Here is a 57,671-nt window from a genome sequence, read left to right as displayed (position 1 = left end):
TCCTTTGATATAGAGGCTGCATCTTTGATGGGAATAAACGTTAACAATACAATATCACTAACTTTTGCTATTGGTTCTGCTCTAGCTGGTATAGCTGGTGTTCTAGTAGCAATATCCTATCCTAGCATAACTCCTTATATGGGTGTTATGCCTGGTCTAAAAGCCTTTGTTGCAGCAGTACTTGGAGGAATAGGAAGTATACCTGGTGCTTTACTAGGAGGATTATCTATTGGCTTATTAGAAACACTTTCAAAGGCATATATATCTACTACTTTTTCAGATGCAATAGTTTTTGGTATTCTAATTGTTATTTTATTAATTAAACCTTCTGGCTTACTTGGTAAGGTAACAAGAGAGAAAGTGTAGGTGATATAAATGAAAAAATTATCAGAAAAAAAATCATTATTAATATTTGGTGTAATACTACTTGTTTACGGTATCCTATTTACCTTATTAAAAACAGGAGTAATAGGTGCTTACTATGAAGGAATTATTCTTTTAACGTTTATAAATATAATTTTAGCTGTATCACTTAATTTAATTGTAGGCTTTACTGGTCAGCTTTGTTTGGGACATGCTGGTTTTATGGCCATAGGTGCTTATATTTCTGCAATTATAAGTACTAAAGCTAACTTACCTTTCTTCTTAGCGATTATAGTTGGTGCAATAGTATCTGCTTTCTTTGCTGCTTTGATTGGTTTTCCAACATTAAGACTTACAGGAGACTATTTTGCAATTACTACTTTAGCTTTCTGTGAAATCATTAGAGTAATAATTATGAATATTGATTATGTAGGTGGTGCTAGAGGATTTACTGGAATCCCTACAAAAACAACTATTTCAATAAGTTTCTGGGTCATGGCACTTACAGTAATAATTATTTATAACATAATCCACTCATCTCAAGGGCGTGCAATGTTAGCTGTACGTGAAAATGAAATTGCAGCTGAATCTATGGGAGTTAATGCCTTCAAGTATAAAATGACTGCTTTCATTATAGGAGCTTTCTTTGCAGGACTTGCTGGTGGATTATACGCTCATTATATGGGGTATCTTCAACCAACTTCCTTTGACTTTGTTAAATCAATTGATTATTTAACATTTGTTGTTTTTGGAGGTATGGGATCTTTATCAGGCTCTATTATTTCTACAGGTATTTTAACATTCTTACCCGAGCTATTAAGAGGACTACAGGATTATAGAATGATTATTTACCCACTAGCCCTTATAATCTTAATGATATTTAGACCTCAAGGGTTACTTGGTGACAAAGAATTATCATTAAAAATATTTAAATTAAAAAATACCAAGGAAATTAAAGATATTGAAGCTAGAAAGGAGGCTTAAAATATGTTAGATGTAAAAGACCTATCTATAGAATTTGGAGGACTTAAAGCTGTTTCAGACTTTAACCTTTCAATCGAAGATAAACAAGTTGTTGGATTAATTGGACCTAATGGTGCAGGTAAAACTACCGTTTTCAATATGTTAACTGGAGTTTATGCTCCTACTAATGGCACTATTATATACCTTGGAGAAAATATTGAAGGTCTTAAGCCATACGATATTACTCAAAAGAAAATTTGTAGAACCTTTCAAAATATAAGACTATTTTCAAGCCTTTCTGTAATAGATAATGTAAAAATCAGCTTTAACTTTAGAATTAAATATAATCTACTTGATTCTATTCTTAGAACTCCTAAATTTAAAAAGGAGGAGGCTGAAATTGAAAAAAAATCGCTAGAATTATTAAAAGCATTTAATCTAGCTGAAAAAAAGGATGAATTTGCAAAAAATCTTTCTTATGGTGAACAAAGAAGGCTTGAAATTGTAAGAGCCCTTGCTGCTAAGCCTTCGCTAATACTTCTTGATGAGCCTGCTGCAGGTATGAATCCTCAAGAAACAGCAGAACTTATGGAATTAATTAATTGGATAAAAAATGAATTCCACATATCAGTTCTATTAATTGAACATGATATGAAGCTAGTAATGGGTATTTGTGACAAAGTTGTAGTTCTTGACTATGGTAAAAAGATAGCTGAAGGAACTCCAAGTGAAATAAAAAATAATCCTAAGGTAATTGAAGCTTATCTTGGAGAGGGGGCTTAAAATGCTTAAAATTGACAATATAAACTTATACTACGGTGGTATTCATGCATTAAAAGATCTTTCTTTAGATGTAAAAAAAGGTGAGATTGTTACTTTAATAGGCGCAAATGGTGCAGGTAAAACTTCTACTTTAAGAGCAATATCAGGACTTGAACCCATTAAAAGTGGAACTATCTCCTACAAAGCTTCCCCTATTAACAAGGTTCCTGCTCATAAAATAGTATCTTTAGGACTATCTCATGTACCAGAAGGAAGAAAGATATTTGCAAATCTTACTGTTCTAGAAAACCTTGAACTTGGTGCTTATTTAAGAAAAGATAAAGAAATTCAAAAAGATATGGAAATGGTATTTTCTAAATTTCCAAGACTTAAGGAAAGAGAAAAGCAACAAGCTGGTACACTTTCAGGTGGAGAACAACAAATGCTTGCTATAGGAAGAGCATTAATGAACAGACCTGAAATGTTAATTCTTGATGAACCTTCTATGGGACTTGCACCTCTTGTTGTTAAAGATATATTTAACACAATAGTTGAAATCAATAAGTCAGGTACTACTATTCTTCTAGTAGAACAAAATGCAAATATGGCTCTTTCCATTGCAGATAGAGCTTATGTACTTGAAACAGGTAAGATTGTCTTAAGTGGAGATGCTAAAGAATTATTAGAAGATGATAGTATAAAGAGTGCATATCTTGGAGAGTAATTTAAAAATGTTGGAATCCAGCAATAGCTGGATTCCTTTCATTTTTTTATATAAACTATTTACTTTTTCCTATATAAGGGATTATATAAACATTAGAAACTCCTCTAGCTTGAATATCTTGTACAACCCTTTTAGCTTCCTCAAAGTCTTCATAGACACCTACACACACTCTCCATCCATAATCTTTGGTTACTTCTTTCTTTATCCCTTTATTCTTTTTCCCTTCTTCTTTAGGTATTTTTCCAACAAGCTGAACACAGGCATTAGCTACTACTCTTCCAAAATACTCTGCATTAAAATTTCTCTCTACCTGCCTATTAGAAATATAATCTCCTAAGCATACAGCTCCTGGTATATTTATGCTATTTAACACACCATAATCTATTTCTGATAGCCCTCTATTTTCACTTTTAAAACCCTTTACCATCTTACCTAGTAAATACTCACCAAACTCTTTTGATTTAGAATTATCTTTTTTAATAAATACCTCTGTACCCTCAATTGAATCTGAATCACTAAAATTCATATGAAAACTAATGTAATAATCTCCTCCCCAACCGTTTGCATAAGTAACTCTTTCTTTTAATTCCATATATATGTCATTTGATCTTATTAAAAATACCTCTTCACCATTTAGCTCTAATACTCTTTTTGCCTCTAATGCAGCATCTAAAGATATATTCTTTTCTCTTCTTCCACCAGGTCCAATAGCTCCATTGTCTTTTCCACCATGCCCAGCATCAATTATCCATCTACCCAAATACCTTCCTCCTAAAAATTGATAATACTTTGTCCTAATACTATTCTATTTAGAAAATAGTTATTTAGTGAATATTAGCAACGCTTATATCTTTTTATTCTCACCAAAAAAGAGAAACCGCTAAGCGATTTCTCTTCTCAAATCATTCATTATATTAGAATACAGGAATTACAGCTCCCTTATACTTTTCTTCTATAAATTTCTTACATTCATCAGAAGTTAAAGCCTCTTTTAATACTTTAGTCTTTTCAGAATCCTTATTAGCTTCCTTAACAACCAAAACATTTCTCTTAGTATTTATATCTTCTCTGTTCTTATCCTCAGTATATAATCCTTCTTTGGTCGCATCTAAATTAGCTTGTAATGCATAGTTACCATTAATAACAGCAGCTGTAACTTCATCTAAAAGTCGTGGTAGTTGTTCTGCAGCCAATTCTTTAAACTTTAAGTTCTTTGGATTTTCAGTTATATCCTTTGGAGTAACTAATTCTCCTGCCTTTACCTTTATTAGCCCCGCATCTTCAAGAACTCTTAATGCTCTTGCTTCGTTAGTTGCATCATTGGGAATAGCTATTGTGTCTCCATCCTTTATTTCATCTAAACTCTTTGCAGTCTTAGAGTATAAAGTCATTGGCTCTATGTGGATTTCTGCAACATTTACTAGATCATATCCCTTTGCTTCGTTTGTTTCATTTAAGAATGCAATATGTTGGAAGTAGTTTGCATCTAATTCTCCTTCATAAACAGCTGTATTTGGTGTATTATAATCATCAAATGGTGTTATTTTTAAAGTATAACCTTTTTCTTCTACTAAAGCTTTAATTGCATTAACTATCTCTTCATGTGGTACAGATGTAACCCCTATTTTTATAACCTTGTCATCTTCCTTCTTTTCTGTGCTGCCCCCGCACCCAACTAAACCTAATGTTAATGCTCCTGCTAATACTAATGATAATAATTTTGTCTTTTTCATATTAAAATCCCCCTTTTATTTATCTTGATAATTTTTTATAAAAATAGTTTCCTAAGCTTTGAAGAGCTTGTACTACTACAATCAACACAATTACTGTAACAATCATTACATCCGTTTGGAATCTTTGGAATCCATATCTTATTCCTAAGTTACCAAGGCCCCCTGCCCCTAGAGCACCTGCCATTGCTGAATATCCTATAAGATTTATAACTGTAAGTGTTATACCTGATAGAATTGATGGTATAGCCTCTTTTAGCATTACCTTGAATATAATTTGAGAATTACTTGAACCAAAGGATTTTGCAGCCTCTATAACTCCTGGATCTACTTCTTTTAAAGCAGATTCAAATATTCTTGCTACAAAAGGTGCTGCTGCAATTGTTAATGGCACTATAGCTGCTTTCTCTCCAAGAGATGTTCCCATTATTGCTCTTGTAAAAGGTATTATAGCAACCATTAATATTACGAATGGAAAACCTCTTAATACATTTACTATTGCATCTATGCATTTATATATTGCTTTGTTAGACCTTAGACCATTGCTATCTGTTACTACAAGTACTATTGCAATTATAAAACCAAATATTACAGAGAATATTGTTGATGGTACAACCATCACTAATGTTTGTCCAAATGCTTCTAATAATAATTCACCCATGCTATATTACCTCCCATTCTATATTTTTGCTCTTTAAATAATTAAATATTGTTTCTTTGTCCTTTTCCTCAATATTTATAACTAAACTTCCAAGTACATTTTCCCTGAACTTTTCAAGTTTTCCCCAAACTATTGAGAAATCTACATTTGCTTCCCTAGCCATTCTTGTTATAAGTGCATTTTCTGAACAATCTGATGGGAAGAAAATTCTTATATTTATTCCTTCATCAGGTAAGGTTGTCTCATCCTCTTCACCAAGGAATTTCTTTAATGATGCTCCTGGCTTTAAGAATAAGTCTTCTGCTCTTCCCTCAGCCTTAACTATTCCACCATCTATCAATGCCACTCTTTCACAAACTTCTTTAACAACTTCCATTTGGTGAGTTACTATAACTATTGTTATTCCTAATTCCTTATTTATTTTAGATAGAAGTGCTAAAATATCTTTAGTTATTTTAGGATCTAAAGCAGATGTAGCTTCGTCACACAAAAGAATCTTTGGCTCTAAAGCTAATGCTCTTGCAATTGCAACCCTTTGTTTTTGCCCACCACTTAATGATGCAGGCTTACTTTTTGCCTTGTCTCCTAATCCCACCAAATCTAATAATTCATTCACTCTCTTATCTATATACTCTTTATCGTAGCCCCAAACTTCAAGAGGAAGAGAAACATTCTTATATACAGTTTTCCTTTTAAGTAAGTTAAAGTTTTGGAATATCATCCCCAAATTTTTTCTAAACTCTCTAAGCTTTTTAGCCCCTAAGCCTGAGACTTCTTCTCCCATGACTTTAATACTTCCTTCATCATAGGACTCTAATCCATTTATACATCTTAAAAGCGTTGATTTACCAGCACCACTATGGCCTATAATTCCGTAAATCTCCCCTTCCTTTATGCTTATTGCTATATCTTTTAATACCTCTGCTTGTCCAAAACTTTTACATACATTTTTAATTTCTATCATAATAATGTCCCCTCCCTCTTTTTTAATATAAAAATAAATGCACTAGAGAATAAATCTCTAGTGCATGAATTCACTAAGCCTAATTTATTCTCTTATCTATCAGCAAAATATAAAAAATTGCTGCAGGAATTAGCACCGTATTCTAAATGGAAAATGAGCCACTTAATCGGTTGCTGGGTTTCACAGGGCCAGTCCCTCCACCACTCTGGATAAGATATTATATTTTATTTTCTAATTATTTACTTCTTGTTTAATAATATATTCCAATCCTTTAATATTGTCAATATATTTTTGAAAGTTATTCCAATATTTTTTCTAAGCAATAAAAACTTCCATCTTTATCTGGCAAAGAAATTTCTCCTACTATGTTAAACCCCTGAGACTTGTACAACTTTTGTCCAAGTATATTTTTAGTATTAGTATCTAATCTTATTGCTTTAATTCCATCTTCTTTAGCATATTCTAAAACCTTCTGTATTAAATATTTGCCATATCCCTTTCCAGAAAAAGCAGGGTTTACTAATACTCTATGTAACACAACATAATCATCATTAAAAGTCCATGGCAAATCATCGTATGCCTTTTCCTCTGTTCTATTGATGACAACTATTCCTAAAATTTCATTTTTATTTTTTTCTAGTACAAATAATTCCCTTTTATCTATATCACTCTTAAATGTATCTCTTGTTGGATAATTTTCATTCCAACTTATTCCAAAATCTTTATAATGTTTTAGTGCTTTACATTTTATGCTATAAATCAAATCTAAATCTTTTAATTCCCCTATTCTTAACCTCATCTTTTACTCCTTACATAAAATATCCTTCTCTATTATAGCAGAGTTAAAATCTATTGCACCCTGTATTTTTTTACTATTCTGATAAAAGGTGTATAAGCACTTTAGCTCATACACCTTTTAACTTAATATTCTATTGTCTCATCAAATATTTCTATTATTTCTCCATCACAGTTTTCTTCTATAAAACTTATAACTTTTTCTTTTGTTGTGTCTACTATAGCATTAGTACTACATACTTTTGATAGAGCAATTCCTATTATTTTATGATTATCTTGATGAAACATCTCTCCTACAGAAATGTTAAATTTATTTTTTAACCTTTGAGTAATACTATTAACTATCATACGCTTTTCCTTTAAGCTCTGAACCCAAGATACTCGTATTTTTATTTCCATAACTAGAATTTTCATGATATACCACATCCAAATTTTTATAATTGAATTAATTTACTTTTTGATTTTTTTAATAAAACTAGAGCAATTAATAATGTTAAAAACTCACTAAAAGCTACAGTAAGCCATATTCCTGAATCACCCATTATAGCAGGTAAAACTATAATCCCTATAAATATTAGTGCTATACCTCTTAAAAAGGAAATTATAGCTGATGTTTTAGCGTCCTCTAAAGCTGTAAAATAGGACGATGCCAAAATATTCAAGCCACTTACTAAAAATGCTAAAGAATAAATTTTACAAGCAAGTGAAGTAGTCTCTAATAATATTTTATCATTACTTACAAAGAAAGATATTAGTGTTTCTCCTCCAAAAAATAAAAATCCTGTACATATTATACCTAGTATTACCATAACCTTTGATGCATATTTTATTAGTTCATTTATTCTTTCTCCTTTTTTTGCTCCATAGTTATAACTTATAATAGGTGTTATACCATTAGCTATTCCTAAATAAACTGCTACTACAAGAGAAGCTATATACTGAATTATTGAGAAAGCAGATACTCCCATTTCTCCAATTTTTCTCATTAATACTATATTAAAAATAAAAGTAGTAAATGCTACTGCCACTTCAGTTAAAGCTTCTGAAGATCCATTATAAAAGAACCTTCCAATCTTTCTTAAATTTATTTTGCATTTTTTTAACTTTAAAATCGAATCCTTAGATTGAATTTTTATAAAAGCTAAAAGGAATGAAATAAAAAATGCTATTCCCGACGCCAAGGCAGCACCTGCAACACCCCAGCCCCAAAGCACTACAAAAACATAGTCTAAAATTATATTTAAAACTGATCCTAAAACAGTACAAAACATGGAAAACGTTGGCATACCCATTGTTCTAATTCCTGCTGCTAAATAACTTCCACCAGTAAAGAATGGTACACATAAACAAAGAATAACTAAATATTCAATTACCCCCTTCATTAATGAAGGTGTTGCACCTAAAGCTGTAGCAACTCTATATCTAAATAAAAATATAATTATTCCTATAACTGAACTTATAACAATAAGAGAAAAAAATCCTAAACTAAAGCTTTCTCTAGCATCTTCTTTCCTACCTTCTCCAAGTTCAATACTTACTACAGTGTTTCCTCCAACTGAAACCATTATACCTAAAGCTAAAGCCATACTAAATATTGGCATTGCTATATTAACCATTGCTAAGCCTTGTGGACCTACTACTCTTCCTACAAAAATACCATCTATAACAATATAAATTGAAAATATAATACTACTTATTACACTTGGTATAGCATACTTATAAAATAACTTTTTTATTTTTTCTGTTCCTAAATTTAATTCATTCATATAAGATATCTCCTTTCTTCATTAAAAAATAATAAACCTTGGAGTTACTCCAAGGTCAAGCTACTGGAATCCAAATTTCATAAAAATCTTTTGGAAATCCATCTTTATTTTCAAATGCTATTGCTCTACAAAGAAGATTATCTTCTACTATTAAACCTTCATTATGAATATAATCTTTTATTTTTACAAGCTCACTATCCCATTGATCACATGTAATTTCTATAACTGTATGTAAACACTTCCTACTTGGAAATACTTTAAAATCACTAACATACTCTTCTTCTACAATACCACTTCCTCCCGAATAAAAGTGCTCATCTTTTATTTCACTACTAAAAAGTACATCTTTATTAATTAACATAGAAAAAACAGTTTCTTTTATATAACTATTACTTCTAAGTTTTTCAATAGCGTCCATTAACTTTGATTCTTTAATTTCCACTTGTTCCATAGTATATAAAAACTTAGGACATTCCCTAATTTCAAACTTATTCAAATAATTTTCTGCTGTTATACACCAATTATTAAAATTTCTTATTTTAGTTTTTATATTCATAAGTTCTTCTATTTTTTTATCTATTACCTTCTCCTGATTTAAAATTCCTAATCTCATATCTTTTAAACTATAGTTATAAATCATTTCTTTTATATCATCTAAGGAAATTCCAACATCTTTTAATATCATTACATAAGATAATGTAATTATGTCATCCATGTTGTAATATCTATATCCATTACCTTCATCTTTTTTAGGAGAAACTATACCTAACTTATCATAATACCTTAATGTATCCCTAGATAATGATAAATACTTAGCTACATCTCCTATTAAATATCTATTATTCATAGTAAACACCTCTATATAATATAAGCAAGACTTAAATAAAGTCTTGCTTATATTATATCTACATTACCAAGCCACCATCAACACCAATTATTGTTCCATTTGTAAAAGTACTTTCATCAGAAGATAAATAAACATATGCTCCTGCTAATTCTTCTGGAGTTCCAACTCTTCCAAGAGGAGTCATTGCTGCTAATGAATCTATAAATTTATCAGGTATAGATGCAACCATGTCTGTTTTAGTTACTCCAGGGGCTACTGCATTAACTCTTATTCCATATTGTCCAAGTTCCTTTGCAAGTGATTTGGTTAACCCATTTACTGCAGCTTTAGAAGCTGCATATGAACATCCACTCCTTTGTCCAAAGGTTGCAACCATAGATGATGTATTTATTATACTGCCTCCATCATTATCCTTCATTATTGGGGCTACAGCCTTACACCATCTAAATATTCCAGTAACATTAATATTCATAACATTTACAAAATCCTCTTCTGTCATATCAAAAAAAGATACATCTGTTGTAATACCTGCATTATTTATAAGTACATCAATCTTTCCAAATGTCTCATGTACCTTTTTAACTGCTTTCTCAATTTCTTTTGATTCATTATTATTTACACCAATTCCAAGTATCATAGCATTAGGATGGCTACCTTTTAATGCTACTACTGCCTTGTCTGCATTCTTTTGATTTGATGCACAAGCTACAAGTTTTGCACCTTCTGATAACAACTTATCAGCCACTGCATACCCAATACCTCGTGATGCTCCTGTAACAATTATGACCTTATCCTTTACTCTCATATATACATCTCCTCCATATAAAAGTATTCTCTATTTAGTAATAAGCATTTTTATAATAATTTATTACTTACTTTATAAATAAAAGTTATTTAATATTGACACTAATTTGTAGTATTTTTATAATATTACTAATTCACAATTAATTTTAAGGAGATTATTCTATGAATGATATTCTAATATCTGTAACTTCAGAGGAATTTCACAAGAATGTAATAATAAAATTCCCAAATATATTAGATGGACTAGATACTTTTCCAAACTTTACTTTAGAACCTAAAAATGTATATTCAGGTGAAGATGAAATGATTGACTATATCCTAAAAATATTTAAATTAAACAATTCTTTTTGTTATATAGATTTTTATCTTGATAAACTATCAGAAGAAGATAAAGAAAACTTAGTTAATCTTGTTCCAGAAGAAGATAGAAAACTGCTTAAAGCTAACTTAACTATTGAAAACTATAGTAATTACTTCAAAGTAGAACACATAAGATTAATCCCTTTTTTAACTAGACTTTCTACTAGAGAAAACTTTTTTATAACATTCTACTTTACTGAAATTCCAATTACTATATGGGGCAACTACGGAATGAAATTTCCTTGCTTTTGCCTAAATCAAAATGATTTAACCTTTTATATAAATAGACTTAAATAAAAGATACATTGGAGTGAAAGTTAAAAAAGAAATCCTAGACAAAATAGGGTTTCTTAATTTCACTAAATACTATCTCTTATATTTTTAAGCTTTACTATGGCTTTAAATAAGTCTCCATCAATCTCAATATTAAATTCTCCATCCTGTAATTCTACCAAGCTTTTAGCAATTGAAAGACCAAGTCCTGATCCCTCTGTAGTCCTTGAAACATCCCCTCGCTTAAATCTTTCCATTAATTCTTCAGCTTCCACATTTAATGGACTTTCTGATATATTTTTAAATATTATTTTAACATAATCTTCATCTTGCTCTACATCTATATATACTCTAGATCCCTTCATAGAATATTTAATAATATTAGAAAGTAAGTTTTGAAATACTCTAAATGTTTTCTTACCATCAGCTAATATTAGTAATTTTTCTTCTGGTATATTCTTAATAACTTGAAGGTTTGAAGACTCAATCTTATCCTCAAGTTCTCCTATAGTTTGCCTTAAAAGAGCTATTGGATCTAATTCTACTATATCTAATTCAATAGCCCCTGAGGCTGCCTTAGAAGCTTCAAATAAATCTTCAATTAATACCTTTAATCTTTGGGATTTCTCTTTAAGCACCCCTATATATTTTTTTCTCTCTTCATCTGAAATATTATCTTTGCTTAATAAGTCAACATAATTAATTATAGAAGTTAAAGGAGTTTTCAAATCATGAGATACATTGGTTATAAGCTCTCCTTTCATTCTTTCACTTTTTACAGCATTATCTATAGCTGATTCTAATCCTTCTTGTATATTAGATAAGTCCTTAGATATTTCCCTTAATATATGGGGTCCACTCACTAATAACTCATTTTTGTAATTTCCTTTTACAATATTACTAGTAGTTTTTTTAAGCTTATTTACTTCCTTTCCTATTACTAATACATAGCCTATTACACCTATTGCCATAAGTATAAATACCACTACTAAGGCACTATAAAAAGGTTCATATATCCAATAGCTTAAAGGAAATGTTATAAAGCATGCAACTCCAACAAACACTACTATTACAAAAATAAATGATATAATTGTAATTGCTGTATATTTATAAACAAAGCTTTCACGTATAAAACCAAAAAGTCTTAATATTGCTTTATATATTTTTAATAAAAAAGATTTATTTTTAAGTTCTTTTGATGCATTATCCTTGTCTATAAATATAAGCTTTAAAATATATGCTAAGTTTAAATATAATAATAATCCACCAATTATGGTTAGTACTATAATCCTTCCCAGGAAATACCACTGGGTTTTCCAACATATATAATACAAAAATACTCCAAGTAAAATCATAAAAATTAGTTTTAACTCTGTAAAAAAACTTCCATATAACTTAATAAATATATTATTAAAAGCTTTATTTTTATTCTTTAATATATTTATAAACAATCCTATTGTTAGTATACAATCTAGAGCTAATCCCACGCCCCATATCACTGCTGTCTTCTTATATTTTTTTATATCCTCCTTGGCGTAATAAAGTACATCCTCTTTTTCTAAATTTTTAGGTACCCTTATGCAAATATCATACTTACTTCTAAACTCATTATATCCAGCTAAAGTTTTCATTGACTTAGACACTTCTGTACCTTGTTGATTACTTGAATTTTTTCCAAATAACACAACATAATCATATCCATTCCTAGAATCTTCTATGAAATCTTTAATATTTGTATAAGTACTTGTAGTAAATGAAGTTCCATCCCCTCTATCTACAAAGAATTCAAAATTGGAATTCTTTATAAACTTGTTAAAAAAGTTATTATACTTGCTATTTATTATATTAATTAGTTCTTCCCTATTTTTACCTTCTGCAGTTGTGTTAGTATTATTTATCTCTAAATATTTCTGTATTCCATCTTCATTTATATTTCTATCAATATCTATATATATATCAGATACCTCTACCAATCCATTATAAAATTCATTATAGTAATTTGATACGTCAAATCTTTCATACATACTTTTAAATTGTAAGCTATTAAAAAGGTATGTATATAGCACTGGTGTTAGCGCAACTAATATTGATAGTAATAGAATCTTAAAGTTTAATTTATCCCCTGTGATCTTTTTCAAATTTATATCCAATTCCCCACACCACCTTTAAATATCTAGGTTCTTTAGGATTAATTTCTATCTTTTCTCTTATTCTTCTAATATGCACTGTTACTGTGTCTACATTAAAGGCTACTTCATTCCATACCCTTTCATAAATTTCTTCAATAGAAAATACTCTTCCTGGGTTATCCATTAACAATGAAAGAATTTTAAATTCTAATGGGGTTAACTTTGCTATCTCTCCATCTCTCAAAACAACCTTACTCCTCTTATTAAGCTCTATAGCACCAATTTTTATAACATCATTGTTTTCCTTTAAAGGTGAAAACCTTGTATATCTTCTTATTTGAGAATTTACCCTTGCAATTAATTCTAAGGGATTAAAAGGCTTTGTTACATAATCATCAGCTCCAATATTAAGTCCTAATATTTTATCAGTATCCTCTGACTTTGCTGAAAGCATGATTATTGGTATCTCTTTTTCTTCTCTTATTTTAAGAGTAGCCCTTGTTCCATCCATCTTTGGCATCATAATATCCATTATGACAAGGTGTATCTCTTCTTCCTTTATTACTTCTAAAGCTTCAGCACCATCATAAGCTTTGAAAATATTATATCCTTCTCCTCTAAGATAGATTTCTATAGCTTCAACTATTGCTTTATCATCATCAACCACTAAAACATTATACCCTTTCATATTTTCCTCCAACTTTAAAACTTACTAACTATTTTATCATATTAGAAATTTTATTAGATATCTTTAATCCTATATTCTTATAATAGGACTTAAAGATTACAAAAGACTATTTATAATTCTTAAGAAATCCGAAAGAAAAAGGAACCTAACATTTTAGATTCCCTTAATTAACTTATGATAATCCACAACTTAACCTTGTAGAAATATCATTATATAAAGCTTCCTTATCTATACTGTTTAAATCTTCTACAACCCTTACAGCACCCACTAATCTTTTATTTAATAATATACCATATTCAATATCCTTTTCTAATTTGGCCGATATCTTATAGTTTCCTTTATCATCCCTAGTAAAACTTATAAAATCTCCTGTTTCAGAATTTATTAATTCTATATTTCCATCATTTCCAATGTCATAAGCTTCATCTATATCAGTAATCTCAATGTTAAAAGGCCTATCACTTACTTCACCAACAGTTATTACTGGACTTAAAGTCATCCCTGTATATAGCATGGAAATATCATTATTATTAATGGTTTTAACACTATAACTTGCTACATCAAGATTATTTTCTTGTTCTAATGATTCACTTTGTTCTACTTCACTTTTATTATTTTCTTCTGTATCTTTACTACATGATATAAATAAAAATAGTGAAAATAATAAACTAAATAAAATAATTAATTTCTTTTTCATTTGTAACCTTCCTTCTCTTTAGTTATTCTTCTGGACTAATAAGGTTTTTAATAGATAAATCTAAACCTTTTTCATCTATAGATACCTTTCTATCTTGGACTATTATCCCATTCTTATCTACAAACATCATTCTTGGTAATGTATTTAAATTATACGCTTTATAAGCACTTAAATCATAATCATAATAAGTATCTAGTGAAATATTATTAAACTTTAAGTATGTATCTGCTGTTTCCTTTGTCTCACGCTCTCCATCAGTGATATTAACAACAATGAATTCTACATCTTCTTTATAATACTTTTCTTTAGCAGCTTCAATTCTTATTAGATTTTCTCTACAATCAATACACCATGATGCCCAAAAAACTATCACCATTGGTTTACTTCCAATATATTTTTCTATATTAATCTTTTCTTTATTTTCTGCATAAACAGTAAAATCTTTTGCTTTTATCTTTATACTTGCAGGAATATAATTATCAGGTTTTCTTTCAGATTCAATTTGTGACAATTTTTCTTCAGTACTTATGCTATTTTTACTACTTAAAACAGTGAAAATAATCATTCCTATTACAAGCACTACAACTATGCCTAATATTTTTCTCTTGTTCATCATATGAATCTCCTCCTGTAGTAATTATAAACTATATTAAATAAAAAATCTCTAGGAATAACCTAGAGACATATTCTTACCTTTTCAATTTTCTTATCAGACACTTCATCTATTTTAAAAACAATATTGTTATACTTTATTTCTTTTTCTTCATCTTCTAAAGGAATTTTTCCAATTAAGTTAATTAAGAATCCATTTAAAGTATCCAACTCATCAGACTTTACATCAATGTTTAAATTTTCATTTAATTCATCTAATTGAGTAGTACCATCTACTAAATAACAATTCTCTCCAACTTTTCTTATTCCAAATTCCTCTTCATCATCCTCATCATTTATATCTCCAACAATTTCTTCAACTAAATCTTCAACAGTTATGATACCTGAGAATCCACCATACTCATCTACAATTATTGCTATATGACGTTTAATGTCCTGTAAGTCTCTAAATAAATGTCTAATTGGCTTACACTCTGGCACAAAATAAGGTTCTTGCAATATATCCTGTATATTTACATTTTCAAAGCCTTTATTTCTAGCTTCTATCATGAAGTCTTTCATATATAATACTCCAATGATATTATCAATTTCATCTTCATAGACAGGTATTCTAGCAAATCTCTTTTGTAAAAGCTCGTCCAAATATTCTTCAAGAGGTTCATTTATATCTATACAATATACCTCTGTTCTTGGTGTCATAACCTTTTCAGCTATTTTGTCATCAAATTCAAACACACTTTCTATCATTTCTTTTTCGCTTTCATTAATTGCACCATGTTCCTCTCCTGTTTCTACAAGAGACTTAATTTCTTCCTTTGTTACTCTTTCCTCTGAGTCATCACTATCCAATCCAAACAGCTTTACCAAAATATTTGTTGATACTGATAGTATCTTAACAAAAGGTGCTACTGCCTTAGAAATAAAAAGAATAGGATTTACAACTACCATAGAAAGCTTGTCTGCTTTTTTTATGGCTAATCTCTTAGGGAAAAGTTCACCAAATACAAGTGTGAAATAAGATAAAATTATTGTTACACCTACAAAAGATATTTGTTCACCATAAGGTATATTCATGTCTGTTAACATCTTACCTACCACTGTTGAAATACCTGTTGCTGCAGATGCACTAGCAAAAAATCCAGATAGTGTTATTGCAACTTGAATTGTAGACAAGAACTTTGTTGGTTCCTCTACTAATTTGCATATTGTGTTAGCCTTTTTATTACCTTCATTAGCTAACATTTTCATTTTTGTTTTATTAATTGATACAATTGCCATCTCTGCTGCTGCAAAGAAAGCATTTACTGCTGTTAATACTGCTAACAATATGAGCTGTCCAGCAATATTAGCAGGGTCGGGATCACTTTCCATATTTCATTTCTCCTTTTTTTAATATAGTGATTAAATCTTATCATGAATCATAAATATTATCAAATATTGTAAATCTTATAAAAAAGATTAAAACTCCTCAAAAATAAAGTTTATATTAAAAAAAAGCTTAATCCCTCGCTATAACAACCTATTTCTATATAAGTCAATTGCTAATGGAGACTTTTCTTTTGCTTTCACTTACAGTATATTATACTAACTTTATCATCTCAATTTTCTTAACTCTTCTACGTATTTATTTATATTAAATAAATACTAACTTTATTTATAATTATTTAAGCTAAATAATATTAAACTCTCATTCTCAATCTTTTTAAGATATATTTTCTTAAAAATAAAAAAGACTATCCTTATAAACTTGGATAATCTTTTATATGTGGCTAGGGTAGTCGGATTCGAACCGACCATACTCAGAGTCAGAATCTGATGCCTTACCACTTGGCTATACCCCATTAACAATATTATTATAGCACATTATTGTATATTTTCTATATTTTTCTTAAAATGTGCTTTTTCACTTTTCTCACATTTTATATGTCAACACATATTATAATATTGAGATTTAATTTTACAAAAGTTTAGAGATTGAGGTGTATTATGAAAAACTATATAAACAATAACTTTATAAAAGAGTTTGAAGAAGAAAAAACTATATATGATAACTATGATATAAATGAATTCTGTGATCCATGTGAACCTTCTAAGCACTGCGAACCATGTGATTCTCCAAAACCTTGTGATATTTACAAACCATGCGAAATTTATGAAACTTATGATACTCCTGTAGATGAATATAATTTGCCTTATAACAACTTTAACATGGATAAATATTTAAAAAAGCAAAATAGTATAAACTCTTACAAGTACAATGATTTTGATAGCTTTAAAAAAGGAACAAATGATTGCTGTAAATGTAAGGAATGTTCTAACAAAAAGTTGAATAGTATTTTAACAGCTATGTCATCAGCTCTTTATAGCATTGGAAATGATACAGACAAGCTTCAATGTCTATATAAGGACCTTGATTGTTTACTTCATGAATGCCATTTAAATAAAGATCAAAAACATGCTATAAAATGCTTACAAGAATCAATAGAAATACTCGTATTTGCTTCTAAAAAAACAGATGCAGCTCTTATTGATGTAAAGAATGCTTTCTGTTAGATAATAATATTTTGTAGAATATTGACGAATACATTCTTATACTGTATACTTCTAAAACGTAGGATACCTTTAAACTAGTCCTGTGAGACTAATAAGGAAGTATTACATTATTTATGTATTTTATACGCCTTAGTATCTTAATTGGTATTAGGGCGTTTTTATATATCTGGTATCCTATATATTCGGAATTATTATGGAGGATACTATGAAAAAACAAAACTCAAACAAACTAGCTATTCAAATGGCAATATCTTTAATTCTAGGTTTAATTGCTGGTACTGGATTTATATTATTAAGAGAGAGCTTATTAAGCAATGGAAATATTGATTTATGGACTACAATAAACAACTTATTATTCCAAGATATATCTGCCGAAGGATCTCAAAATGCTCTAGGATTATTCTATATAGCAGGACAACTATTTGTAAACTCATTACAACTTGTAATTGTCCCAATGGTATTTACTTCAATAGCTTTAGCTATGTGTAAAGTTAGTGACACTAAAAAACTTGGCCGTATATCTTATAAAACAATATTAGGATTCTTAGTTACATCATTATTTGCTCTTATATTAGCTGGAATCTTTGGATTTGCTGCAAATAAGATGGGATTATTTAATGTAAGTATAGATAACTTAACTTCTCAAGCTGGAAGCGCTGGTTCTAACCCGTTATTAGTTATAGTAAAAGCTATACCAAATAACATAGCTGCAACTTTCTCTCAAAATGGTAGCATCTTAGCTGTTGTTTTCTTAGCTGTGGTTACTGGTCTTTGCATAAACCACTTAGGTGATCAAATTCAAGTATTAAAGAAGTTACTAGAAGATGTAAATAATATAATTACTGTATTCTTAAGCTTTATTATAACTAAATTTGGACCTATTGCTATATTCGTACTAATAACTAGAACTTTCGCAATATATGGTGTTGATCACTTGAAACCAGCCTTAGCTTATGTAATAACAACAGTATTAGCCTTATTACTATTCTTAACACTTGGCTATGCTATTTTTGTAGCACTGGCTGCTAAGCTAAATCCAATCACTTTTGTTAAGAAGATATCTAAAGTTGCTTTATTTGGATTTTCTACATCTTCATCAGCTGCAACTTTACCACTTAACACAAAAACAACTGTTGAGGAATTAGGTGTTAGTGATGAAATAGCTTCATTTACATTACCACTAGGAATGACTATAAATATGAACGGAACTGCAATAATGCAAATTATAGCTGCTATATTTATAGCATCAAGTGCTGGATATGAAGTAACTATTGGAAACATAATTGTTATAGGGTTACTTGCTCTTATAGCCTCAATAGGTACACCTGCTGCCCCTGGTGCTGGTGCAATAATACTATTTACTGTATTAACTGGAATGGGATACAATAATGATGCTGCATTGCTTGCATACTCATTAATCTTAGCAATAAATAGACCTGTAGAAATGTTAGTTACATCCTTAAATGTTGTTGGTGATTCAGCTACAGCAGTAGTTGTTGCCAAGTCAGAAGGGATGCTAGACGAAGATAAATATAATGCAATATAATAAAAATTCCTGCTTGTGCAGGAATTTTTATTTTCAGAATCATTTTTAAAACTATTATTCTGTTTATCATTTTTATCTTGCCTCTCTACCATTCCTTATAACTCTTTTCTTCATATTGGAACGAGTCATAAAGTTCTCTAAACTCATTTAAAGCTTTATCATCTATCTTGTAGCAATTCTTATCAATATACAATCTATCACCTACAAAAGAAACATAATTAGTACTACCAATCTCATTTACTTCTATAAAGAATTGCCATCCATTTCTCCCATCATCCTTAACCTCTTCTTTAGGTAAATCATTAAGAAATGTTACTATCTTTTCTATATCTTCTTTCTTATCAATATCTTTAAACTTAGGTGGAGATGGTAACGCTTGTATTCTAATATTTGATATCTTTTCTGAATTCAATTGTGTTTTACTTCCACATAGAAGTATTATAATGATAAAAATAAAAACAATAGCAACTAAAAATATTTTTCTTTTAATTTTCACTGCTCCTCCTCCCTTCATTATTAATATCCATTAACTTAAAAGCCGGTAACAACAAAGTTTCCTTCTCATTAATACCATATTTATATATTTTTTTCTTTATAAACTATTTTTAATATTATAGGCGTTGCTATAGCACAAACCACCACTAAAATAATTATTGGAGCTAAAAATACAGGATTCATAATCCCCATAGATATTCCTTTATTAGCTACAACTAAAGCCACCTCACCTCTAGCTACCATTCCAATACCAACTTGTAATGCTTCTTTATTGTTAAACCTGCATAACTTTGCTCCAAGTCCACATCCTATAATCTTTGTTATTATTCCTATACCAACTATACAAATAGTAAATAGAATTATTCCCGAGGACATTTTACTTAATGACACCTTTAACCCAATGCTTGCAAAGAATATTGGCGAAAGTAACATATAAGATAAAGTCTCAAACCTTGCATTTATATAACTTGTCTCTTTATTATTTGACAAAACAAGTCCAGCTATAAAAGCTCCTGTTATATCTGCGACTCCAAAGAATCTTTCTGCTACAAATGATAACAATAAGCAAAATACAAAGGCTGCTATAACAAATCTTCTCATATCACTATCATATCTATTTACAAATTTATCAAAGCATTTATAAAAAATGTACCCTGATACTCCAGCAACAGCAAAAAATAATATTATCTTTATTAATACTAAAATTACGCTTACACTTGCATCATTAAAACTTGTAACTATAGTTAATGCAATTATGCCTAATATATCATCAATTAAAGCCGCTCCTAATATAGCATTTCCTGTTCTGCTATTAAGCTTGCCAAGCTCCTTTAAAGTTTCTACAGTTATACTTACTGATGTAGCAGTTAATATTATTCCTATAAATATATTCTCTATTAATTCATTTCCAGCAATACTTGCGAATTCCCCCATATTAAAAATATAGGCTACTGCAGTTCCCCCTATAAGAGGTAGAATAACTCCACATAAGGCAATTATAAAAGAAGCTTTTCCAGTACTTTTTAGTTCATTAATATCCGTAGATAATCCAGCTGTAAACATAATTACTATAACTCCAAGTTCTGCTATTTGTTTTATAAAATCAGTTTCTGTAATTACATTAAATACAGCTGGTCCTAATACTAATCCAGCTAATAAAGCCCCTACAACCTGCGGCATTTGGAATTTCTTTGTTACTATTCCTAACACTTTTGTACTTAATAAAATTAGAGCAATATCAAATAAATATCTATATGATAACATGCTTCATCCCCCTTTGTATTTAAATTCACTTATATTCTAATCCTTTTTATGGAATTTAAGAACAAAAAAAGGAGAAATTGCTTATCAATTTCTCCTTTTTCATAATTCATTTACTTTAAAGCCTCTAACACTTCATCAACCATCTTTTGTGTTGATTCAATACCACCACTTATTGTGTACCAAACATCAGCATCTAAATATACTATATTCCCATTCTTATATGCATCAGTTTTCTTTATAATTTCATTATCAAACATTTCCTTCGCTGAAGTATTTCCACCTGTTACAGCTGCTCTATCTATTACAAATAAATAATCTGGATTTTTATCTAAAATGTATTCAAATGAAGCCTTTTGTCCATGTGTTGATGATTCTATAGTCTTATCAACCGCTTCAATTCCAAACTCCTTGTGAATTATTCCAAATCTTGATCCTTCTCCATATACGCTAAATGCATTATCATTAGCTAAAGCTATTAATGCATTTACACCTTCTGCTTTTTCATTAACCTTACCTATAGCTTCTTCAACCTTAGCAACCTGAGTTTTAACTTCTTTTTCTTTATCAAATATTTGTCCTAAAGTTTCCATATTCTTTTTGAAAGAACCTAAATAATCAGTATTATCAACTCCTAAATAAATTGTTGGAGCTATCTTATTTAATTCTTCATAGTATGATTCTAATCTTCCTGACATTATTATTAAATCTGGCTTTAATTCATAAACTTTTTCCATATCAGGTTCTTTTAAACTTCCTACATTTTCGTACTTACCATCTTCATATTTGCTTAAAAGACTTGGTAAATTTGATTTTGGTAAACCTATTATCTCTACATCTAAAGTATTTAAAGCATCTGCTATACCATAGTCAAAAACTATAACTCTTGAAGGATTCTTTGTTACTTCTGTTTCTCCTAATTTATGAGTGATTTTAATCTTCTCTCCATCTGCTGAAACACCATTTCCTGCAAATTTAGTAACACCATAAATACCAAATATAACTGATATAATAACTATCATTGAAATTATTGTCTTTTTACTCATTTTTATCTCTCCTTTTTATTTAAAAATATACACATATTTTTCTGTTATCTATATTTTGAATATCAAATTTTATTTCATAAATACTTTCAAGTTCTTCCTTTTTAATTGTTTCATCTGTAGGACCATCCTTAACTACTTTTCCATCCTTTAAAGCTACAATATAGTCTGAATAGCAGGATGCAAAGTTAATATCGTGTATTACTATAATAACTGTTTTTCCAAGCTCATCAGTTAATCTTCTTAATATCTTCATAATCTCAACTGAATGCTTCATATCTAAATTATTTAATGGCTCATCTAGTAAGATATAATCACTGTTTTGAGCTATTACCATGGCAATATATGCTCTTTGTCTTTGACCACCACTTAGTTCATCTAAGTACTTATCTTCAATATCCTTAAGCTGCATATATTTAATTGCCTTGTCCACAAATTGAATATCTTCATCCTTTAAATTTCCTTGGCAATAAGGAAATCTTCCAAAGCTAACTAATTCTCTAATAGTAAGCTTTATATTTATATTATTAGATTGCTTTAATATAGAAACTTTCTTAGCAAGCTCTTTATTATCCCATTCTAATATTTCTTTACCATCTATTAAAACTTCACCTGCATCCCTTTTGATAAGTCTGCTTATTATTGAAAGCAAGGTACTTTTACCTGCCCCATTAGGACCTATAAATGAAGTTATTTTTCCTTCTTCTATTTTTAAAGAAACATTGTCTACAACATTCTTTTTTCCATATTTCTTTGTAATTCCTTTTACCTCTATCATTTTGCTCTCTCCTTCATTACAAGATAAATGAAATAGATTCCTCCTATAAAGTTGATTATTACTCCTATTGTCATTCCATAGTTTAATATTCTTTCAACTATAAGTTGTCCACCTATTAAAGCTATTACGCTAATAAACCCTGTAGCTATTCCAAGTTCACTATGCTTATATGTCTTAACAAGTTGTCTAGCTATATTTACTACTAGAAGTCCTAAGAATGTTATAGGACCTACTAATGCTGTAGATACTGATGTAAGTATTACTATAACTACAAGCATCTTCTTAGTAATCTTATCATAATCAACTCCCAGGTTTATCGCTTCATCTCTTCCTAAAGACATAACATCTAATTTTTTTAAGAAATCTATACTGAAAACTATACAAAGCGCTATTGCTACAGTTGATAATAGCAATATTTCAGTATTTATATTATTAAAGCTTGCCATCATTTTGTCCTGTACCATTTGAAACTCTAATGGATCAATTAATACTTGCATAAACGTTGTTAAGCTTTCAAATAATGTTCCACATATAACCCCTATTAATAATAGTGAGAATATATTGTTACTATTTTTTCTAAATAAGAATTTATATATTAGTGAAGAGAATATAATCATTACTATTATTGATATAACAAAGTTTGCATTCTTCCCATTTACTACTCCTGAACCTGACCCTAGAATAAATATTAGGGTTGTTTGCAAAAGCACATATAATGAATCTAGTCCCAATATACTAGGAGTTAAAATTCTATTATTAGTAATTGTTTGGAATACTAAAGATGAAAACCCTATTGATATACCAACTAATATCATTGCTATAATTTTAGGTATACGTCTTGATAAAGCATAATCAAAATTATTTGCATTTAATCCTATGAATAAAAAGATTGCTACTAATATTGTTGCTGCTATTCCTAATCCTAAAAGTAATTTCTTATGCTTCATTTCCAGACCTCCTTATTATCATATAAAGGAATATTGCACTTCCGATAACTCCCACTGTTGTTCCTATAGATATTTCAAATGGGAATATTACTATTCTTCCAAATATATCACAAGCTAAAAGGAATATAGGTCCAAGTAATGCTGTATGGTATAAGGAATTTTTCAGGTTATCTCCTAGATAAAGACTAACTATGTTTGGAACTATTAACCCAAGAAAAGGAATATTTCCTACAGTAATAATTGTTACTGCTGAAATTACAGCTACTATAATTAGTCCGATATTAACTACTGAATTGTACTTTAACCCTAAATTAGTTGCAAAATCTTCTCCCATTCCTGCCACAGTAAACTTATTTGCATAAAGGAATGCAATTACAACTACAGGTATACTTAAGTACAATAATTCATAATTCCCTTTCATTATCATAGATAAGTCACCTTCCATCCATGAGGAAAGATTTTGAATCAAATCATACTTATAAGCAAAAAATGTAGTTATAGAATTTACTACTTTCCCTAGCATCATCCCTAACAAAGGTATAAAAATTATATTTTTAAATTTTATTGCCTTTGTCATTTTCATAAATATCATTGTACCTACTAAAGAGAAGGAAAATGATATAATCATCTTTTGCATTGTTGTTGCAGACGAAAATACCAGCATAGATGCTAATATACCAAGCTTTGCAAAGTCTACAGTTGCAGCAGTTGTAGGAGAAACAAATTTGTTTCTGCTTATCTGTTGCATTATAAGACCACTTATACTTAATCCAATACCTGCAACTACTATACTTACTAACCTTGGAACTCTACTTGTTAATAATATTTCTATTTTTGTGCTCTCTAAAGCAAATATATCTGTTAATTTAATATCAGTTACCCCTACGAATATAGATAATACCGATAGTATAATTAATATAAGAACTAAATATTTCTTTTTCATCTGTTCACCTCTAAATGATACTTTGACAAACTCTATGTATATTGATATAATTCAATTGATATTTCTTGATAATGATTCTCATTAATAATATCAAGTTTATCATTCTCTGTCTTATAAAATATTTTGTTTTTTTATAAAATATTTAGGCAAAACTTTTGGAGGAAAATAAATGATAACTTTATTAGATAAAGCAAAAGAGAATATAGATAACTTCCACAATTGTACTCATCTTAATATTGAAGCTTACAATGAAAATGGAAATTTACTATTTTCATTAGGTAATCCTGTTAATGCTGATATTCACAAAATTCTAGAAAGAATTAGAAAGGAAAAAAACATTATAAATGTTAATAGACAACATAATATTTTTATTACAATATGTCCTATAATCCCTAACAACTATTCTTATGGATTTTATGTAATTGGTCCCTATTCTACAGATAAGAATAATAAAGAAAATATCCAATACAAACCCATTCATTGCCTCCCTCATTTAATAGAACTGCTTTATGTAAATATAGAGATAGAGGAAGAAAAACATAATCTTAATGTAACAAAAGCTATTAAATATATTGATTCTCACTATTCTCAGGATATTAATTTAGATGTAATATCTAAAGAATTAACTCTTAATAAAACTTATTTGTGTAATGTATTTAAGAAAACTAAAAATAAAACTGTTATAGGATACTTAAACGAACGAAGAATAGAAAAAGGTAAAGACCTTTTAGTAAGTACAGATATGAATATTGCAGATATTGCATTATCTATTGGTTATTCAAACCAAAATTATTTTAATACAGTTTTTAAGAAAAAAGAAAATATTACCCCTTTAGAATTTAGAAACAAATACAAGAATATCTAAATACTAAAATATAAAAAGGAAATGTAGGTATATTTAATATATCTGACATTTCCTTCTCTTTACTCTATGACTAACTATATATTAGGTTCAAATAAATTAAAATCTTGAAAAGCCCTTCTAATAATATATAGTGCATCTTCTTCACTATATATTATTTGATTATTTCCGCCTGATGATGGCTTTTTTACCATTGTAGTAGATGAACGATTTTTAAATTCTTTTGGTGTAGAATTACAATATCTTTTAAAAGCTTGGTTCATATAACGATAATCTGAAAACCCACAATGATAGCAAATATCTATTAACTTCATATTAGTAGTAAGAATCATGTCTCTTGCATGATTAAATCTTACAAAAGTTAGATAATCCTGAAAATTCTGCTTTAAATGTTCCCTAATAAAATGGGATAAAAAGTATACAGATAATCCTTCTCTATCTGCAATATCCTGTAATGATATTTTTTCATTATAATGTTCTTCTATATACCTTGTAATCCTACTTAAACGTAATTTATTGTGACAAATTGCTCCATTATAATCAGTATTTAATTCATATTTTGAATATTGATTTAATAAATAGAAATACATAATATTAATCATACTTGCACAGTTTATTTGATAATATTGTGGCTTTTCTATATAAACTTCTCCAAGCTTTAAAAAAGTATAAATCAATAAATTATGCTTGATATCATATCTACAATGATCAGTAAAAACCACATGACTAATTTGGGGAAAATATCCTTCAAAATACTTAGGTAATATTTGCAAACATAAAAATATTGATGCTTCCTCCTGTGAAATTATTTCATGCTTATCATTACTATTAAGTAAAATAACATCCCCCGGATGAAATTGAAATTGTTCATCATTAATAATAAAAATAGGGCTACCTTTAAAAACAAATAACATCTCTACTTCAGGGTGAAGATGGGGCTCGCGATAATCAACTTCCACCACAAACAAATTCATATTTTTTATATTTGGGTAATCAATGATTTCTAGTTTCTGATTCATAATATCCCCCCTTTGATAACGTTATTATAAAAAGTTTTATCATATTTGAAAAGTATATTCTTGTTACCACAACAACATTGTCATATAAACTGAACACAATAATGATACAAATGAAATCGTTTGCCTATTATAATAATCACGTACAGTTAAATTATTTATTAACTTAAGATCAAATTTTCATTTATGTGAAGGGAGAAACATATGAAAAAGAAATTTATAGCTAAACGCGGACTAATTTTCTCATTAATTTTCACTCTATTTTGTTTAATTAGTTCTAACTTACTTCTAAGTAACTTTGGAAAAGTAAGAATTGAAACTACAACAATACAAACACGATCTGGTAATAATGTTAGTATTCGTGTTTATAGTCCCAAAAATGCAACATCAGAAAATAAAGCTCCTGCTGTTGTATTTGCTCATGGTTTATCAACAACAAAAGAATGTTATGCTCAATATGCATTAGAATTATCTCGTCGTGGATTCGTTGTTATAACACCTGATATGTTAAACCATGGTGGTTCTGATATAACCTCTTATGAAACATTCTTCACTGATATCAACACAGAAGGATATGGAATCTACTCTGCTGTAAGATATGCAAGCGATTTAGATTATGTTGATTCAAACCAAATAGGTATAGTGGGTCATTCAATGGGTGGGAATGCTACAAATATTAGTGTTACTTTAGATAATATGGGCCCTAATAAATTAATCTCTTCAGTATACCTTATTGCAAGTAACCCTACTTTTAAAGATTTTGAAGGAAACTGGGCAAACGTATATGGAGACCGTAGTGTAGGTCTTTACTATACATTCTACGACCATGTTTATTTCAGTACTCAAGATGATACTGGAAAAATAATATCAGCTCAAGAGTTCTTAGGTTCTAATGAAGCTAAATCCTTCGCTAGTTTTGGACAAGCACCATCTGCATTCCCAGGTGATGAAGTACTTCCTGGACATACATACTCAACTGATATAAATGGTAAACAAGTAATTCGTCGTATTACAAAAGCTAACGAAATTCATCCAAAGCCACAAGGTGGTAGTGGTGCTGTAGCATCAGTAGTGGACTTTTTCCAAGAAACATTAGAAGCTCCACAATATAAACTTGGTAGTATGCAAATTTGGAAATTCTATAGTATCGCATCTATTTTAGGACTTGCTGGTGCCTTAGCTATATGTATATTTACAATTGCAGTATTAACAAAGACAAAATTCTTCTCTAGCTTAAAAGCTGAAGATAATAAACAATTACGTCCTGCCCCAAATAAGAAAGGGAAAATTTGGTTCTGGTCATTAACCATTCTTAACTGTGCATTTGCTTTCATAAGTATATCTTTAATCTTTAATAAAGGATTAGGATACTTTGTAACAAATCAATTGCCACAACAAACAAGTAATATATATGCTTTATGGGCATTGGCTAATGGACTTTTCATGTTATTTACTTCTTTTGGTTCTTACTTCTTATATGGAAGAAAAGAAGGAGATACTTTAAAGCAATGGGGTGTAAGAATTCCATTTATTGATGTTATAAAGTCAATATTATTAGCTATCATAGGAATATTAAGTGTACTAGCTGTTGTGTATATTGCACAATATATATTCCAAATAGATTTACGTTATTATCTATGGGGAATGCGTGAATTACCTTTAGATCACTTATACTTATTCTTTACTTACCTACCATTCTATTTATTGTTTGGTATCGCTGTTAGTATTGCAATAAATTCTGCATACTACTCAAAAATTGGTAAAGAGCCTACATGGTTAAATGATTTATTCTTTGCATTTATGAATATGATCCCTGCACTTGTAATCACATTTGTTGGATACTATTTATTTGCTAAGACAGGGGTACAGCAAAATATATTTGGATCAACATTTACATTCACATATATGATTAATGCAATACCTGTATTCCCAATAGCTATACTTGTATTACGTCGTATATTTAAATATTGTAATAATCCTTATATTCCTGGAATTATAGTAGGAAGCTTACTATGCTTCATGCAAGTTGCTTCAGTATTTACTTGTCATACATTCATGTTCATGGGATAAGATAATAAAATATTTTAAAAAGGATGTATCAAAATAAATTTTGATACATCCTCTTTTATTATTTAGCTACTTTCTTTTTGTTTTTAATAATAGTAATAGCTCCTAATGAAGTAAACATTAAGGCTACTAGGAATATAACTCCTTCCATCTTTAAAGAATCACCAGTCTTAACAGTATCCCCACTTTCATCTTTGTTAACTCCATTATTTACATTTCCATTATCTGAATCACTAGATGTCTTTTTAGTTGTTAATATAACTGTTCCCCCCTCACTCATAGCCGGTATCGCCACATTTACTACTCCATTTTCATTAACCTTATATTCCTTATTGTTATAACGATCAACAAGTACAGTTCCTGCCTCATATGGAACATCTATAGAGCGTTCCTGTTCCACCTCATCAATATTTAGAACTGTAACTACAGATTCACCGTTATAAGCTCTACTAAATGCACTAAACTTATCTTCATCGCCGCCGGCAATAGTTACTCTATCACCTTTAGAAAATACTAGAGAGTTATCCTTTCTTATATTTAATAATTTCTTATAATGATTATAAACTTTTGCATATTCAGGATCTTCTAATCTAGAAAAATCCATATCATATCTGTTAGCATCACCTAATTCCATTCCGTTCTTACCAGTCATGCCTAACTCTTCACCATAATAAATTACTGGAATACCTTTATCAGTTATCTGAATAGCTGCACCTATCATTTGCTTTCCTAAATTATAGTCTACAGTTGTAAGGAATCCATCCTCATCATGGCTACTTAAAAATTGCCCTAAAAGATAAGTATTACTAATCTTATCTGCTCTAGAATTTAAGTAGTCAGTTGTTTCTGTTATCTTTCCATTCACAAAATCCCTAGCTTTATTCTTATATTGGAAGTCTAATAATGCATCCATTTCACCATTTTCTAACTTGTTAAATGTTGAATCTACATCAGCTCCATAATATTCACCTATCATCTTAAAGTTAGGATCTATCTCTGTTACGCTGTTTTTCAATGATTTCCAAGTAGCTCCCTCTACATGTTTAACTGTATCAATTCTAAAGTAATCAATAGTATTACCTTTATTAGTCTTTGATTTTTCAATCCAAGATTTTTGCCAGTTTACAAGAGTTTCTCTTACTTCTGAATCTTCAGTTCTAAAATCAGGTAAACCTGATACTTCTTGAGTTTCGAAGTCATTTCCTGCAACATCCCTAAACATGTTTTCAAATAATCTTCTATCCTCATTAGTAGGATAATTATTAGCACCACTATTTCCTTCTTCTTTATTCATTCCGTAACCTGCATGGTTTAAAACTACATCAACCATAAGCTTTATATCACTATCATGAGCTGTATCTATTAATGTTTTTAAATCATCCATTGTGCCTAAATGTGGATCTAAGTTTTCAAAATTCTTCGCCCAGTATCCATGGTAAGAATATTGATTTCCATCTGAAGAAAATTGTTGATTAAAATCTGTATTTTCTACAATTGGAGTAATCCAAATAGTATTTATACCTAAATCCTTTAAGTATGGAATCTTTTCAGTTAATCCCTTTAAGTCCCCCCCATGGTAAGTAAATGGATTGCTCTTATCATAGTTGTTTCCATTTGGATCATCATTACTTTCATCACCATTGAAGAATCTATCTGTTACAGTAAAATAAATTCTTGCTTCATCAAATCCAAAATCTTCATCGCCTATAGCTGTTTTTGATTTTACAGTTAGGGTTGTTTCAATTTCGTGTTCTTGTCCATTCTTATCAACTACTACTATTGTTATACTTTTATCACCTGATGTTACAACATCTTTTACCCCGATAGTTTGGCTAATAACATTATTATTTAATAAAGCTAAATCCATAGGAACTTTATTAGATCCACCAACTTCTGATAAATCCATATAAATTTCTTTTATATTATCTTTGCTTACATCTTCATCTAAAGTAACCTTAACTACTGTGTTTTGATCATAATCAACTTCTTTAGGTGATACTTCAGCTACTCCGTTAATATAATATAACTTTAAGTCTACAACACCTGATTTAGCCTCTTCTCCATCTACTATAAAGGTATATTCATATCTTCCTTCTTGAATATTGTTAAGCCTATACTCAAAGTATTGGTTGGTAGAATCATAAGGCATATCATATAAGTTAGAGTTACCATTTTCATCTTCAACTTTTACCTTAACACTTTCAATTTGATCCTGTGCATTATTAAAATATAAATTCCTATCCCTATATCTAAATAATATAGACTTATCATTTATATTAACTTCTGCATTCTCAATTGATGGTACTTGGAAATAATCTTTTTCTCCACTTGCTACTGTTACCTTTGTAATATTAGATTTAGGATCTAAAGTTATATTTCTATCACTTCCAAATGGATCCTTTTCTACCCACTCCCCTTTTCTAATAATAAAACTTATTGTAGATGCGCCCTCTGGAACTAAGAATCTTGCTGTAGCAGTATCTCCATCAAAAGAAGAGAAGTTCTTTTGCATTCCATCAAAGCCTGCCGACCACATCCATATATTCCAATCTTCAAAATCTTTATCTGGTTTTACATACTTAAACTCTACATACTTATTTTCTACTTTACTTTCTTCCCCAACATAAATTGCAGAGTTACCATCAGATATTACTTGGTTACCTGAATCTAAGAAAGCATCTGACCAATCATTGCCACTATGAGGTTTAAATTTATATACATATTTACCTTCTGGAACTTCTAATGTTGTTGAGAAAATACCATTCTCTCCTTTTGTCATTTTGACTTCTTTACTTACATTCCAGTCTACTTGTGGGAATGAACCTATTAAATATAATTCGTCTCCATCATACTTAGTATTTATCGTTATTTTATATTTTCCATCTGTGCCTTGTTCTATTGTATATGTTGGTACTGTTACTACTGAGTTACCATTTGAAGTGTTCTCATTTGAAGGATCAGTGAACCAGTTATTATTTTCATCAAAGAACTTGTATTCATATACTTGTCCAGGTTCTAATGCTAAAGTAGTATAAAAACTTCCATCCTTACTCTTTTGCATTGTGATTGCATTAGAAGCCCAATTTGTCATGCTTCCTGCAAGCTTTACTTGTTCACTATCATGATTTACTCTAAAGGTTACTGTACCATCCCCATTTATTACAGGACTTTGTAGGCTCCCTTTTATTTCTACTACAGAGTTTCCCTCTGCAGTTTCATTAGGGTTGTTAGGATCCTTAAACCAAGTATCTCCTGTAACATACTTATATTGATGAATACCAACACCAAGCTCTAATGTTACTTCAAAAACTCCATCTGTTCCTTTAGTCATTGGTCTAGCAGTAGGATTCCAACCATTCATAGTTCCAGCTATATAAAGCTCTTCAGAATCATACTTAACCCTAAAAGTTACTGTATTATCGTCATTTTTTGTAACACCTAAAGCTTTAATAACTAAAATAGAGTTTCCATCTGGTGAATATTCTTGGGTGAAAGACCCCTCCCAATTGTTACTATTAGGCTTATATTTGTATTGATATCTTCCTGGTGCTAAAGGTACTTCTGTAGTATATCTAAATACACCATCATCGCCCTTAGTCATGGATTCTTGTCCTGATTCCCAACTAGTCATATCCCCTGCTAAATAAAGGGTATCCCCTTCATACTTAACACTAAAAGTTACGGTACCATCTTCGTTAACTCTTGGAGATAGTATTTCAACTCTCATTTGTGTTTCCTGTTTAGTCTCTTGTGCATTTATTGACACCTCAGGAATAGATACTAAACTAAGGCAAAATACTATGGCTAATACCGCTGCTATCTTACCTCTTAGTCTTTTGAAATTATTGACAACCATATTCTCCCTCCTTTTTTAATTTTTGTATATGTTTTCATTAATATATTACTACAATTTTGCCCATTTTTACCTTATTCTAAAAATGAGAATTTTACATATATTTCCTAAACCTAAGGATAACTTTTCATTCTATTTTTGAACATAAAAAAATAGTTCATCTAAAAGATCAACTCAAAAAATAAAGAAGCCCATTATGAATAACACTCATAATAGACTTCCTTTCCTTTAATTATTTTATAAGCCTAATTCTTCTCCATTAGAAGATATAACCTTCTTATACCACTCAAACGAATCCTTTTTATATCTTTTCATTGTTCCATTACCTTCATTATCAAGGTCTACATAAATGAAACCATAACGCTTTTTCATTTCTCCAGTAGAAGCACTAATTAAATCAATACATCCCCAAGGAGTATATGCAATTAAATCAACCCCATCTTCTAAGGCACCTTCCATTGCTTTAATATGTTCTCTTAGGTATTCAATACGATATTGATCATGTACTTTTTTATCTTCTGTTAGTTCATCTATAGCTCCTAGCCCATTTTCAACAACCATAACTGGAATTTCATAACGATTATAGATTTCATTTAAATAATAACGTAAACCTATAGGATCCATTCCCCATCCCCATTCAGAATATTGGATATATGGATTTTTTGAACCAAGACTAAAATTACCTAATCCATCCTTAGCCACATTTTTATCGGCTGAAGTACAAGTTGTTGAGTAATAAGAGAAGCTAAAGAAGTCAACTTTTCCTTCTTTTAAATCTTTAATATCCTCTTCTGTATATTCTAGATTAACATTATCTTCTTTCCATAATCTCTTTGCAAATACAGGATATTCTCCACGTACCATAACGTCTCCACAGTAATAAAAACTATCCTGCATCTTCTTTTGATTTTTTAATACATCTTCTGGAGCACATGTTAATGGATACGAACATGCTCCAGCTATCATACATCCTACTTTGTATTCTGGATCAATAGAATGTGCACGTTGTACAGCTCTTGCACTTGCAACAAACTGATTATGTAACGCTTGATAATTATTCGCTATATCCTCCTTTGACATGTTAGGAATAAAATCTTTGAACATTAGAAGGCTATTTATTTCATTAAATGTTAGCCAATATTTAACTAATCCTTTATATTCATTAAATAATACTTCAGTATATCTATCAAATAGTGAAATAAGTTTACGATTTTTCCATCCATCTAATTCTTCTTCTAAATAAAGTGGTGTATCATAATGAGAAATTGTAACTAAAGGTTCAATATTATATTTTTTAAGTTCTTCAAATACATCACGATAAAAATCAAGACCTTTTTTATTTGGCTCTTCTTCTATTCCATTTGGAAATATTCTTGACCATGAAATAGACATACGAAACATTTTAAATCCCATTTCTGCAAATAGAGCAATATCTTCTTTATAATGATGATAGAAATCAATTGCATTATGGTTAGGATAATAATACCCATCTAAAATTACACCCTTTGCATCTTTTGGATATGGTGTAAATTGAGGTGCTAGTCCTGTTTCACCACTTGGTAAACGATAAGTTACACCACGTGGCGTAGTAGCTGTTCCAGCAGTTGTAACATCTGTTTTTGCTAGTCCTCTTCCATCTACATTATAGGCACCTTCACATTGATTGGCAGCAGTAGCACCACCCCAATAAAAATCTTTTGGAAAACTCATGTTATATCCCTCCTAATGTACAACTGTAAGAAGCTCATCTCCAGCCTCTACACTATTCTTAGTTGTTTCTATAATATCTAAATAATTGTCAGTATTAGTAATGATAATAGGTGTTTCTACACTATACCCTTCCTTTTTAAGCTGTTCCATATCAAAAGTTACTAATAAATCTCCCTTTTTAACTACGTCACCTTGCTCTATAAAGCTATTGAAATACTTTCCTTCTAATTGAACAGTATTATATCCAATGTGAATAAGCACTTCACAGCCATCTTCTGATACAATTCCAATAGCATGTTTTGTAGGGAATAATGTACGAACTGTTCCATCAAAAGGTGCAACTATTTTCCCTTCAGTAGGATTAATTAAAATACCTTTTCCTAATACTTCACATGCAAACGCCTCATCAGCAGATTCCTTTAATGGTGATATAGAACCTTTAGCTGGGGCAAAAACAACTTCTTGTGTTGATCTTTGAACTTTATTATCTGATTTTTCTTCAATTTTATCATCTTTAAACATTAAATAAGCTAATACAAAAGAAATAATAAACGGAACTGCTACAGCTATGATAAGTGGTAATATTTGTGGTCCTTTAGGATTTAATAGCCCTAATAACCCTATAACTCCCATACCTGTATATGTATACATCATAATATTAGTAAGGTAAACTACAATAGCAGAAGTAGCTGCACCAATACAAGAAATAACAAACATCTTAATACGTGGTAATGTTACTCCATAAATAGCTGGTTCAGTAACACCAAATATTCCTGAAATAAATGCTGGAAGAGCAATTGATTTTAACTTCTTATCTTTAGTTCTTATATAAATCGCTAAAACGACACCAATTTGAGCAAAACATGAGAAGAATGTATACGCCATTAATTGACTAGGTATACCTTGCATTAAATCCATAAATGGGAACATGAATAATACTCCATGAACACCAAATAATACGAACACTTGATAGAATCCAGCTAAAAGAGTCCCTGCAACTATTGGGCTAACTTTAAGTAATGAGTTAATTCCAGTATTAATTCCTACACCAATTAAATTTGCAATAGGTCCAATTAAAACGAATCCTATAGGAACAACAATTACTAATACAAGTACTGGTACAATAAAATTACGAACAAGTTCTGGCACATATTTTTTGAAAAATCTTTCTAAAGGTGCCGCTGCAGCAATCATAAATACAACTGGTAAAAATGTTCCAGTGTAAGTAGCATTAAATACATGTCCAAATAAATTAATATCTACACCATTAATTGCTGGATAACACATAATAGCACCAATAAGGAAACCTAAGTAAGGATCCATTTTTAATTTCTTAGCCACATTGTAACCAAGCATTAATGGTAAGAAGAAGAATATCGCATCTCCAATTGCCATCAATAAAAGGTAAACCCCATCTTCAGGTGTAACAACTCCTAAAAAAGTTAATAAAGTTGTTAGTCCCTTAACAATACCACTAGCACAAATCATGTTTAAGCAAGGTCCCATTCCACCCATAACTACACTTAAAACACGATTAAACAAGCTTGCTTTTTTTTCTTCAACCTCTGTTCCTTCTTTTCCACCATAAGCTTGCATTCCAATCTTTTCACAAACTTCAGCATATACATGAGGTACATGTTCACCAATAACCACCATATATTGTCCCATGGCTTTCATAACAGTAATTACGCCATCCATGTTCTTCAAAACATCATCATTTGCAATACTTTCATCTTTTAGATTAAAACGTAAGCGTGTAATACAATGCTTTAAGTCTATAATATTTTCTTTTCCACCGACATTTTTAATAATATCCTCTGCTAATTTTGAGTATTTTCCCATTTTTTTCTTTGCCTCCATTTTTTCTTAACATTCAAAAACTGAAGGTTTAGCCAACTTAATGTTACCATCCAAACAAAAAATAAGTTTTAACATAATAATACAGCCATTAATCACATCCATTTCTACTAGTATATTGATATTTAAATACCTATAAAGGCATATTAACTTAATTAAAGTTTAGTTTTATAAATGACACGTTCAATATGAATTGTAAGATACAATTGCTCTTCAGGAGATAGCTCATAATTATACTTACTTTTTATATAATCATTAATTTTTCCTACACACTTATATGAAGTATGATATTTTATTTTAACAACATCTAATAATCCATCATTACTTTCGTCATCAATTGTTTTTCCTAAAATTAGTCTTTGAGCAAAAAACTTAAGATGTGTAATAAAACGATAATAATAAACTGAATTAGTATCAAATTCAACTCTAAAATAATATTTAACAATGTTAGATATCTCTTGCATAATACGAGTTATATCAATAATTTGCTCCATATTGCTTTCATCCATTTCTGCATTCACAATATGCAAAGCAATAAACCCAGCCTCATCATCAGGTAATCTTACCTTAAATAACTCTTCAATCATATCTAGTGCATTCATACCAATTTCAAACTCATCTTCATAAAAACGTTTGATATCCCAAATCATAGCGCTCTTCATACTAATTCCTTCTAAATAACGAGAAATAGCAGTATATATATGATCACTTAACGATATTATTAAGCTATCATTCAATCTTTTTCCTAACTTTGTTTCTGCTAAATGTATTATTTCGTCTGCAAGTTTAACATGGTCTAGGGGTATATTTAATAATAACTGCTTAAACTTTTCATTCATTCCTTGATCTTTCAAAACGAAAACTTTATTAACTTCCTTACTATCAACTTCATCACCAATTTTCTTTTTAAAAGCAATACCCTTTCCACAAACAACGCACTCTTTTTCATCTTTATCAAGAGTGATTATAACATTATTATTAAGTATTCTATGTATTATCATATTACTATCCTCCAAAACAAAAAAACCCATCTATAAGCAAAATGAGTATAGTATCCCCACACTGCTTATAAATAGGTCTAGCTTGCATTAAAACAATTACCATCCTAATTTCTATTCTTATTGATTTTATAATATCACAACAATTTAACCTTTGCAATCCTTTTCTTAAAAATAAAAAGGCCTAGATTACTCTAAGCCCTCAATATCAATCATTATATTTTGCCTTCGTAAACTTAACAACCAACCTCAGCAGTAGCTTCGTTCCAATCATAGTTCACTACATTCCTATTCTTGGTAAGCCCCTGCAAAAGTAATATCCTTAAAACTTGTTAAGTCAGCTAAAGCTTTCTTACAAGTTTTATTATTACTTCACCATGTGGGGTGTTAGGGAACATATCCTTAACTCTAGTCTTTATAACCTCATATCCAGCATCAATTAGTACCTTTAAATCAGTAACTAATGTCTTAGGATTACAAGATACATATATTATTTCCTTAGCATTAAACTTAATAACATATTCTAATGCCTTTGGATGAACCCCGCTTCTTGGTGGATCCAATATAATTATATCTGGTTTATCCTTAACATTTTTAATTGTTACAGCAACGTCACCAGCAATAAACTCACAATTATCTAATCCATTAAGTTTAGCATTTTCCTTGGCAGCTTCAACAGCCTCTTCTATAAGTTCAATTCCAACTACCTTTTTAGCATTTGGTGCAACTATTTGACCTATAGTCCCAGTTCCACAGTAAAGGTCGAAAACAACTTTATTATCAGCATCTCCCATATATTCTCTAACAATACTATAAAGACTTTCTGCACCCTTAGTATTAGTTTGGAAGAATGAGAATGGTGATATATTAAACTTTAGCCCTAATAATTCTTCTTGAATATGATCTATACCATAAAGAACATTTACCTTTTCAGGCACAACTGCATCTGAGAAGGAGTTGTTTTCTGTATGGATAATAGAAACTAATTTTCCTTCATACTTAGCATTCTTTAGTATTTCTACATACTCATCTAAATTAAAATCTATTTGAGTTGTAGTTACTAGGTTAACCATAAGCTCCCCTGTATTCTTAGCTTTTCTTATAACTAAATGTCTTAAATATCCCTCTCTCTTCATTACTCTATAGTAAGGTAAATCTTGCTTTCTAAAGTAATTAACTGTAAGGTTTATTATAGTTCTAAAATCTTCATCAACTATTTTACATTCATGAACATTTATAATTCCAAATGATTTATTCTTTATATGCATTCCAAGAGTCAGTTCTCCACCCTTTTCCATATCTCCAAAAGTGAATTCCATCTTATTTCTATATTCCCACTGATCCTTACTTCCAGTAACCCCTTCATAATTTCCTGTAGGAACATCTGCATTTATAAATAATTCTTTTACCTCATCACTTAATAACCTTAATTGTTTATCATAAGATAAGTTTTGTGATGAGCACCCTCCACAAATACCAAAGTGAGGACATTTAGGCTCTATTTCATATTCAGCTCTTTCAACAACTTCTAAAGCTTTTACTTCTGCATAATCAGCTTTTTTCTTCTTTACTCTTCCCTTAACCACTTGACCTGGGAATGTATTCTTAACATAAATCTTTCTATCTCCCTCAGTTCCAATACCTATAGAAGGAAATTCTGTCTTATCTATTTTTACTAGTATTTCGCTGCCTTTTCTCATGTTCAACTCCTATTGTTCGTTTTCTTCTCCAACTTCCTCTGTAGCATCATCAGAAACAACTTCTTCTATAGTATCAGCTACAATATCATCATTTTTTACTTCTTCATTATGATTATCTAACTTAAGTATTCTCTTTCCTATAGTTGTACCATACTTTCCACCTTCTAATAAAGGGAAATATAAGGCATTAATTACAAACATGTTAATTATTAAGAAAATCTCTGTTGTCACCATTGTGAACCCAAATATTCTTAAAACACCTTCCACTACTAATAATCCTAAGGCTGACACACCAAAGATTATCATTTCATCTAAAACTCCTGCAAAAATCTTCTTTAACAAAACTTTTCCTCCTCAAATTCATTAATTAGTAGTAGTTGCTGCATCTATATTTTCCTCTGAACCTTCTTTTACAAATTGCAGTTCCTTAGTTTCTAAAGTATATACTAAGTATTCTTTATTTATAGTATATTCTTCATATAAACCATTTATAGTGTTTTGATAAACCCCTTCACCACTATCACTCTTTAATATCTTTATAATTTCTTCATTAATTTTAGAATAATCTCTATCTTTTTCTCCAGTCATAAACTCAGCATAAGATGCTAAAGATGTATCTCCAAAATCAAATTTATTTTCACCACTTAAAGCACCTTCTCCATCAAAATTTAAAGATAACTTAAGTGTTATTTGACCTGATGATAAATCATCCCCAAATAGCTTTCTTCCAAAATATAAGCTTTCAAGACGATTTTTCTCTGGCTTTTCATTATCAAGATATAAGTACTTCTTACTTACAGTTCTACCCTTTTCTTGCTTTACGCTTTCTTCACCTTTTTCATTAAAAGTTAAGCCGTACATTTTACACTTATCCCTTACTTCACCAAAAAGCTTATCAAACTTCTCATCAAAAATTTTTAATGTTATATCCTTAGACCATTCTCCATCCAAATTTGAATATTTCTCATCATTTTCAATAGCAAATGTTTTTGTATTGTCTTCTTTACTCTCCCTATTACTACACCCTACTAATGATACTGTCATCATAGTCCCTAAAATAAGAGCTATTATTTTTTTAGACATTATTTCTCCTCCTATGAACCCCTATATATAAACATTTTTTGATCTCTTAATACGGATTAATTATATCATTAAAACGCCTATTTTAAAACAAATATCATACTTTTATACTATCTTTTAATTTCTCAAAAGATGCTTCTCCTATGCCTTTTATGTTTTTTATTTCCTCAATAGATTTAAATTTTCCATTTTCCTCTCTATATTTTATAATTTCTACTGCTTTTGCAGGTCCAATCCCTGGTAAAGAATCTAATTCAGTTTCATTAGCTGTATTAATATTTACTTTTCCGCTACTGCTTGAAGCAGAACTTACAAAAGACTCACTTTCATCTTGTCCCTTTATAGGGATTATAACCTCTTGATTATCTGACAACTTTTCTGCTCTATTTATTTTAATCAAGTCAGCCTCACTTGTAGTACCTCCAGCAATCTTAATTGCATCTTCTACTATACTCCCCTCATCTAATCTATAAATATTAGGCCTTTTAACACCTCCCTTTACATCTACTACTATTTGCTTATTTTTCAGTTCAATAGCCTCCCCTTCATCCTCTTCAACAAACATACTTTCAGTCTCATTCTTCTTCAACTGATCTTTGCCAGATTTAACATATGTAAATAAAGCATAGAAACTTACCATAACAACGATAGTTATAATCCCCACAGCTGTATACTTTTTCTTCATAAAACACCTCATGCCTTTAATATTCTCTTATGATTATTAACAAAAACTCTATATTTAACCTAATATATTCTACTTTTATTAATTTTGTAGAATTAATTTAAAAATTTTGTTAGAATATATTATATTATTGTTTTTTGAGAGGTACTAAATGAATAATTTATTTACATATATAAAAAGATCTTTATCAATGTTAATGATAATTCTTATATTCAGTTTATTATTTTTACCATGTAACATCGTTTACGCTGAAAGTAGCCCATATTTAACTAGTGAAGGTGTAACTTTGCTAGATGCTGATACAGGACAAATACTATTTTCTAAAAATGGTGATAAAAAATACTATCCTGCATCGACAACAAAAATAATAACTGCAACAATTATACTAAATGAATATGACAATTTAGACACAGTTGTAACTGTTGGAAAAAATCCTCCCTTTGCTGATGGAAGTTCCATAGGTTTAAGAGAAGGTGAGAAAATTACTCTTGAACATTTATTATTAGGACTTTTACTTGAATCTGGTAATGACTGTGCAGAAGCATTAGCTGAGTTTGATGCTGGTTCTAAAGAAGCTTTTGCTAAAAAAATGAATGATTTTGCAAAAGCCATTGGAGCTAATAATAGTCACTTCACAAATCCTAGTGGTTTACCAGATGAAAATCATTATACAACACCTAATGACTTGGCCCTTTTTATGAGGGAGGCAATTAAAAATCCTAAGTTTATTGAGATGACTAGAACAGTAATGCTTCAACTACCACCTAGTAACTTAGATGGCTATGAAAGATGGTTAAATAATCATAATTCTATATTATTAAAAAATTCAAAGTATTTTTATGAATATTCACTATCTGCAAAAAGAGGATATACATCTGATGCAAGATTTACAAATATTATTGCTTCTGAAAAAGATGGACATAGATTAATAGCTTCATTCTTAAAGGGTGAAAGTATAGAAAAAGTTTATTCAGATGCAAAAACAATATTTAATTATGGATATAATAACTTCACTAAAAATGAAGTTTATAAAAAGGGAGAAGTTATTACTGAAGTTGCCTTAGATAACAATTCTTCTATTCCCGTTTTAGCTAATGAAGATGTTTATTATACAACTAAAAACGGTACAAGTGATAAGCTTAATTCTTCTCTCGAATATACACTTCCTAACAAGTTGACTAAAATGAGCTTGAAAAAGGGAGGAGTTATTACTACTGCAAAAGTCAATATTGATGGTAAGACATTTAAAACTATAGATTTAATTAGTGGAATAGATAGAGATTACACTAACAAATTAGCTTTAATAGATTTTTTAAATGAAAATAAAGTATTGTTAATAACTTTAGGAACAGCCTTGATAATTCTTATTATATTATTAATATCAGTACATAGAAGAAGAACTAAAAAGAAAAAATTTATGAATAAATGGGAAAAAATTATAAATAGAAAAAAGTGAGAAGGTAATTTACCTTCCCACTTTTTTTAATAAGCTTTCCATATCATCTGGTAATTTTGCTCTTAAAGATAATGTTTCTTTAGTCTTTGGAGACTTAAAATCTAATCCATAAGCGTGAAGAGCTTGCCTTGGTATTAGCTCCTCATCTCCTTCAAACCCGTAAAGGGTGTCTCCATATATAGGATGCCCTAAATGTTTCATATGAACCCTTATTTGATGAGTTCTACCTGTTTCAAGTAAACATTCTACTAAGTCAGCATCTTTAAAGCTTTCAATCACCTTATAGTGAGTTATACTTCTTTGCCCTCTTTCATCAACTATTCTCATGGTTCCAAACTCTTCACCATCAGGTCTATATATAGGTGCATCTATAGTTCCTTCTTTTTCTTTAAGATTTCCGTGAACTATTGCAAGATATCTCTTTTCTAAATTATTTTCTTCCATTTCTTTAGATAAAGCCATATGAGCAAATTGATTCTTAGCAATTATTATTAATCCTGATGTATTCATATCAAGTCTACTAACTAATCTTACAATACAGTTTTGATTAGTTTCTTTAAAATAAAATAATACACCATTGGCTAAGGTACCACTTTGATAAGTTTTTGTAGGATGAACTACCATATATGGCTTTTTATTAATAACTAGAATATCCTCATCCTCATATACTATATCTAAGTCCATTTTTTCCGGAGTTATATTTTGACTTTCATCACTTTGGAGATTTATTTGAACTAAATCTCCAGTGTGAACAATATATCTCATTCTTACTTCTTTTTTATTAACTAATATTCTTTTCTCTATAGCAGATCTTCTTATTAATCTACTAGACAACCCCAAATCTTCCTTTAGAAACTCTCTAATAGTAGCCCCTTCATATTCTTTTGAAACCTTTTTTTCTAAAGTACTCATTCTACTCTCCTAGTTTTTTATAGTCCTCTCCAAGTATGATAACAGCATCATATTGTTCGTATTTTATATCTTCCAATTTCTTATCAGACTTAGTTATTGTAGGCAAATCCTTATTAAGAGCTTTTTTAAGTTCTTCATTATCAGTATTTATTATACTTTTAGTTGTAGGATTTCCATTTCCAACATCAACTACAGTCCATCCAGTTAACTCTAGCTTTGATTTTACTTCACCAGCTAAGCCATTAATCTTTGTACCATTTAATATAAGTACTCCTAACTTAGTTTTATCTACAGTTGTGTCACCTGTATTATGAAGGGCTTTTAACAACTCTTGATTATAGCTTTTATTGAACACTACATAAGACTGGCCACCTATAGTCTTAAAATCTCCTTCTACAGTCCACATCTTAACTGTAGATGGGTCTACTTTAACAACATCTAGTGCATAAGATAAAAGCTTGCCTGTTGGCATATTAGTTTGAATATTTGATCCTATTGCATTAATTATATCTGGAACTTTTAGTACTATTGAAGGTCCTGTACACTTTTCAACTACTTTTTGTATAAATTTATGTTGATTTTCTATTCTACCTATATCACCAGTAGCTAATCCAGTTCCGTCATTATTCTTTCTCCATCTAAAAAACTCTTCTGCTTTTTTACCATCTAAATGTTCTACTGTTCCACCTTTAAAACTTATATGAAGATCTTGACTTGGATCATCATAATACATGTCTCTTTCTATCTCCATCTCAATTCCACCTATAGCATCAATAAATTGTCTAAAGGCATTATAGTCTATCTTAACAGTATAATTTATTTGTATGCCTAGTAAATCTTCTACCAAACTTTTAACCTTGGTTTCACCTTTTTGGTATGCTGCATTTATCTTATAATTACGTCCATTTTCAGTAATTAACGTATCTCTAGGTATAGATACCAAATCTAAATCCTTTTTCTTTGGATCATACTGTGCCACCATTATAGTATCAGTTCTTTTAATCTCATAATTATTGGTTTGATTTGGATCACCTATATCAAGCCCAAGAACAAGAACATTAACTGCTTCATCTGGTGCAGGCGTTACAGCTTCGCCTATATTGCCACCTTTTATTTTCCCCAACAAACTACCTATAGAGATAACCACAATAGCTAGTATAATAATAAATACAGATAAAATTCCTATTAAAACCTTCTTCTTTTTAGATGTTTTCTTTCGTTTCTTTTTGCTTCTTGGTCCTTTATCATCTTCAATTGGTCTTCTTTTTTTTATTTTAACTTCTCCATATTCTTGAAGCTGTCTCATTTCATCATTTTTTCTTCTTTTTCTCAGTTCTTCTATTTCTTGTGGAGTTCTTCTTCTTTGTTTCTTTCTTCTTATTGCCTCTGGTTCCCTTCTATCTCTTGACATTTTTCTCCCCCTCTACCCCCTATTAATAATCAAGCAATTTCTTGCTTTTACAGTATTAATATCAATAGGAGAATCTTTAGATAGCAAAAACTTTATTGTATGCGTAAGACCTAACAAGACACCATTATCTAAATCTTTCAATGTTGCTTCTCTTATTTCCTCTACTCCATGAAAATTCCTTGAAGGTTCTATCATATCTGCTATATAAATTATTTTCTCTAACTTTGACATATTTTCTCTTCCAGTAGTATGCCATCGTATAGCATTTAATACATCTTCATCTTCTATCCCCAAAGCTTTTTTTGCTACTATTGGCCCTACTATACTATGCCACAATTCAAGAGTAACTTTTTCATCCTCTGTAAGAACTATGTTGTTTTCTTCCATAAGCTCTATCATTTCATCTTTATGGGTATATTTAGCTATATCATGACAAAGTGCTGCAAGCTCAGCCTTTTCTTCAGATACCCCATTTAATACTGCTAACTTTTTAGCTACAGAAACCACCCCTAAAGTATGAATGAATCTTTTTTCATTAAGACAACCTTTAATATAATCATAAGCCTCATTCATAAAAACCATTTTAATGCTCCCTATATAAACCTTTTTCTTTTATTATATCTAACACAACTGCAGGTAAAATATCATCTACCTTTTCATTATTAATTATTTTCTCTCTTATTTCTGTAGAAGAAATATGAATTCCTGGTACTTCTAAAAGAATAATATCCCCATTATATTTCTCTTCTACAAATCTCTTTTTATTTACTAACTCATTATTGTTATAACCTGGTCTAGTAAATACAACAAATTTGCATAGTGAAAATATTTTCTCTATCTCTTTCCACTTATCAATATCTAAAAGACAGTCTGCTCCTGTTATAAAGTATAAATCTTTATACTCTTTATAGAAATGCTCTAAAGTCTTATATGTATAACTTTTTCCTTCTTTTTTTATTTCATAGTCAGAGACCTCAAAACCTATCTTACCCTCTATAGCCTTTTGTACCATTTCTAGCCTTAAGGATGCCTCTGTTACCTTTTTATCGGTTTTCAGAGGCTGTATTCCCGCTGGCATAAAAATAACTTTATCTAAGTTTAACTTCTTTTTTGCTTCCTCAGCTATATAGATATGGGCTAAATGTATAGGATCAAAGGTTCCTCCAATTATACCCACCCTACACATATTATTTCTTCTTTACTACTGGAATTTCAATTTTAGGATTTTTCTTAGATTTCTTATATAAAACAATCTTACTTCCAATTGCTTGAATTCCTTCTGCCTTAATCTTCTCACAGATGTAGTCAGAAGCTTCTCTTGTTTCAAGTCCACTGTTTTCAAGAACCTTTATTTTTATTAATTCTCTCTTTTCTAAAGCTTCTTCAACTTGCTTTAAAAAAGTTTCTTCAATTCCATTTTTACCTATTTGAAATATAGGTTGCATATCGTTAGCTAAGCCTCTTAAATAAGCTCTTTGCTTTCCTGTTAACATTTATGTTCCTCCTAAATTACATTAAGTACTCAAATTCAAAGTCATTTAAGTTAACCATATCTCCGTCTTGAATACCCATTTCTCTTAATTCATCAAGTACTCCCTTATTCTTTAATACTTTATGGAAGTATCTTAATGAGTCTGCATCATGTACGTTTACTGCACTTAATAATCTATCTACGAAGCTTCCAAATACATAATAAGTATCGTATTCTTCACCTTCTTCAACTCTAATTTCATAAGTAAATTTCTTTTCTTCTGGTATATATCTTTCATCTTCAGCTATTTCAAGTTCAGTTATTGGAATTTCCTTAAGCATTCTAGCTGCTTCCTTAATAACATCATCAACACCATCTCTTGTAGCTGCTGACATTTTAAATACCTTATCAAAGCCTAATTCTTGTACCTTCTTTTTGAAGTTTTCAAAAACTTCTTCGTCATATAACATGTCAGTCTTATTAGCTACAACAATTTGAGGTCTATCCCAAAGCTTAACTGAGTAATTCTTAAGTTCTTCATTAATCTTTACAAAGTCTTCAAATGGGTCTCTACCTTCTATTCCTGATATATCAACCACATGTATTAATAATCTAGTTCTTTCAATATGTCTTAAGAACTCTAACCCTAAACCAACACCTTCTGATGCACCTTCTATAATACCTGGAATATCTGCCATAACAAATGGTTCTACTCCATCAGCTGCAACAACACCTAAATTGGGTTTTAAAGTTGTAAAGTGATAGTTTGCTATCTTCGGCTTAGCTGCTGTAGTCATTGAAAGGAAAGTTGACTTACCTACATTAGGAAAACCTAATAACCCAACGTCAGCTAAAAGTTTAAGTTCTAATACAATTTGCATTTCTTCTCCAGGCATTCCTGGTTCAGCAAAGTGTGGTGCCTGTCTTGTAGGCGTAGCAAACTTAGCGTTTCCTTTTCCACCCTTACCACCTCTTAAAAGAACAAATACATCATCCTTATGTGAAAGGTCAGCAATTACCTTATTTGTTTCAGCTTCTCTAATAATAGTTCCCATTGGAACAGTTATATAAAGATCTTCTCCATTTTTACCATAACATTTTGATGTTGAACCCGCTTCTCCATCTTCTGCTATAAACTTCTTTCTATATTTAAAATCAAGAAGAGTAGTGATTCCAGTATCTACTTTAAATACAATACTTCCACCTTTTCCTCCATCTCCTCCATCTGGTCCACCTAATGGGACATACTTTTCTCTTCTGAAGGAAACAGAACCATTACCACCCTTACCAGACCTTACAAATATCTTGGCTTTATCTATGAACATAATCTCACCTATCCTTATGTAAAATCTTCTTTATTTATCTATTGTTTCTTATTTATCACTTTATTATAACATGAACATATATATAATAAATTAAACAAATATTACAAAATTATCTTTATGTGCATATTACTTAAAAAAAGCACCCTGAACCAGGGTGCTTTATTTAACAAATTATTCAGCTATTGCTTCAACGTCAACTGGGTAAACAGAAGCTCTCTTCTTGTCTCTTCCCACTCTTTCGAATCTAACAACACCATCGATCTTAGCAAATAAAGTGTCATCTCCACCTTTACCTACGTTTAGACCTGGGTGAATCTTAGTTCCTCTTTGTCTTACTAGTATATTTCCAGCAAGCACGAATTCACCGTCAGCAGACTTAACACCTAATCTCTTAGATTCTGAGTCTCTTCCGTTCTTTGAGCTACCTACCCCTTTTTTGTGGGCAAATAATTGAAGGTTCATTTTTAGCATGGATTACACCTCCTCTTTAATTAAAGTAATATATTCTCTACGTTTCTTACTACCAAACATTTCATCCAAGCTTAAGATTGTACTCTCAATGCTTTTCTCAAAGGTTCTTAAAAGAACTTGAGATTGCTCTATTTCTTCTTGGGTGAACCCATTAAGATCTAGGGCAAGATATCCATCCCTTATTTCATAGTTTACATTAAGTTTTAACACTTCATCTAAACCTATAACCACACTTTGAGATAAAACTGAAACTGAGTTACAAACCATATCGTAAGCATCTCCAGCTAAAATAGCTTCTCTCCCAATTAGAGCATGATTATTAATTCTAAAGGACATTATGTTTTCGTTTTTAGATTCAATCCTAATTTCTATCATAAGAATTAAGCTTCGATCTTTTCTACTACTAACTTAGTATAAGGTTGTCTATGACCATTCTTTCTTCTGTAGTCTTTCTTTCTCTTATACTTGAAAACTGTTACCTTCTTAGCCTTACCTTGAGCTAATACTTTAGCAACAACCTTAGCACCTTCTACTAATGGAGCTCCAACCTTTAAAGTTTCTCCTCCAACAGCAAGTACTTCAGTTAATTCAACTGTTGAATCAACAGCAACGTCTAGCTTTTCAACGAAAAGAACGTCTCCTTCTTGAACTCTGTATTGTTTTCCACCTGTCTTTACTACTGCGTACATTAAAAACACCTCCTCATAACGGTCTCGCCACTATAGGTACAAAACTATTATGTTTTGTTTATAAAAAAACCTGTGCGTGTGCGGTTTACTGTACTAGTCTATCATAATTTAAAAATATTGTAAAGCAAAAAGTAAGTTTATAATAGTTGAAAAAACAAAGTGAATTGGGATAATAAAGTTAATCAAGATAATTGGGATAATAAGAATAGGAGTATTAAATAACCACCCTCTTATTTTTCCCTAGAATACTTATTTAAAACTATTTCTTCAATAAACTCTTCATTAGGAATGTTACTATCAAGCTCTTCTTTAACTATCTTCCCATTTTTCTTTAAGTAAGAAAAACAAGTATTAATAGTTATCTTATATATCCAAGTATAATAGAGGAGTTCCCTTTAAATTTATCTAGATTTATATATCTCTTCAAACACCTTGTCCTTATTAAGTTTTATATTATCTGTTAATCCTTTAATTTGCTCATAACTACTCATATGCATCACTCCCCCACACCATATAAACCTACTCTTCTCTAAGTCTTTCATCATACCATTTTACCGCTTAATCATACTTTCCTTGAAACTCTAACTTATATCTATAATATTCTTTACTTTCCTCTATAATTCAATTTAATTAACATATTACCAAATATAAATATCAAATTGGAAATACTAATAATAAGCTAAACTAAATAATAATTGTATGGCAAACCTTTATCTTATAAAACAAAAAAACTCGCCATGAAACATGACGAGTTTAAAATTCAAACTATTGTTTTTGCCATAATGCTGCTACATTAGTTGGCTCCCATCCTGGTAAAGATGTGTTAGCCTGTCTACAAACATAATTGCTTCCATTATAACTTACTATATCACCATTTTTATATGCTACATAAGCTGCCCAAGCTTGGACCTCTGGTGTGTAGTTTTCTACTACAACAGTTACTTTATTTGATATAACAGAATTTGCTCCTTCATAAAGAACAACTGTGTAATTATAGCTACCAATCTCTTTATTTGTGATTTTTTTTGTAAGAGTTACTTGTTCACTATTACCAGCATTTAATGTACCTGAAGCTACTTCTATACTTCCTTCAAGAATTTTATAACTTGTTGCCTTATTATATTCAGGAACTATAGCTGATAGAGTATAATTTCCATTATTAACAGCGCTAGCTGATAATGTTGCAGCTTTTAATGTAAGTTCTGGTTGAGGTTCTACCTTTACTACTACCTTATTTGATGCTACAGAATTAGTGCCATCATTTAAAACCACAGTATATTCATATTGTCCATTTTCTTTATTGCTTAAACTCTTTGTAATTATAGTATCTTGAGAATTTCCTGCTGTTAATGTTCCTGTAGAAATTTCCATTGTCCCCTCTAGAATCTTATAACTTGTTGCAGTATTTCTTGATGGTACTGTATCTGTTAATGTATAACTTCCATTATTAATATTGCTAACAGAAAGAGTTGCAGCCTTTAATGTATTTTGAACTGGAGTTAGTTTATCAAAGTAATCTCTATAATTATTAGAAAACTCAAAATTATTTTTAGCATCCCAATTAATAGACCATGTCATTAAACCTCTGAATCCTGGATATCCTTTACCATTAGCTAACTTATAACTTCCACCATATGATACACCTTTAATTAAATAATCTAATGCTTTCTTCATTTCTGTTGGATTTATATATCCACCACTTGGTGCAGCAGCCTGAGTTGCTGGCAATCCAATCATAACTTGGTCTTCTCTTAAAGCTGGGAACATATTATTACTATTACCTGCTATAGGAAATCCATATAAAAGCATTTCTGCCATTGCTACTTCATAATCTGCTGTTCCTTGTGTATATGTGACACCATCTAATCCTTGATTACCACCAGCATTATAATGTTGTACATGTATATAAGTTAATTTGTCTCTTAATCCATATATTATTGGAAGATAAGCTCCCCAAATATTTCCATAAGCAGTAATTCCACCTTGAACATAAGCTGTTTCTGGAGCCATACTTATAATAAAGTTTGATCCATATTTATCAGATATTTCCCTTACACCTGAAATAAGATTAACTATTTGTGGTGTTTTAGGATTCTTGAAATCTGTATCTGATGCTTGTAATGATATACCGGATTCTAAGTCTATATCCAAACCATCAAAGCCATATTTATCTACTAAACCACATATTGACTTAACAAATTTTTCTTTAGCTGTTGCATCTGGTAGTAATACTACACCATTTTGTCCACCTATTGATAAAATAACTTTTTTACCTTTGCTCTTAATGTACTGAACATCTGAAATAAACTGTTCTTCATCATAACAAGGTGTAAATTCAACTACAGCTCTATCACTATATGTTTCTCCAAAAGCTACGTTTATAACATCCCATTTATCTGACACATCCCTCAAGTTAATAATTCCTGTGCCATTATCAAAGTTATGCCAATATCCCACAAGTAACCTCTCTCCTAAGCTTTGTGCTGCACTAACTGCCTTAATAGGAATAATTGATACAAATAGTAATACAGCAGCAAAAATTGATACTAGTTTTTTACACTTTCTAGTCATAATATACCCTCTCCCTTTTTAATTTTTCATATTTTTTTAATATGTATTCTAAGACAGCTATTCGTATTAGCTAGCTATTTTAAATATTCCCACTAGTCAATTCACTATATTTGTACTAAATAAATTAGATTTTTATGCTTCTACAATTATTGATTTTTTGTGAACTTATAAAAGATATATATTTAGTAATATTTTTAGATATCACTAAATATGTTTTATTGATAATCATATAAAGATAAGGGGTTGCTTTATGTTTAAAAAATTTCTTAATTCAAATGTGAAATTTCTTATTTCTATAACTCTTTCAGTTGCTCTTTTCTTAACTCTAATTCCAGCTACACTTACCTCTGCTTCAACATCTTCTGTTCCTAAACATGTATTAGTTGGTTACTGGCACAACTTTGAAAACGGTTCAGGTACAATAAAACTAAGAGATGTTTCTGATAACTGGGATGTAATTAATTTATCCTTTGGTGAACCTACATCTGTAACTTCTGGAGATATCCAATTTAAACCTTTTAATGCTACAGAAGAAGAATTTAAATCTGATGTAAAATATCTACAAAGTAAAGGAAAGAAAGTATTACTTTCAATTGGTGGTCAAAACGGCCAAGTTCAATTAAAAGATGCTACTGCAAGAGATAAATTTGTAAGTTCTGTATCTAATATAATTGACACTTATGGATTAGACGGATTAGACATAGATTTTGAAGGTCATTCTTTATATCTTGACCCAGGTGACAAAGACTTTAAAAATCCTACTACTCCAGTTATTGTAAACCTAATTAGCGCTTTAAAAGAATTAAAAGCTAAATATGGTGATAACTTTATGCTTACTATGGCTCCCGAAACTTTCTTTGTTCAATTAGGATATACTTACTATGGTGGTTTAAATAGTTATGTTGATTCTAGAGCTGGTTCATACCTACCTGTTATTTATGCACTTCGTGATTCTTTAGACTGGCTTCAAGTTCAATACTATAACTCAGGTGCTATAAACGACTTAAATGATAAATCCCAAACTATGGGCTCTGCTGAATTCTATGTTTCATTAGCAGATATGCTTTTAACAGGATTTAATGTTAATAAAGACCCTAATTACTTCTTCCCTGCTTTAAGAGAGGATCAAGTAGTTATAGGGGTACCTACTTCATCTTATGCAGGTAATGGATGGGTTTCAAATAGTGAAGTTGAAAAGGCAATTACAACATTGATGAATGGTGGTACTGTTGGTAGTTATACTGTAAAAAATGCTCATCCTAACTTAAGGGGACTTATGACATGGTCAATAAATTGGGACAAATATGCTTCTTATTCATGGTCAAATCATTTTCGAAAGTACTTTGATTCTTTAGCACCACAAACAAATACACTTAAAGCGCCTACTTTATCCGCTAGTTCTGTACAAAATGGTAGATTTACTTTAAGTGCTAAAGTTCCTGCTTACAACACTGCTACATCCTATAAAATATTAGAAGATTCAAAGGTAATATCATCTGGCACTTTAGTTGCTGGCCAATCCAAAGAAGCCTCTATAAATTATGAAGTTAAAAATAAAGCTGATGGAACTTATAAATATAAAATTGAATTATCAGACTCTGCTAGTTCTGTAAATTCAAACGAAGTAACAGTTACTGTAAAAGCTCCAACTCCACCCGCTTTAAAAGCAGCCACTATATCTAATAGTGAATGTAAAAATGGAAATTATACAATTTCCATAGAAATTCCTGATAATAACTTAGCTACTTCTTATAAGTTATTTGAAAATAACACTGAAATTGCTTCAGGTAATCTTTCTTTAAATGAAAATACTCAAATAATAACTAAATCTATATCTAACAAGCCTGAAGGAATTTATAACTATAATGTAGTGCTGTACTATGAAAACTCCTCTATTAACTCAAATGAAATAACAGTTAATGTTCCAAAATATGAAGTAGAGACTCCTACTTGGGAATCTTATACAACCTATAAGGTTGGAGATATAGTAACTTATGCAGGTAAAGAATATAAATGTATTCAACCTCACACTTCACTAAATGGATGGGAACCTAGCAATGTACCTGCTTTATGGATTGCAATTTAATATATAAAGAAATCCCCGTCATATTTATATGACGGGATCTTTCTATAATCTTATTTTGCTCTTCTTTTTCTAAACATTACAGTTGCAACACCTAGTGATGCTCCTGATAAACCTATAAGACTTAATATAGGAGTCATATCTCCAGTCTTAACTAATTCACCTTCACCAGGCTTTGTTTCAGGTTTTACTTCTGGTTTTGGTTCTGTAGGTACTACTTCTTCTCCAAAGCCATTAATATTAAGTTCCTTTGCTATTTGTGCAACTAAAGAATTATCATAGTCAGCACTAAATTCCCAGAACATAGTTCCACCTAAATTATTATCTTTAACATATTGAGTTTTTGCAGAAAGCCCTTGTGGTTCAATAAAGCTCATAACAAAATATTCTTTTCCATCTGTATGCTTATATGTTACATACATAGCTTTAGCATCATTATCCCAATATTTATAGAATCCATCTGATTCCTTTAAATTCTTAACTGCTGATAGAACTGGTGTTGGATCAGTTTCATCCATTGGGAATCCAGCTCTTATAAGGGCATCTTTTATAAAACTTAATTCGCCATCTAATTTATCACTAACCAATTGTGGTATGCCAGCACTAAAGGATAATCCAATATTTATCTTTTCAGATGGACATCCATTTTCTAAATATAATTTAACTGCCATATCAGTATTGTAATCATCATAATCAAATTCAGTTTTCCATGTCTTTGAAGCATATAAAGCTGAATCAAAATAACATGAACCATATCTAAAGTCATATGTCATAATGTTTATATAATCTAACAAAGGAATTACATCTTGGAACTCTGTCCAACCACCATTTGAAAAATTAACATTTGCAGAACCAGCTATTGTTAATAGCTTATCATCACCTATAGCATTTCTTACTTCTTTTAAAAGTAAAGTAAAGTTTTGTTTATCTTCTGGTCTAGATTTTATTACTCCCCATCCACCATTAACAGGATATTCCCAATCTAGATCTATTCCAGCTAGTCCATATTCATCAATAACATTCTTACAAGATTGAGCAAAAGTCTTTCTTCCTTCCTCTGTTGCTGCTGCATCTGAGAAACCTCTACATTCCCATCCACCAACAGACAATAAAACCTTTAAATCAGGATTTTTTCCTTTTAAGACATCAATTCTTGAAAGGTCACTTGCTACCTTTTCAGGTAAATAAATTGTGTGTAGTAAACTGTCATCAAATTCATGTGGAACTTTTACATCTGGGTTAGTTTCATCTCCAAGTTCTTCATATTCCCTATTGTAAATAAGACCAAAGGAATAGTTTAAGTGAGTAATCTTTGTAACATCCAATGTATCAATGTCACAATTTCTCTGGAATACATACCCTACATTCCTGTATTCCTTTTCTTGTGTAGCAGCTTTAGTTGGAACAGCTAACATACTTCCAGCTAATAATGTAAAACCTGCTACAGATGCCACAAATACTTTTAAAAAGTTTTTCTTCATTAAAGTACCTCCCACATATTATAAATTATATTTACATATATATTGTAAACTATTACAAATTCTTTTACAATATTTACCACATATTTTTTTCTTTATAAAAAACAACTTCAAATAATATCCAAATCATGAAGTTACACACAATTTAATTTCCCGAAAAATAAAAAAGAAACCACCTTACGGTAGCTTCTTCTTAATCCTGTTAGTTCTTAATAAGGTACTTACTTACGTTAGCTTTCTGATTCTTAAATATTAATGGTTCTAAAGTGTATCCTTCAACTTCATCAATATAGTTTAAATATATCCCTTTATCTAACCCATCTATTTCTTTTAAGAAAGATAGCATATCTCCTTTTATCATATCCTCATAAGTTTTATTAATCTCTATAAAGAAATCATTAATTCCATTTTCACTGTAAAATCTAAGAATATCATTTCTAATTAATCCTTCAAGATATGATAGCTTTAATAATCTTCCACTTCCTTTGCATAAAGTACATGATTCTTCCATATACTCATAAACGCTTTTACCTATTCTCTTACGAGCAATTTGTACCAGGTTTAATTCAGTAAATGGGAATATTTTTACGTTTCCACCATCATCCTTAAGCGCTTCTTTAAGCTCTCTCATAACTATAGACTTATGAGCTTTATCTCTTAAATCTATAAAATCTATTACTATTATTCCACTTAAATTTCTAAGTAAGATTTGTCTACCAATCTCTTTAGCTGCTTCCACATTGGTTTCTAATATAGTCTTCTCAAAGTTTCTTTCCTTAATATTTTTGCCAGTGTTAACATCAATAACATACATAGCTTCAGTTTTATCAATAACAATTGATCCACCACAAGGAAGCACAACTTTATTATGCCTAAGCTTTAATAATTCTTTTTCAATCTCATATGCATCAAATAAGGCTCTAGTATCTGTATACAATACTATTTTTGCATTTTCATCATCTTTAAGATAATTCTTTGCAAATTCATAATCCTCTTTATTATCCAAGATAACTTTAACAGGATCCACAGAAATTTTATCTCTTAGCACCTTGATTAAAGAAAGATTTTCTCCATAAAGCTTACCTAAATTAGAAGAATACTTAGCTTTTCTTTGTATATCTTCATACTCATTAAGAAGTACTTTTCTTTCATGCTTAAGTTCTTCAATACTAACATTAGCTGCTTCTGTTCTAACTATAAGCTTTCCATTTTCTATTTCCTCTAATTCAGCAAGGATAAGCTCTTTTTTAACCTCATCCTTGAATCTTTTAGAGAACTCTATTCCATATCCATCACTTTCAAGTACTAAATACTTTGATGGAATACCAAACTTTACACTTATTTTAGCACCCTTATCATTAATAGGCTCCTTTAGAATTTCAACTATGATTTCTTCACCCTTCTTAATGCCTCTAGCTTTAAGTTCATTACTATAATAAAGATACCCTTCCTTATTTAATCCTAAATCTACAAATATGGAGTTAGTTGCAGAAACTATATTTTTCACTCTTCCCTTATAGATTTCACCTATTACTGGTTCACCATTTTCCTCTTCTACAATACACTCTTGTAATTTACCATTTTGCCTAATGGCAATTCTTAGGATATTCTCTCTTCTTTCTATAAATATCTCTTTCATATAATTAACACTTCCTATACACAGTTATATAGTGGTACTAACTTATTACCCTTTTCAAAATACATTTCTTCTCTCTTTATATCTACAAAAGCCTCTTCATCTACATTAGAGGTATGTTCTTTAATGTATTTAGCTAATAAATCTGCTGATAAATGTTCTCTACTTCCTGACTTAACTACAGTATTTATAACTAAAGCTTCATCCTTAACCCAGAATTTAAATTCATAGATGAATTCTTTAATATTAACTTCTTTTTCAGCCTTTTTACTCTTCTTTAAAGTAATCCATTCATTCTTTTCAAATAAAGCCTTAACTTCCTCTTCAAGGTCTTCAACACTTGTATAGTTTATCTTTATAGTATATCTACAAGCATCTATCATAGCCATAGCTTGTGGCATCTTCTTCTCATTTGGCTCAGTTGGTGGAATTTGAGTTGCTGTCATAAACTTAATTCCTGAAGCTGATTTTTCATTTAATCTATCTATAATTTCTTGTACATCCATCTCTTCAACTAAGATTAAATCCATATATTCACCACTTGAATATACTCCAACACCTAAAGGTTGAGCTATAGATAAAGCCATATGCGGATTAAATCCTTGTGAATATTTAACTGGTAATTCAGCTCTTCTTACAACCTTTTGTATTGTTCTCATTATATCTAAGTGAGAAATAAATTTTATATTACTTTCTTTAGTATACTTTATTAAGTATCGCACCCTCAAAACACTCTCCTTCTTTGAAGTTTACATTTACTCCACATCCTGTACATCCTTTTCTACAGTTTTGAGTAAGCTCTGCCTTTTTAGCCTTTTCGTTTTCTCTTTCAAGATACTTTCTTGTAACTCCAATATCTATAAAGTCCCAAGGAAGTATTTCATCGTATCCTCTTTCTCTATAAGCAAAGAAATCTCCATCAACATTACACTCTGCTAATGCTTCTTTCCATATATCAAAGCTGAAGTATTCAGACCATCCATCAAACTTAGCACCCTTTTCAAATGCTTTAATTAATACTTCACTAAGTCTTCTATCTCCCCTTGCAAATACAGCTTCCATATATGAAGTTTTTTGCTCATGGTAGTTGTAGTGAATGCTTCTTGATTTTATTGAACCTTTAACTGCATTTATCTTTTCATCTACTTCTTCTAATCTAGCCATTGGTGCCCATTGGAATGGCGTAAATGGCTTTGGAACTAATATAGATGTACTTACTGTAATACTAAGTCCCTTAGCTCTCACATTCTTTGGAAGTGCAAAATATTCATCAGCCATCTTTCCTGCTAAATCACCAATACCAGCACAATCTTCTAATGTTTCATATGGCAACCCAATTATGAAATAAAGCTTAATCTTGTTCCATCCTGATTCAAAAGCATTTCTAGTAGCTTCTAATATTCTTTCTTCAGTTAACCCCTTGTTAATTATGTCTCTCATTCTTTGAGATCCAGCTTCAGGAGCAAATGTTAATCCTGTTTTCTTAACCTTTTGGATTTCTTTAATTAAATCTACTGAGAAAGCATCAACTCTAATAGAAGGTAGGGCAATTGCAACCTTATCCTTTTCATGCTCTTCCATTAAATCATGGATAAGTCCTTCAATATCAGAGTAATCACATGTACTTAATGAAGAAAGTG

Annotated in this window: 54 protein-coding genes, 1 tRNA gene and 1 riboswitch (2 of these 56 cut by a window edge); of the genes, 11 read left to right on the top strand and 44 right to left on the bottom strand. The window is 30.2% G+C overall.

Annotation, left to right across the window (positions count from 1 at the left end; translation table 11 throughout):
- The 4 genes in view from DR024_RS02515 to DR024_RS02500 are tightly spaced (at most 9 nt apart) and all read left to right on the top strand, a layout consistent with a single transcriptional unit that may run on beyond the window.
- Nucleotides 1-366: the 3' portion of a branched-chain amino acid ABC transporter permease gene (locus DR024_RS02515; protein WP_027096859.1), read on the top strand. Its footprint begins 510 nt before the window's first position; 366 of the gene's 876 nt are visible here — the last part of the coding sequence; its start codon lies off the left edge, out of view; the stop codon is at nucleotides 364-366.
- Nucleotides 367-375: 9 nt separating this feature from the next.
- On the top strand, nucleotides 376-1,347 hold the full coding sequence (locus tag DR024_RS02510; protein WP_027096860.1) for a branched-chain amino acid ABC transporter permease: 972 nt from the start codon (nucleotides 376-378) through the stop codon (nucleotides 1,345-1,347).
- Between the two features lie 3 nt (nucleotides 1,348-1,350).
- A complete protein-coding gene (locus DR024_RS02505; RefSeq protein WP_027096861.1) occupies nucleotides 1,351-2,109 on the top strand; it encodes an ABC transporter ATP-binding protein in 759 nt (252 codons plus the stop codon).
- 1 nt (nucleotide 2,110) lies between these two features.
- Nucleotides 2,111-2,812: an ABC transporter ATP-binding protein gene (locus DR024_RS02500; RefSeq protein WP_027096862.1), complete on the top strand. Its 702-nt coding sequence runs from the start codon at nucleotides 2,111-2,113 to the stop codon at nucleotides 2,810-2,812.
- 55 nt (nucleotides 2,813-2,867) lie between these two features.
- Here DR024_RS02500 and DR024_RS02495 read toward each other — a convergent pair whose 3' ends face one another.
- The 9 genes from DR024_RS02495 to DR024_RS02455 form a co-directional block, all read right to left on the bottom strand.
- Nucleotides 2,868-3,572: an N-acetylmuramoyl-L-alanine amidase gene (locus tag DR024_RS02495; protein WP_055183474.1), complete on the bottom strand. Its 705-nt coding sequence runs from the start codon at nucleotides 3,570-3,572 to the stop codon at nucleotides 2,868-2,870.
- Between the two features lie 154 nt (nucleotides 3,573-3,726).
- Nucleotides 3,727-4,545 (bottom strand): MetQ/NlpA family ABC transporter substrate-binding protein, encoded by an 819-nt coding sequence (locus DR024_RS02490; protein WP_055183475.1) that lies wholly within the window; start codon nucleotides 4,543-4,545, stop codon nucleotides 3,727-3,729.
- 19 nt (nucleotides 4,546-4,564) lie between these two features.
- Nucleotides 4,565-5,203 carry a methionine ABC transporter permease gene (locus tag DR024_RS02485; RefSeq protein WP_027096865.1) on the bottom strand — a complete coding sequence of 213 codons (639 nt, stop codon included), beginning with the start codon at nucleotides 5,201-5,203 and terminating at the stop codon, nucleotides 4,565-4,567.
- A gap of 1 nt (nucleotide 5,204) precedes the next feature.
- Complete coding sequence (locus DR024_RS02480; protein ID WP_027096866.1) at nucleotides 5,205-6,167, bottom strand: methionine ABC transporter ATP-binding protein; 963 nt, start codon at nucleotides 6,165-6,167, stop codon at nucleotides 5,205-5,207.
- 89 nt (nucleotides 6,168-6,256) lie between these two features.
- Nucleotides 6,257-6,383, bottom strand: a riboswitch (SAM riboswitch).
- An 82-nt stretch (nucleotides 6,384-6,465) separates the two neighbouring features.
- Nucleotides 6,466-6,966, bottom strand: a complete 501-nt coding sequence (locus tag DR024_RS02475) for a GNAT family N-acetyltransferase (RefSeq protein ID WP_027096867.1) — start codon at nucleotides 6,964-6,966, stop codon at nucleotides 6,466-6,468.
- A 122-nt stretch (nucleotides 6,967-7,088) separates the two neighbouring features.
- Nucleotides 7,089-7,376 carry a DUF503 domain-containing protein gene (locus DR024_RS02470; protein WP_027096868.1) on the bottom strand — a complete coding sequence of 96 codons (288 nt, stop codon included), beginning with the start codon at nucleotides 7,374-7,376 and terminating at the stop codon, nucleotides 7,089-7,091.
- Between the two features lie 20 nt (nucleotides 7,377-7,396).
- Entirely contained in the window at nucleotides 7,397-8,728 is a 1,332-nt protein-coding gene (locus DR024_RS02465; protein ID WP_055183476.1) for an MATE family efflux transporter, read from the bottom strand.
- Between the two features lie 55 nt (nucleotides 8,729-8,783).
- Nucleotides 8,784-9,575 carry a MerR family transcriptional regulator gene (locus tag DR024_RS02460; RefSeq protein WP_027096871.1) on the bottom strand — a complete coding sequence of 264 codons (792 nt, stop codon included), beginning with the start codon at nucleotides 9,573-9,575 and terminating at the stop codon, nucleotides 8,784-8,786.
- 58 nt (nucleotides 9,576-9,633) lie between these two features.
- A complete protein-coding gene (locus DR024_RS02455; protein ID WP_111918112.1) occupies nucleotides 9,634-10,380 on the bottom strand; it encodes an SDR family NAD(P)-dependent oxidoreductase in 747 nt (248 codons plus the stop codon).
- Nucleotides 10,381-10,541: 161 nt separating this feature from the next.
- Between DR024_RS02455 and DR024_RS02450 the strand changes: the two genes are divergently transcribed.
- The gene (locus DR024_RS02450) at nucleotides 10,542-11,036 is read left to right on the top strand and encodes a hypothetical protein (protein WP_027096873.1); all 495 of its coding nucleotides are present in this window, start codon (nucleotides 10,542-10,544) and stop codon (nucleotides 11,034-11,036) included.
- Between the two features lie 62 nt (nucleotides 11,037-11,098).
- On the opposite strand, the gene DR024_RS02445 is transcribed toward DR024_RS02450, so the two are convergent.
- The 6 genes from DR024_RS02445 to DR024_RS02420 form a co-directional block, all read right to left on the bottom strand.
- Complete coding sequence (locus tag DR024_RS02445; RefSeq protein WP_027096874.1) at nucleotides 11,099-13,162, bottom strand: sensor histidine kinase; 2,064 nt, start codon at nucleotides 13,160-13,162, stop codon at nucleotides 11,099-11,101.
- The gene (locus DR024_RS02440; RefSeq protein ID WP_055183478.1) at nucleotides 13,128-13,829 is read right to left on the bottom strand and encodes a response regulator transcription factor; all 702 of its coding nucleotides are present in this window, start codon (nucleotides 13,827-13,829) and stop codon (nucleotides 13,128-13,130) included. The genes DR024_RS02445 and DR024_RS02440 overlap by 35 nt, the downstream gene beginning before the upstream one ends.
- Nucleotides 13,830-14,001: 172 nt before the next feature.
- The gene (locus DR024_RS02435; protein ID WP_027096876.1) at nucleotides 14,002-14,526 is read right to left on the bottom strand and encodes a hypothetical protein; all 525 of its coding nucleotides are present in this window, start codon (nucleotides 14,524-14,526) and stop codon (nucleotides 14,002-14,004) included.
- Nucleotides 14,527-14,548: 22 nt separating this feature from the next.
- Nucleotides 14,549-15,142 carry a TlpA disulfide reductase family protein gene (locus DR024_RS02430; protein ID WP_055253301.1) on the bottom strand — a complete coding sequence of 198 codons (594 nt, stop codon included), beginning with the start codon at nucleotides 15,140-15,142 and terminating at the stop codon, nucleotides 14,549-14,551.
- Nucleotides 15,143-15,201: 59 nt separating this feature from the next.
- Complete coding sequence (locus DR024_RS02425; protein WP_027096877.1) at nucleotides 15,202-16,509, bottom strand: hemolysin family protein; 1,308 nt, start codon at nucleotides 16,507-16,509, stop codon at nucleotides 15,202-15,204.
- 395 nt (nucleotides 16,510-16,904) lie between these two features.
- Nucleotides 16,905-16,979: transfer RNA gene (locus DR024_RS02420), tRNA-Gln, on the bottom strand.
- Nucleotides 16,980-17,124: 145 nt separating this feature from the next.
- On the opposite strand from DR024_RS02420, the gene DR024_RS02415 reads away from it, so the two are divergent.
- Together DR024_RS02415 and DR024_RS02410 are read left to right on the top strand one after the other, a co-directional pair.
- Nucleotides 17,125-17,691 carry a hypothetical protein gene (locus tag DR024_RS02415; protein ID WP_027096878.1) on the top strand — a complete coding sequence of 189 codons (567 nt, stop codon included), beginning with the start codon at nucleotides 17,125-17,127 and terminating at the stop codon, nucleotides 17,689-17,691.
- A 205-nt stretch (nucleotides 17,692-17,896) separates the two neighbouring features.
- The gene (locus tag DR024_RS02410) at nucleotides 17,897-19,237 is read left to right on the top strand and encodes a dicarboxylate/amino acid:cation symporter (protein WP_111918110.1); all 1,341 of its coding nucleotides are present in this window, start codon (nucleotides 17,897-17,899) and stop codon (nucleotides 19,235-19,237) included.
- Between the two features lie 85 nt (nucleotides 19,238-19,322).
- Here DR024_RS02410 and DR024_RS02405 read toward each other — a convergent pair whose 3' ends face one another.
- From DR024_RS02405 to DR024_RS02380, 6 genes are all read right to left on the bottom strand, one after another.
- Nucleotides 19,323-19,733, bottom strand: coding sequence for a hypothetical protein (locus tag DR024_RS02405; protein WP_146742879.1), 411 nt, complete (start codon nucleotides 19,731-19,733; stop codon nucleotides 19,323-19,325).
- Nucleotides 19,734-19,813: 80 nt separating this feature from the next.
- On the bottom strand, nucleotides 19,814-20,995 hold the full coding sequence (locus DR024_RS02400) for a cation:proton antiporter (RefSeq protein ID WP_111918106.1): 1,182 nt from the start codon (nucleotides 20,993-20,995) through the stop codon (nucleotides 19,814-19,816).
- 110 nt (nucleotides 20,996-21,105) lie between these two features.
- Nucleotides 21,106-22,038 carry a siderophore ABC transporter substrate-binding protein gene (locus tag DR024_RS02395; protein WP_111918104.1) on the bottom strand — a complete coding sequence of 311 codons (933 nt, stop codon included), beginning with the start codon at nucleotides 22,036-22,038 and terminating at the stop codon, nucleotides 21,106-21,108.
- Between the two features lie 19 nt (nucleotides 22,039-22,057).
- Nucleotides 22,058-22,813, bottom strand: coding sequence for an iron ABC transporter ATP-binding protein (locus DR024_RS02390; RefSeq protein ID WP_111918102.1), 756 nt, complete (start codon nucleotides 22,811-22,813; stop codon nucleotides 22,058-22,060).
- The gene (locus tag DR024_RS02385) at nucleotides 22,810-23,760 is read right to left on the bottom strand and encodes an iron chelate uptake ABC transporter family permease subunit (protein WP_111918100.1); all 951 of its coding nucleotides are present in this window, start codon (nucleotides 23,758-23,760) and stop codon (nucleotides 22,810-22,812) included. Before DR024_RS02385 ends, DR024_RS02390 begins: the two co-directional genes overlap by 4 nt.
- On the bottom strand, nucleotides 23,750-24,703 hold the full coding sequence (locus tag DR024_RS02380; RefSeq protein ID WP_111918098.1) for an ABC transporter permease: 954 nt from the start codon (nucleotides 24,701-24,703) through the stop codon (nucleotides 23,750-23,752). The genes DR024_RS02385 and DR024_RS02380 overlap by 11 nt, the downstream gene beginning before the upstream one ends.
- 169 nt (nucleotides 24,704-24,872) lie before the next feature.
- Here DR024_RS02380 and DR024_RS02375 point away from each other — a divergent pair, with 169 nt between their 5' ends.
- A complete protein-coding gene (locus DR024_RS02375) occupies nucleotides 24,873-25,568 on the top strand; it encodes a helix-turn-helix domain-containing protein (RefSeq protein WP_111918096.1) in 696 nt (231 codons plus the stop codon).
- 74 nt (nucleotides 25,569-25,642) lie between these two features.
- Here DR024_RS02375 and DR024_RS02370 read toward each other — a convergent pair whose 3' ends face one another.
- Nucleotides 25,643-26,584 carry an AraC family transcriptional regulator gene (locus DR024_RS02370; RefSeq protein WP_051195866.1) on the bottom strand — a complete coding sequence of 314 codons (942 nt, stop codon included), beginning with the start codon at nucleotides 26,582-26,584 and terminating at the stop codon, nucleotides 25,643-25,645.
- A 201-nt stretch (nucleotides 26,585-26,785) separates the two neighbouring features.
- Here DR024_RS02370 and DR024_RS02365 point away from each other — a divergent pair, with 201 nt between their 5' ends.
- Nucleotides 26,786-28,651, top strand: a complete 1,866-nt coding sequence (locus DR024_RS02365; RefSeq protein WP_111918094.1) for an alpha/beta hydrolase — start codon at nucleotides 26,786-26,788, stop codon at nucleotides 28,649-28,651.
- 58 nt (nucleotides 28,652-28,709) lie between these two features.
- Here the strand turns inward: DR024_RS02365 and DR024_RS02360 are convergent, their stop codons facing one another.
- The 8 genes from DR024_RS02360 to DR024_RS02325 all read right to left on the bottom strand — a co-directional run bounded on the left by DR024_RS02360 (nucleotide 28,710) and on the right by DR024_RS02325 (nucleotide 40,531).
- A complete protein-coding gene (locus DR024_RS02360) occupies nucleotides 28,710-32,504 on the bottom strand; it encodes an alpha-amylase family glycosyl hydrolase (protein ID WP_111918092.1) in 3,795 nt (1,264 codons plus the stop codon).
- A 234-nt stretch (nucleotides 32,505-32,738) separates the two neighbouring features.
- Nucleotides 32,739-34,211: a glycoside hydrolase family 1 protein gene (locus DR024_RS02355; RefSeq protein WP_049180389.1), complete on the bottom strand. Its 1,473-nt coding sequence runs from the start codon at nucleotides 34,209-34,211 to the stop codon at nucleotides 32,739-32,741.
- Nucleotides 34,212-34,223: 12 nt separating this feature from the next.
- Nucleotides 34,224-36,053 carry a beta-glucoside-specific PTS transporter subunit IIABC gene (locus DR024_RS02350; protein WP_099328913.1) on the bottom strand — a complete coding sequence of 610 codons (1,830 nt, stop codon included), beginning with the start codon at nucleotides 36,051-36,053 and terminating at the stop codon, nucleotides 34,224-34,226.
- A gap of 170 nt (nucleotides 36,054-36,223) precedes the next feature.
- A complete protein-coding gene (licT, locus tag DR024_RS02345; protein WP_049180391.1) occupies nucleotides 36,224-37,069 on the bottom strand; it encodes a BglG family transcription antiterminator LicT in 846 nt (281 codons plus the stop codon).
- Between the two features lie 338 nt (nucleotides 37,070-37,407).
- Complete coding sequence (gene rlmD / locus DR024_RS02340; protein ID WP_111918090.1) at nucleotides 37,408-38,766, bottom strand: 23S rRNA (uracil(1939)-C(5))-methyltransferase RlmD; 1,359 nt, start codon at nucleotides 38,764-38,766, stop codon at nucleotides 37,408-37,410.
- A gap of 9 nt (nucleotides 38,767-38,775) precedes the next feature.
- On the bottom strand, nucleotides 38,776-39,108 hold the full coding sequence (locus DR024_RS02335; RefSeq protein ID WP_055183485.1) for an RDD family protein: 333 nt from the start codon (nucleotides 39,106-39,108) through the stop codon (nucleotides 38,776-38,778).
- Nucleotides 39,109-39,129: 21 nt separating this feature from the next.
- The gene (locus DR024_RS02330) at nucleotides 39,130-39,849 is read right to left on the bottom strand and encodes a hypothetical protein (protein ID WP_051195869.1); all 720 of its coding nucleotides are present in this window, start codon (nucleotides 39,847-39,849) and stop codon (nucleotides 39,130-39,132) included.
- 94 nt (nucleotides 39,850-39,943) lie between these two features.
- Nucleotides 39,944-40,531, bottom strand: a complete 588-nt coding sequence (locus DR024_RS02325) for a helix-hairpin-helix domain-containing protein (protein ID WP_027096891.1) — start codon at nucleotides 40,529-40,531, stop codon at nucleotides 39,944-39,946.
- A 148-nt stretch (nucleotides 40,532-40,679) separates the two neighbouring features.
- Between DR024_RS02325 and DR024_RS02320 the strand changes: the two genes are divergently transcribed.
- Nucleotides 40,680-41,984, top strand: coding sequence for a D-alanyl-D-alanine carboxypeptidase family protein (locus tag DR024_RS02320; RefSeq protein WP_051195870.1), 1,305 nt, complete (start codon nucleotides 40,680-40,682; stop codon nucleotides 41,982-41,984).
- Between the two features lie 9 nt (nucleotides 41,985-41,993).
- On the opposite strand, the gene DR024_RS02315 is transcribed toward DR024_RS02320, so the two are convergent.
- From DR024_RS02315 to DR024_RS17945, 10 genes are all read right to left on the bottom strand, one after another.
- Complete coding sequence (locus DR024_RS02315; protein WP_027096892.1) at nucleotides 41,994-42,896, bottom strand: RluA family pseudouridine synthase; 903 nt, start codon at nucleotides 42,894-42,896, stop codon at nucleotides 41,994-41,996.
- Nucleotide 42,897: 1 nt separating this feature from the next.
- Nucleotides 42,898-44,307, bottom strand: a complete 1,410-nt coding sequence (locus tag DR024_RS02310; protein ID WP_242829686.1) for an LCP family protein — start codon at nucleotides 44,305-44,307, stop codon at nucleotides 42,898-42,900.
- A gap of 12 nt (nucleotides 44,308-44,319) precedes the next feature.
- Nucleotides 44,320-44,889: a bis(5'-nucleosyl)-tetraphosphatase (symmetrical) YqeK gene (gene yqeK / locus DR024_RS02305; protein ID WP_055183487.1), complete on the bottom strand. Its 570-nt coding sequence runs from the start codon at nucleotides 44,887-44,889 to the stop codon at nucleotides 44,320-44,322.
- A 1-nt stretch (nucleotide 44,890) separates the two neighbouring features.
- Nucleotides 44,891-45,493, bottom strand: a complete 603-nt coding sequence (nadD, locus tag DR024_RS02300) for a nicotinate-nucleotide adenylyltransferase (RefSeq protein ID WP_027096895.1) — start codon at nucleotides 45,491-45,493, stop codon at nucleotides 44,891-44,893.
- Nucleotide 45,494: 1 nt separating this feature from the next.
- Nucleotides 45,495-45,800 carry a ribosome assembly RNA-binding protein YhbY gene (gene yhbY, locus DR024_RS02295; RefSeq protein WP_027096896.1) on the bottom strand — a complete coding sequence of 102 codons (306 nt, stop codon included), beginning with the start codon at nucleotides 45,798-45,800 and terminating at the stop codon, nucleotides 45,495-45,497.
- A gap of 16 nt (nucleotides 45,801-45,816) precedes the next feature.
- Nucleotides 45,817-47,103, bottom strand: coding sequence for a GTPase ObgE (obgE, locus tag DR024_RS02290; protein WP_027096897.1), 1,287 nt, complete (start codon nucleotides 47,101-47,103; stop codon nucleotides 45,817-45,819).
- 171 nt (nucleotides 47,104-47,274) lie between these two features.
- On the bottom strand, nucleotides 47,275-47,574 hold the full coding sequence (gene rpmA / locus DR024_RS02285) for a 50S ribosomal protein L27 (RefSeq protein ID WP_027096898.1): 300 nt from the start codon (nucleotides 47,572-47,574) through the stop codon (nucleotides 47,275-47,277).
- 3 nt (nucleotides 47,575-47,577) lie between these two features.
- On the bottom strand, nucleotides 47,578-47,949 hold the full coding sequence (locus DR024_RS02280) for a ribosomal-processing cysteine protease Prp (protein WP_027096899.1): 372 nt from the start codon (nucleotides 47,947-47,949) through the stop codon (nucleotides 47,578-47,580).
- Nucleotides 47,950-47,954: 5 nt separating this feature from the next.
- A complete protein-coding gene (rplU, locus tag DR024_RS02275) occupies nucleotides 47,955-48,263 on the bottom strand; it encodes a 50S ribosomal protein L21 (protein ID WP_027096900.1) in 309 nt (102 codons plus the stop codon).
- A 765-nt stretch (nucleotides 48,264-49,028) separates the two neighbouring features.
- Nucleotides 49,029-50,834, bottom strand: a complete 1,806-nt coding sequence (locus tag DR024_RS17945) for a glycosyl hydrolase family 18 protein (protein ID WP_082419822.1) — start codon at nucleotides 50,832-50,834, stop codon at nucleotides 49,029-49,031.
- Nucleotides 50,835-51,084: 250 nt separating this feature from the next.
- Here DR024_RS17945 and DR024_RS17880 point away from each other — a divergent pair, with 250 nt between their 5' ends.
- Entirely contained in the window at nucleotides 51,085-52,920 is a 1,836-nt protein-coding gene (locus tag DR024_RS17880) for a carbohydrate-binding protein (RefSeq protein WP_055183488.1), read from the top strand.
- Nucleotides 52,921-52,970: 50 nt separating this feature from the next.
- Here the strand turns inward: DR024_RS17880 and DR024_RS02260 are convergent, their stop codons facing one another.
- The 4 genes from DR024_RS02260 to DR024_RS02245 all read right to left on the bottom strand — a co-directional run.
- Nucleotides 52,971-54,398 (bottom strand): glycoside hydrolase family 18 protein, encoded by a 1,428-nt coding sequence (locus tag DR024_RS02260; protein ID WP_055183489.1) that lies wholly within the window; start codon nucleotides 54,396-54,398, stop codon nucleotides 52,971-52,973.
- 199 nt (nucleotides 54,399-54,597) lie between these two features.
- Entirely contained in the window at nucleotides 54,598-56,034 is a 1,437-nt protein-coding gene (locus tag DR024_RS02255; protein ID WP_111918088.1) for a ribonuclease E/G, read from the bottom strand.
- A 14-nt stretch (nucleotides 56,035-56,048) separates the two neighbouring features.
- Nucleotides 56,049-56,753, bottom strand: a complete 705-nt coding sequence (locus DR024_RS02250; RefSeq protein WP_027096906.1) for a TIGR03936 family radical SAM-associated protein — start codon at nucleotides 56,751-56,753, stop codon at nucleotides 56,049-56,051.
- Nucleotides 56,728-57,671: the 3' portion of a TIGR03960 family B12-binding radical SAM protein gene (locus tag DR024_RS02245; RefSeq protein ID WP_027096907.1), read on the bottom strand. 922 nt of this gene lie beyond the right edge of the window; the window shows 944 of its 1,866 coding nt (coding positions 923-1,866); the start codon falls outside the window, past its right edge — the gene reads right to left on this strand; it ends in the stop codon at nucleotides 56,728-56,730. The genes DR024_RS02250 and DR024_RS02245 overlap by 26 nt, the downstream gene beginning before the upstream one ends.

The sequence above is a fragment of the Clostridium paraputrificum genome (assembly GCF_900447045.1).
Taxonomy (GTDB): Bacteria; Bacillota; Clostridia; order Clostridiales; family Clostridiaceae; genus Clostridium; species Clostridium paraputrificum.
This window is presented reverse-complemented; position numbering and strand designations above follow the sequence as displayed.

What these genes read in the sequence shown, in the direction of transcription:
- DR024_RS02360 (WP_111918092.1), bottom strand. Translation starts at nt 32,504, where the DNA reads ATGGTTGTCAATAATTTCAAAAGACTAAGAGGTAAGATAGCAGCGGTA.
- rpmA (WP_027096898.1), bottom strand. Translation starts at nt 47,574, where the DNA reads ATGCTAAAAATGAACCTTCAATTATTTGCCCACAAAAAAGGGGTAGGT.
- DR024_RS02395 (WP_111918104.1), bottom strand. Translation starts at nt 22,038, where the DNA reads ATGAGTAAAAAGACAATAATTTCAATGATAGTTATTATATCAGTTATA.
- DR024_RS02465 (WP_055183476.1), bottom strand. Translation starts at nt 8,728, where the DNA reads ATGAATGAATTAAATTTAGGAACAGAAAAAATAAAAAAGTTATTTTAT.
- DR024_RS02310 (WP_242829686.1), bottom strand. Translation starts at nt 44,307, where the DNA reads ATGTCAAGAGATAGAAGGGAACCAGAGGCAATAAGAAGAAAGAAACAA.
- DR024_RS02365 (WP_111918094.1), top strand. Translation starts at nt 26,786, where the DNA reads ATGAAAAAGAAATTTATAGCTAAACGCGGACTAATTTTCTCATTAATT.
- DR024_RS02490 (WP_055183475.1), bottom strand. Translation starts at nt 4,545, where the DNA reads ATGAAAAAGACAAAATTATTATCATTAGTATTAGCAGGAGCATTAACA.
- DR024_RS02485 (WP_027096865.1), bottom strand. Translation starts at nt 5,203, where the DNA reads ATGGGTGAATTATTATTAGAAGCATTTGGACAAACATTAGTGATGGTT.
- DR024_RS02355 (WP_049180389.1), bottom strand. Translation starts at nt 34,211, where the DNA reads ATGAGTTTTCCAAAAGATTTTTATTGGGGTGGTGCTACTGCTGCCAAT.
- DR024_RS02505 (WP_027096861.1), top strand. Translation starts at nt 1,351, where the DNA reads ATGTTAGATGTAAAAGACCTATCTATAGAATTTGGAGGACTTAAAGCT.
- DR024_RS02410 (WP_111918110.1), top strand. Translation starts at nt 17,897, where the DNA reads ATGAAAAAACAAAACTCAAACAAACTAGCTATTCAAATGGCAATATCT.
- DR024_RS02460 (WP_027096871.1), bottom strand. Translation starts at nt 9,575, where the DNA reads ATGAATAATAGATATTTAATAGGAGATGTAGCTAAGTATTTATCATTA.
- DR024_RS17945 (WP_082419822.1), bottom strand. Translation starts at nt 50,834, where the DNA reads ATGACTAGAAAGTGTAAAAAACTAGTATCAATTTTTGCTGCTGTATTA.
- DR024_RS02390 (WP_111918102.1), bottom strand. Translation starts at nt 22,813, where the DNA reads ATGATAGAGGTAAAAGGAATTACAAAGAAATATGGAAAAAAGAATGTT.
- DR024_RS02370 (WP_051195866.1), bottom strand. Translation starts at nt 26,584, where the DNA reads ATGAATCAGAAACTAGAAATCATTGATTACCCAAATATAAAAAATATG.
- DR024_RS02480 (WP_027096866.1), bottom strand. Translation starts at nt 6,167, where the DNA reads ATGATAGAAATTAAAAATGTATGTAAAAGTTTTGGACAAGCAGAGGTA.
- DR024_RS02475 (WP_027096867.1), bottom strand. Translation starts at nt 6,966, where the DNA reads ATGAGGTTAAGAATAGGGGAATTAAAAGATTTAGATTTGATTTATAGC.
- DR024_RS02385 (WP_111918100.1), bottom strand. Translation starts at nt 23,760, where the DNA reads ATGAAGCATAAGAAATTACTTTTAGGATTAGGAATAGCAGCAACAATA.
- DR024_RS02350 (WP_099328913.1), bottom strand. Translation starts at nt 36,053, where the DNA reads ATGGGAAAATACTCAAAATTAGCAGAGGATATTATTAAAAATGTCGGT.
- yqeK (WP_055183487.1), bottom strand. Translation starts at nt 44,889, where the DNA reads ATGGTTTTTATGAATGAGGCTTATGATTATATTAAAGGTTGTCTTAAT.
- DR024_RS02255 (WP_111918088.1), bottom strand. Translation starts at nt 56,034, where the DNA reads ATGAAAGAGATATTTATAGAAAGAAGAGAGAATATCCTAAGAATTGCC.
- DR024_RS02425 (WP_027096877.1), bottom strand. Translation starts at nt 16,509, where the DNA reads ATGGAAAGTGATCCCGACCCTGCTAATATTGCTGGACAGCTCATATTG.
- DR024_RS02375 (WP_111918096.1), top strand. Translation starts at nt 24,873, where the DNA reads ATGATAACTTTATTAGATAAAGCAAAAGAGAATATAGATAACTTCCAC.
- DR024_RS17880 (WP_055183488.1), top strand. Translation starts at nt 51,085, where the DNA reads ATGTTTAAAAAATTTCTTAATTCAAATGTGAAATTTCTTATTTCTATA.
- DR024_RS02380 (WP_111918098.1), bottom strand. Translation starts at nt 24,703, where the DNA reads ATGAAAAAGAAATATTTAGTTCTTATATTAATTATACTATCGGTATTA.
- DR024_RS02440 (WP_055183478.1), bottom strand. Translation starts at nt 13,829, where the DNA reads ATGAAAGGGTATAATGTTTTAGTGGTTGATGATGATAAAGCAATAGTT.
- DR024_RS02500 (WP_027096862.1), top strand. Translation starts at nt 2,111, where the DNA reads ATGCTTAAAATTGACAATATAAACTTATACTACGGTGGTATTCATGCA.
- DR024_RS02325 (WP_027096891.1), bottom strand. Translation starts at nt 40,531, where the DNA reads ATGAAGAAAAAGTATACAGCTGTGGGGATTATAACTATCGTTGTTATG.
- obgE (WP_027096897.1), bottom strand. Translation starts at nt 47,103, where the DNA reads ATGTTCATAGATAAAGCCAAGATATTTGTAAGGTCTGGTAAGGGTGGT.
- DR024_RS02430 (WP_055253301.1), bottom strand. Translation starts at nt 15,142, where the DNA reads ATGATGAACAAGAGAAAAATATTAGGCATAGTTGTAGTGCTTGTAATA.
- DR024_RS02400 (WP_111918106.1), bottom strand. Translation starts at nt 20,995, where the DNA reads ATGTTATCATATAGATATTTATTTGATATTGCTCTAATTTTATTAAGT.
- DR024_RS02260 (WP_055183489.1), bottom strand. Translation starts at nt 54,398, where the DNA reads ATGAAGAAAAACTTTTTAAAAGTATTTGTGGCATCTGTAGCAGGTTTT.
- DR024_RS02455 (WP_111918112.1), bottom strand. Translation starts at nt 10,380, where the DNA reads ATGAGAGTAAAGGATAAGGTCATAATTGTTACAGGAGCATCACGAGGT.
- DR024_RS02415 (WP_027096878.1), top strand. Translation starts at nt 17,125, where the DNA reads ATGAAAAACTATATAAACAATAACTTTATAAAAGAGTTTGAAGAAGAA.
- rlmD (WP_111918090.1), bottom strand. Translation starts at nt 38,766, where the DNA reads ATGAGAAAAGGCAGCGAAATACTAGTAAAAATAGATAAGACAGAATTT.
- DR024_RS02435 (WP_027096876.1), bottom strand. Translation starts at nt 14,526, where the DNA reads ATGAAAAAGAAATTAATTATTTTATTTAGTTTATTATTTTCACTATTT.
- DR024_RS02280 (WP_027096899.1), bottom strand. Translation starts at nt 47,949, where the DNA reads ATGATAGAAATTAGGATTGAATCTAAAAACGAAAACATAATGTCCTTT.
- DR024_RS02330 (WP_051195869.1), bottom strand. Translation starts at nt 39,849, where the DNA reads ATGTCTAAAAAAATAATAGCTCTTATTTTAGGGACTATGATGACAGTA.
- DR024_RS02470 (WP_027096868.1), bottom strand. Translation starts at nt 7,376, where the DNA reads ATGAAAATTCTAGTTATGGAAATAAAAATACGAGTATCTTGGGTTCAG.
- DR024_RS02450 (WP_027096873.1), top strand. Translation starts at nt 10,542, where the DNA reads ATGAATGATATTCTAATATCTGTAACTTCAGAGGAATTTCACAAGAAT.
- licT (WP_049180391.1), bottom strand. Translation starts at nt 37,069, where the DNA reads ATGATAATACATAGAATACTTAATAATAATGTTATAATCACTCTTGAT.
- DR024_RS02315 (WP_027096892.1), bottom strand. Translation starts at nt 42,896, where the DNA reads ATGAGTACTTTAGAAAAAAAGGTTTCAAAAGAATATGAAGGGGCTACT.
- DR024_RS02510 (WP_027096860.1), top strand. Translation starts at nt 376, where the DNA reads ATGAAAAAATTATCAGAAAAAAAATCATTATTAATATTTGGTGTAATA.
- DR024_RS02320 (WP_051195870.1), top strand. Translation starts at nt 40,680, where the DNA reads ATGAATAATTTATTTACATATATAAAAAGATCTTTATCAATGTTAATG.
- yhbY (WP_027096896.1), bottom strand. Translation starts at nt 45,800, where the DNA reads ATGTTAACAGGAAAGCAAAGAGCTTATTTAAGAGGCTTAGCTAACGAT.
- rplU (WP_027096900.1), bottom strand. Translation starts at nt 48,263, where the DNA reads ATGTACGCAGTAGTAAAGACAGGTGGAAAACAATACAGAGTTCAAGAA.
- nadD (WP_027096895.1), bottom strand. Translation starts at nt 45,493, where the DNA reads ATGTGTAGGGTGGGTATAATTGGAGGAACCTTTGATCCTATACATTTA.